This is a genomic window from Aeromonas sp. S11(2024) (assembly GCF_041402345.1).
GTDB lineage: Bacteria > Pseudomonadota > Gammaproteobacteria > Enterobacterales > Aeromonadaceae > Aeromonas > Aeromonas veronii.
In genome coordinates, this window is the sequence record NZ_JBGLRC010000020.1 from 1 (window position 1) to 57,671 (window position 57,671).

The following is a 57,671-nucleotide window of genomic DNA, read 5'->3' on the forward strand; positions in this document are numbered from 1 at the left end:
GGCGCGAAGGGAGCGGAGTTCCCCCCGTTGTGTGAAGGCAAGACCACAAAAGTATGCGGTGCAAAAAGCCAATAAAAACAATGCCAGTCAGGCTTAACTGACTGGCATTAGCGGTGTTCCGCAGCCTTTTTCCTTTTTTTTCTGAAGCCCTCATTGCTATAGGTACAAGCGAGTCTTTATAATTCACCATGATTTGTCTCTGACCCTCAAAACTTGGGAACAAAAATGTATCTTGCTTTAGCTATTGCCATATTGTTATTTATTTTTTTCCTGAAGAAGTCACGAGCCAGATATAGAATCAGAGATTACAAACGCCCATCAATCATTCATGGTATAATAATAATACTCGTTAATATTGCATTTGAAATAATATATAGAGCTGAGTTTGTCCCCATTCAGGCCAGTTACAGCAGCTTACTAACCTATATACTGCCTCAAGTTATATACTACCTATTGTTGATCACCATTTTTTTAGTTATGGCATATAAATATGGTTTTTTCATATGGCCAGATGATAGAAATGCAATAAATAGACAGCATACAATCAATATCCCTATGTGCTTCTTGTTGACTATTTTTATAGTATGCCCATCTGCCATGCGAAATGGAATTATTGAAGCATCACCCTATCTGCATGTTTGTAGTCTTATTGGTAGCGGACTTACCTCTATCTATCTTGTAAGAATTTTCACTATTAAGTTCAATAAGACAATTAATGATATATAACTTTTTATTGCCATCACAGTCATGAAAAATAAGCGCGTTTATTTCTATCTCTTGTTCTTGAGCCACAATTATTTGATAAGCGACCGCAAGATATTCTGACATTTTAAATCATAAATACCCCCTGAAAATAAAAAATCCCCACCCGAGGGTGAGGATTGATTTATAGGTGCAACCGTCTGGTGGCTTATTGTGCCAGCAGGTGACCGACCAGCTCATGACGCCACCCTTGCAGCAGCATCGGTTTGTCGCTGCGGGCCCGCTCTTCGTCGTTCATCCGCCAGCTCCAGGTGAAGTACTGGTGAATGATCTTCTTGCTGGCAATCAGCTCGGGCGGAATATTGCTCGCCTTGGCCTTCTCCTCCACCAGCGCCTTGATCCGCTTGAGCTCGCCCTTGTACTGGGGATAGTCCACCAGCCGGCGAATGGGCTCGGGCCAGCTGTCGGGATCGCTCTGCTGCGCCTTGGCAACGATATCGAGCATCCGCTTGCCGTGGATCTTGATTTCGATGGGCGAGAGGCCGAGCTCGTTGAGATCGCGCAGGGAAGCGGCACGGCGCTCCGCTACCTTGAACAGGTGCAGCTCTTTGACCACAAAGTTCAGAGCCAGATCGCGGCGCACCGCCTCCTGCTGGCGCCAGGCGGCCAGTTCACGCAGGATGGCCAGCTCACGACGCCCCAGTTGCCAGGCGTTGACGATATCGAGATAGGTCTGACGGGGATCGCTGCCCTGAGTCTTGCGGGCGGAGTGGCTGTGGCACTCCTGCTCGAACCAGGCAAACTTGCCGCTTTCACGCAACTTGGCCATCACCTTCTCGTAGAGCGGCATCAGGTAGAAGACGTCAGCAGCGGCATATTCAAGCTGGCGCGGGGTCAGCGGACGGGCCAGCCAGTCGGTACGTGCCTGATCCTTCTCCAGCTCCACGCCGAGGAACTCCTTGACCAGCGCGCCGAAACCGACCGATACGCCGTGGCCGAGGAACGCGGCGGCCAGCTGGGTATCGTGCATCTGGTTGGGCAGATGGCCGGCCTGATGCTGGATCAGCTCCAGATCTTCACCGGAGGCGTGCAAAATGGCGATCTGCCCTGCCCGGCCAAGCCGCTGCCAGAGCGGTGCCAGATCGAGAGTAAGCGGGTCGAGCAGCGCCAGTTGCTGGCCGTCGTAGATCTGAAACAGGCCAAGCTGGGGATAATAGGTGCGGGTGCGAACGAATTCAGTATCGATAGCCAGGGGAACGTCGGCCAGAGAAGCGAGATACTGCTCAAGTTCGGCTTGCTGAGTGATAAGTTGATATTGCATCTGTGCCTGCGCGGTTGATCAGGGCCAAAAAGAAAAAACCGTGGGATGACCCACGGTTTTGCATCACTGCGACACACCAGAAAGCCGGTGCAGCGCCTTACTGCTTGGCAATCTCCTCGTCACGCAGTACGCGGCGCAGGATCTTGCCCACATTGGTCTTGGGAAGTTCGTCACGAAATTCTACCAGTTTCGGCACCTTATAGGCAGTCAGATGTTTGCGGCAGTGGGCAATAATCTCGTCCTCCTGCAGCTTTGGATCTTTCTTGACCACAAAGATCTTCACCAGCTCGCCGGAGACCTTGTGCGGCACGCCGACGGCGGCCACTTCCAGCACTTTCGGATGGAGCGCCACCACATCTTCGATCTCGTTGGGATAGACGTTGAAACCGGAGACCAGGATCATGTCCTTCTTGCGATCGACGATCTTGAAGAAGCCCTGCTCGTCGCACACGGCGATATCACCGGTACAGAGCCAGCCATCCTGCATCACTTCGGCAGTGGCCTCTGGGCGCTGCCAGTAGCCGACCATCACCTGCGGGCCACGTACCTGCATTTCACCCGGGGTACCGAATTCGTGGATCACCTGACCGTTGTCATCCACCAGACGGATATCGGTGGAGCAGACCGGCAGACCGATGGATCCGTTGTAATCGCTCAGATCGTAAGGGCAGACGCTCACCAGTGGCGAACACTCGGTCAGGCCATAGCCTTCCAGCAGCGGGGTATCGGTCAGCGTCTTCCACTTCTCCGCGACCGCGCGCTGCACCGCCATGCCGCCACCGATGGTCAGCTTGAGCTTGTCAAAGGCGATCCCCTGAAACTCTTCGTTGTTGACCAGCGCATTGAACAGGGTGTTAACCCCGGTAATGCAGGTGAAGGGGTACTTCTTGATCTCTTTGACAAACCCCGGAATGTCGCGCGGGTTGCTGATCAGCAGGTTGTAACCGCCGATGCGCATAAAGAGCAGGCAGTTCACGGTCAGGGCGAAGACGTGATAGAGCGGCAATGCAGTGACCACGAACTCCTTGCCACGCTCCAGCATGGGGCCATAGACGCCGAGGCACTGCTCGACGTTGGCAATCATGTTGCGATGAGTCAGCATGGCCCCTTTGGAGAGGCCGGTGGTGCCACCGGTGTACTGCAGGAAGGCGAGATCGTCGTTGGTGATCTCCGGCTTGATGTACTGCAGGAAACGCCCCTTGGAGAGGGCCTGACGCATGGTGGTGGCGTGGGGCAGATTGTATTTCGGCACCAGCTTCTTGACGTACTTGACCACGAAGTTGACCAGGGTGCCCTTGGCCAGCCCCAGATTGTCCCCCATCCGGGTCAGGATAACGTGCTTGATCGGGGTGTCGTAGACCACCTTTTCCAGGGTATGGGCGAAGTTGGAGACGATGACGATGGCCTTGGCACCGGAGTCTTTGAGCTGATGCTCCAGCTCGCGCGGGGTATAGAGCGGGTTGACGTTGACCACGATCATGCCGGCGCGCAGGATGCCGAACACGGCGATGGGGTATTGCAGCAGGTTCGGCATCATCACCGCAACCCGATCCCCTTTCTCCAGCTTCAGCTCGTTTTGCAGGTAGGCAGCAAAGGCGCGGGACTGCTCTTCCAGCCGGCGGTAGGTGATGGTTTGGCCCATGTTGACGAAGGCGGGCTGATCGGCAAACTGGGTCACCGAGGATTCGAACATCTCGACCAGGGAGCTGTATTGGTCTGGATTGATCTCGGCGGGGACCCCTTCCGGATAACGTTTCAGCCAGACTTTTTCCACAAACTTCTCCTGCATAACTAGCACCTGTGCGCTCACTGTGTTGCCTCCGTCCCGGTTCACATCCATTTTAATCGGTTGTTTTAAGCTGATGCTCTAATGCCGCACATATTTACACAGCGCAACATCAATTAACAGCAAATTAACAACAGAAAAATGTGAGGGAGAAAACAAACCTGGAATTATTGAAAGCTGGCGATTCTACCGAACTTGACAAAACTTTACGATACAAACGGCCGTATCAACCGAATTTTCCATATGAAAATGATGGTTTCCACCCAATATGACCCGCTCGATCTGCTGGAAGGCATCCTGACGGGCCTGCCATTGGGCTTCAAGCGCAGCAAAACCCTGCTCCCCCTGAATCAACAGCACAGGACAACGGATAGCCGCCATCAGTGCCCGGGCTTGCCCTTCACTCATTCGAAGGGGCGACAGATCCCGCAAACGGGGATCGCTGCGCCAGTACCAGCGCCCTGCCCGCTCTTCAAGCTGCCGTTCACAGATAAGGCGCGCCGACTGCGGCGTGATATCCGCCACTTTGCAACGGGCGGCGACAGCCTCATCGATGGAGGCAAAGCCGTTGGCACTGCGCTCCCGGGTGCGACTGCGGTTTAAAATCGCACGTCGCAGCTGGGCAGGTACCTCCTCATCGGGCTGGCTCAGCGGCCCCAGCCCCTCCAGCATGATCAACCGCTCCACCTGTTCGGGGAACACCCCGGCATAGGCAGAGGCGATCAACGCCCCGAGGGAGTGACCGAGCAGAGTGAAGCGCGACCAGCCAGCCGCCTGCACGATCTGGTAGAGATCGTCGAGCCAGTCGACAAAGACATAAGGGGTGGTTTTGTGATCGGAGTGACCATGTCCCAGCAGATCGACACAAATGAGGTGAAAATCCCCCAGATGCGGCGCCAGCGGCAAGAAGCTGGCACTGTTGTCGAGCCAGCCATGCAGGGCGATCAGCAGAGGTTTGCCCTGCTGATCATGCTCCGCAGACTGGTTATCCAGCAGGGCTACCCGCCGCCCATCTGCCAGGGTCAGCAGACGTTCGTACAGAGTACTCATCATGGGGTTGATCATGGCCAGCCTTAACGACGCAGCGGCCGTCTCGGCCAGAAGGGATCATAGAAGGGGTCATAGAAGTAGGGGTCCATATAGCGCACCTCCACCTCCTTGACTGGCGGCCACAGCTTGCTGCCCGTCACATTGAGCACAGAGAAGCGGTACTTGTGCTCGCCAATCTGGCTATCCACCGGTTTGCCTATGGTGCCAAGCACCGTCAGGCTGCGCCCCTTGGCGTAGAGGGTCGGGTCGACAAAACCCTTCATGATGGCCAGAAAGCGACCCGGGCTCTGCTCGGTCTGCTCCGGCACACCGTTGGACTTGAGCGGCAGATAGACCACTTCAATGACGCTCTGATCCGCCTTGTTGTGCACCGCCGAGATAACGCCGCTCCAGCGGGCCGGTTTGCCCTCCATTCCGCCAAGGGCAGGCTGATAGGCCACCAGCTGGTTTTCTGGCTCATAGGCCAGCTCTTTGGGGACCGAGCTGCAGGCCCCGAGCAGCAGAGCCAGTGCCCCGACCACCATCCCGCGTTTCATCATGTCGCTTCTGCTATTACGCATCATGTCACTCTCCTGTTGCCAGCGTGGCCCGTCGGGCCATCCGCTTGTGTTGCAGCTGATGAGCGGCAAGAGCGACATGCTGTCACTGCTCCTGCCCTTATTCGCGACCCGGCAGTTTTTTCCAGGTCACCTTGTCACGCAAATAGACCGGCTGTGCCTGCTCCACAGGCACAGCCTCCCCCGCCAGCCAGGCGGCGCGGGCCAGCGGCAGCATGTCCTCTGCCGCCGGGAAGCGCACCTGACTCTCCGCCAGCTCATCGGCCAGACCATTCAGGGTCTCGCCATAGGTCTCAAAACCGGTGCCGACGCAGGTCACAGGGCCCGCCAACTTGCCACGAACGTCAACCAGTGCCGCGGGCTCGCTCACCACCTCGTCCCCCACCAGCTGCATGCGGCCATCGATCAGCTCATAGCGGCCGAAATAGACCTCGTTCATCCGCGCATCGATGGCGGTCAGCACCTGCTGGGCACCATCCAGTCGATAGGCGCCTTGCGCCATGGCGGCCAGGGTCGAGATGCCAATCAGCGGCACACCCGCACCAAACGCCAGCCCCTGTGCCACACTGATGCCGATCCGCACGCCGGTAAAGGAGCCCGGGCCGCGACCGAACGCGATGGCATCGAGGTCACTCAAACTTATCCCGGCATCCTCTAACACAGCCTGAACCATGGGCAGGATTTTTCGGGTGTGATCCCGTGGCGCCTCCTCCCAGCGGGAGAACAGCTTGTCACCCACCAGCAAGGCGGCGGAGCAGGCTTCGGTGGCGGTATCAACGGCCAGGATCTTCAACTCGTTCATGCTTTCCAATCTCTATAAAATCAGTCAATTACATAACCGGCAAGCGAGATATGCTCACCCGTTGTTCAAATCTGTTAGCTGGCGGCACACTTATTCACCGCGTTCAGTGCGATCGAAAAAGCTCCCCAACGTTCCCAACTCCCGGGTGCGAGGGATGGCGGGCAGACTCTTGATAAAGGTGGCGCCATAAGGCTTGTTGACCATGCGTGGATCACAGATCACCAGTACCCCGTGATCACTGCGATCACGAATAAGCCGCCCCACCCCCTGCTTGAGGGCAATCACCGCCTTGGGCAACTGCAGCTCAGCGAAGGGATCACCCCCCTTGAGCTTGCAATCATCCACCCGCGACTTGAGCAGCGGATCATCGGGGCTGGCAAACGGCAGCTTGTCGATGATAACACACGACAACGCCGCCCCTCGCACGTCGATCCCCTCCCAGAAGCTGCTGGTCGCCACCAGCACGGCGCGGCCATTCTCGACAAACTCCTTGAGCAACCGCTGCTTGTTGTCCTCCCCCTGCAACAAGACGGTGCGGCCAATCTCCCGGCGCAGCACCTCGACTACCTGACGCATCACCTGATGGCTGGTGCAGAGGAAGAAACAGCCCCCTGGCGTCTTGTTGATGAGGGGGATCATCAGATTGGCCAGCTGCTCTCCACGGCCAAAGGCGTTGGGCTCGGGCAGGAAGCGCGGCACGCAGAGCCGTGCCTGCTCGCCATAGTCAAACGGGCTGTCGAGGATTAGCTCGGCGCTGCCAGCCAGTCCCAGCTCGGCCTTGAAGTGATCGAAACGTTGATCGACAGTCAGCGTGGCAGAGGTAAAGACCCAGGCCACCTCGGGGCGCAGCACCTCTGAGCCAAAGCGCTCGGCTACCGAGAGTGGCGTCAGGTTGAGGGTAAAGTGCAGCCGTGAGCAGTCATACCAGTAGGAGAATCCGGTCTGATTGACCGCCAGCACCTCGCCAAGGCGGGTGCGCAGTTCACTGATCCGCTCGAAAGCGTGATCCAGCTGTTCACCCCGCCCCAGCGCCAGCTTCAGCACTTCATAGCAGAGCCCGATGGCGTCATTAAGACGAGCCAGTGCCTGGCCCCAGAGCGGTTGGCGCAGCATGTCGCGGGTATTGCCGCGACCACCATCCACCCCGAAGGCGAGCCGCAGATCCTGACTGGCAATGGCAAGCCGGTCGGCCGCCTTGCCGAGCTGGGCCATGTCGTGGGCTTCGGCCCGATAGGCCAGCTGGATATCCTGCGCCAAATCCTGAATCGTTCGGCTGCCCACCGACTTGCCGAAGTAGTTGGTGGCGATCTCCGGCAGCTGGTGCGCCTCGTCAAACACGTAGACTTGCGCCTGTGGCACCAACTCGCCAAATCCGGTGTCTTTCACCGCCATATCGGCGAAGAAGAGGTGATGGTTGATCACCACCACCTGGGCATCCATGGCGCGGCGTCGAGCCACCACCAGATGGCAGTCGTCGTAATAGGGGCAGTCGCGGCCGAGGCAATTGTCGTTGGTGCTGGTGACGTGGGCGAGGATCTCGGCGTTCTCCTGCAATCCTGGAATATCCCCCACATCGCCGTTATCGGTAGCAGTGGACCAGGATTTGACCTTCACCAGATCGTTGAGAATTTCAGGCTTTTGCAGATGGGATTCGCTCAAGAGCCGGTTCATCCGCTCGATGCACAGATAGTTGCTGCGCCCTTTGAGCAAGGCCACCGGCGGGGTGTAGGAGAGCGCCCCTGTGATGGTCGGGAGATCCCGATAGAAGAGCTGCTCCTGCAGGTTCTTGGAGCCGGTGCTGATCACCACCCGCTTGCCGGATTCCAGCGCAGGGACCAGATAGGCGTAGGTCTTGCCGGTACCGGTTCCTGCCTCCACCAGCAGACGGCCACCACTCTTGATGGCGCGCGCGACCGCTTCGGCCATCTCCAGTTGGGGAGCGCGGGCTTTGAAACCGTCGATATGGCTGGCCAGAGGGCCATCTGGCTTGAACAGGGTCTGGATGGTCAAAAGGGCGTCCCGCAGCAAAAGCGGCCATTATGCCAAAAGCGCGGCAAAAGCGGGACAGATAATCTGCCTAGACGAACAGATCGATCTGATGCTCGGGGTCCGGCTTGTGATCGTCCTCCTCCGCCTTGGGCTGATCACGCTTGGCGGGCGTGCTATACGCCTGCTGGCGCTGCTGGGAGTCACTGTTGTCAGTGCTGGTCTTGCGCAGCTGGTGCTTTTTGCTGATCTGGTTCACTTCCCGCTTGATCTCTTCGCTGCCGGGCGCGGCAGGCGCCCGGGGCAAAATGGGGAACAACAGGTCCTGGCTGGGCATGATGGCGACTCCTGCAGGGGTTATTGTCTAGTTATCGACCAGAAAACCGTTTTCGCCACTTTAATCGATCAAATCACAATTTCGGGTTGCATTTTCTGTCAAGGCAGGTAGTTTAAATCAGGCGTCAATTACGACATCTTATTTTGTAAAGGATTGATTACATGAAGTTCGCCACCCTGAAGACTCATCACCACCATCATCCCGACTAGTCTTTCAGGAGGTTGACTGCTGGAAGACACTTAACTGGTGACTTCCAAAAGGACCGCAAGATTCATAAACCCTCGGAAGCACCCACTTCCGAGGGTTTTTTCGTTTTTGACTAGAAGGAAATCGAGCAATGGAAACACAACGTCTACGTATCGCCATGCAAAAGTCCGGTCGTCTGAGCCAGGACTCCCAAGCCCTGTTCAAGAGCTGTGGCCTCAAGATCAACCTGCGCGAGCAGCGCCTTATCGCCCATGTCGAGAACATGCCCATCGATATCCTGCGGGTCCGTGATGACGACATCCCGGGTCTGGTGATGGAAGGGGTGGTCGACCTTGGCATCATCGGCGAGAACGTGCTGGAAGAGGTGCAGCTTATTCGCGCTTCACAAGGATTGCCTGCGGAGGTCAAAACCCTCAAGCAGCTGGACTTTGGTGGCTGCCGCCTCTCACTGGCGGTACCGGAAGATGTGACCTACACAGGGCCACAGAGTCTGGCGGGCAAGCGCATTGCCACCTCCTACCCGGGGCTGCTCAAGCGCTTCTTTGACGAAAAGGGCCTTGGCTTCAAGAGCGTGATGCTGGGCGGCTCGGTGGAAGTGGCGCCACGCGCGGGCCTGGCCGATGCCATCTGCGATCTGGTCTCCACCGGCGCGACCCTGGAAGCCAATGGCCTCAAAGAGGTGGAGGTGATCTACCGCTCCAAGGCGGTACTGGTCCAGGCCCCCAACCCCTTGTCTGATGCCAAACAGAAGCTCATCGACAAACTGCTGCCCCGCATTCAGGGGATGCAGCAGGCCCGCGAGAGCAAATACATCATGCTGCACGCCCCCAAAGACAAGCTCGATGCCATCACCGATCTGCTGCCGGGTGCCGAGCGCCCCACCATCATGCAACTGGCCGGTGACACCAATCAGGTGGCCCTGCACGTCGTCTCCAGCGAGACCCTGTTCTGGGAGACCATGGAGCAGCTCAAGGCTCTGGGTGCCAGCTCCATTCTGGTGCTGCCCATCGAAAAAATGATGGAATAAGGAAGGGACATCATGCAGACCCTGATCTGGAAGACCCTCTCCCCCACCCAGCAGGCCGACGTGCTGACCCGCCCGGCCTTGAGTGACGAGGCCGATATCGGCGCCGTGGTGCGGGATATCATCGCTGCGGTACGCAGCCGGGGCGACGAGGCCCTGCGCGAGCTGAGCCAGCGCTTCGAGCGCGCCCCCCGTGAGCAGTTGCGTGTTAGCGAAGATGAGATTGAAGCCGCCTGCGCGCGGCTGGATGACGACATCAAAAATGCTATCGAAGCGGCCATTGCCAACATTCGCACCTTCCACGCTGCGCAAGTGCAGCCGGTGGTACGGGTAGAAACCCAGCCCGGGGTGGTGTGCGAGCTGCGCACCCAACCCATCAGTCGAGTCGGCCTCTATGTGCCGGGGGGCAGCGCGCCGCTCCCCTCCACCGTGATGATGCTGGCCATTCCGGCACGCTTAGCCGGTTGCCGTGAAGTGGTGCTCTGCACCCCGTCCCCCGCCAGCGACGAGATCCTGTTTGCCGCCCGCGCCTGCGGCGTCGAGAAGGTGTTCGCCATCGGCGGTGCCCAGGCCATCGCCGCCATGGCTTACGGCACCGAGAGCATCCCCAAGGTGGACAAGATCTTCGGCCCGGGCAACGCCTATGTGACCGAAGCCAAGGGGCAGGTATCCCGCGACTGGCGCGGCGCCGCCATCGATATGCCCGCCGGCCCCTCCGAGGTGCTGGTGATCGCCGACGAGAGCGCCAACCCCGCCTTCGTGGCGGCGGATCTGCTCTCCCAGGCCGAGCATGGCCCAGACAGTCAGGTAGTGCTGGTGACCACCTCGCCACTGCTGGCCGATGCCATCGCAGGGGAAATCAAGAGCCAGCTGGCCAAGTTGAGCCGCCGCGATATCGCCGCCCAGGCGCTCGGCAGCAGTCTGGTGATCCTCTGTGACGATCTGGCCGAAGCGTGCGCCATCTCCAACGCCTATGCGCCGGAGCACCTGATCGTGCAGACCCGTGCCCCCCGCGAGCTGCTGGAGAAACTCGAGAATGCCGGTTCCATCTTTCTGGGAGCATGGACCCCCGAGTCAGTCGGCGATTACGCCAGCGGCACCAACCACACTCTGCCTACCTATGGCTATGCCCGCACCTGCTCCAGCCTTGGCCTTGCCGATTATCAGCGCCGCTACACGGTGCAGGAGCTGAGCGAGCGTGGCATTCAGGGCCTTGGCCCCATTGTCGAGCGCATCGCCCAGGCCGAAGGGCTCGATGGCCACAAAAATGCCGTCACCCTCAGGTTGAACGCTCTGGCCGCCGCGCCCCAACCAACAGCACAGCAGAAGGATTTGTCATGAGCATTGCCAATCTGGCGCGCCGCGTGGTGCGGGCCCTCACCCCTTATCAATCCGCTCGCCGCATCGGCGGCAAGGGCCACGTCTGGCTCAACGCCAACGAGGCACCGCAGGCCTATCCCTTCACCATCGAGGGGAGTCGCCTCAACCGCTACCCCGAGTGCCAACCGACCGAGGTGGTGAACGGCTATGCCGCCTATGCCGGGGTTAATCCCGATCAGGTGCTGGTGAGCCGCGGCGCCGACGAGGCCATCGAGCTGCTTATTCGCACCTTCTGCGAAGTGGGTGAAGATCAGATCCTCATCTGCCCGCCGACTTACGGCATGTACGCCATCAGCGCCGAGACCTGCGGCGTCGGTATCGTCGAGCAGCCGCTGACCGCCAGCCACCAGCCGGACTGGCCCGCCATCGCCGATCGCCTCAGTGACGTGAAACTGGTGTTTCTCTGCTCCCCCAACAACCCCACCGGGGATCTGGTGGGGCGTGACGGCCTTATCGCCCTGCTGGAAAAAGCCCGGGATCGCGCCATCGTGGTGGTGGACGAGGCCTATATCGAGTTCTGCCCGGAAGCATCCGTAGTGGACCTGCTGGCCCGCTTCCCCAATCTGGTGGTGACCCGCACCCTCTCCAAGGCTTTTGCCCTGGCGGGGATCCGCTGCGGCTTTACGCTGGCAAGCCCCGAGGTGATCGCCATGCTGGCCAAAGTGATTGCCCCCTACCCCATCCCCGAGCCCATCGCCCAGATCGCGGCGCAGGCCCTCTCCCCCATGGGGCTGGAGCTGATGCGCGAGCGAGTAATGGAGCTCAACAAGCAAAAAGCCGCTTTCAAGGCAGAGCTGACAACGCTTGCCTGCGTAAGGGAAGTATTCGAGGACAAGGGCAACTTCGTGCTGGTGCGCTTTGTGGATGGCGCAGCCGTCTTTGCCGCCATGAAGGCCGCCGGCATCATTCTGCGGGATTTCTCCAGCAAGCCGGGTCTGGACAACAGCATTCGCATCACCATCGGCTATCAGGGCGAGATGGATGCCGTGCTGGCCGTACTGCGTGATCTGCCCTCTCCCACTTTGTAAGACAAGGATGTAGCGATGAAGACCCCGTTTTTGTTTATCGACCGCGACGGCACCCTGATTGAAGAGCCAGTGACCGACAAGCAGGTGGATAGCCTCGCCAAGCTGCGCTTCGAGCCCATGGTCATTCCGGTGCTGCGCGAGTTGCAGGCCGCCGGCTACGTGCTGGTGATGGTGACCAATCAGGATGGGCTGGGCACCGCCAGCCTGCCGCAGGAGAACTTCCAGCCGCCCCACGACCTGATGATGCACCTGTTTGAATCGCAAGGGGTGAAGTGGGAGCAGGTGCTGATCTGCCCGCACTTCCCCACCGACGGTTGCAGCTGCCGCAAACCCCACCTTGGACTGGTGAAGGCGTATCTCGCCTCGGGTCGCATCGACTTTGCCAACTCCTTCGTGATTGGCGATCGCCAGACCGATCTGCAGCTGGCCGAGAATATGGGCATTGGCGGTATTCGCTACCACCCGCAGGATCACAACTGGCTCGCCATCCGTGATCAGTTGCTCTCAAAAGGACGAGTTGCCGAGGTAGAGCGCTATACCAAGGAGACCCGCATCCAGGTGGCAGTGGATTTAGACAAGAGCGGCGGCAACCAGATCGCCACCGGCATCGGTTTCTTTGATCACATGCTGGATCAAATTGCCACCCACGCCGGTTTCCAGCTCAAGCTGAACGTCAGCGGCGATCTGCATATCGACGATCACCACACGGTGGAAGATGTGGGGCTGGCCCTCGGTCAGGCGCTGCGTCAGGCCCTTGGCAACAAGCGCGGCATCGGCCGTTTCGGCTTCGTGCTGGCGATGGACGAGGTGCAGGCGGTGATCGATGCGCGCCCGCTGACCGAGCAGGAGGTGAGCACAGCGCTGGATCTCAGCGGTCGCCCCTACTTCGTGTTCGACTGCCCGAGCGGCTTTGGCCGCGACAAGGTGGGCGAGATGGCCACCGAGATGGTGCCCCACTTCTTCCGCTCGCTGTCGGACGCCATGGCCATCACATTGCAGATGAAGGTGGGCAGCGGCAACACCCACCATCAGGTGGAGGCGCTGTTCAAAGGCTTTGGCCGCGCCCTGCGTCAGGCTATTCGGGTGGAAGGGAGCGAGCTTCCCTCCAGCAAGGGAGTGCTGTGATGGATGTGAGCAAGCAGAAGCTGGTCATTATCGATACCGGCTGCGCGAATCTGGCCTCGGTCAGAATGGCGTTCGAACGCCTCGGTGTGCAGCCGCTGGTCTCAAGCCAGGCAGCCGATATCGAGCAGGCGGACAAGCTGATCCTGCCCGGCGTCGGCACCGCGGTAGCCGCCATGAAAAACCTCAACGAGCGCGGGCTGGTGCCGCTCATTCGCGCCGCCAAGCAGCCGCTGCTGGGCTTTTGCCTCGGCATGCAGATGTTGGCGGAGGCTTCCGAAGAGAGCATGAGTGCCGATGGCAGTGAAGGCGATCTCATCGACTGCCTTGGCATAGTACCGGGCAAGATCCGGCTGATGGAAGTGGGCGATCTGCGCCTGCCCCATATGGGCTGGAACCAGATTGAGCATGACGAGAGCCATCCCCTGCTCAAGGGGATCCCGAGCGGCAGCTACTTCTATTTCGTCCACTCCTATGCGCTGGAGGTGACAGAAGCAACGCTGGCGACTTGTGACTACGGCAACCCTTTTACCGCGATTGTGGCCCGTGAAAACTTCTTTGGCGCCCAATTCCACCCGGAGCGCTCAGGCGCAGCCGGTGCCCGTTTGCTGCAAAATTTTCTGGAGCTGTGACTAGCATGATCATTCCCGCAATTGACCTTATCAACGGTCAGGTGGTTCGCCTCTATCAGGGGGACTACGAGCAGAAGACCGAATACAGCAGCAGCCCGCAGGCCCGCTTCGACGAATATGTCTCCCAGGGGGCGGTGCAGCTCCATCTGGTGGATCTGGACGGTGCCAAGGATGCCAAGGCGCGCCAGTTGCCCCTGCTGACCCAACTGCTGTCAGCCACCGAAGCGCCGGTTCAGGTCGGCGGCGGCGTGCGTACCGAACAGGATGTGGCGGATCTGCTGGCCGCCGGTGCCAGCCGGGTGGTGATTGGCTCCACCGCCGTCAAATCCCCGGATCTGGTGGCGAGCTGGATGGAGAAATATGGCCCCGAGCAGATCGTGCTGGCGCTGGACGTCAATATCGATGCACAGGGCAATCGCCATATCGCGGTGGCAGGCTGGCAGGAGAACAGCGGCGTAACCATCGAGGCACTGATCGAGCGCTTCCTCCCCGCCGGGCTCAAACATGTGCTCTGCACCGACATCAGCCGTGACGGCACCCTGGCTGGCACCAACGTCGAGCTCTATCGGGATCTCTGCGCCCGCTACCCGAGCGTCGCCTTTCAGGCCTCCGGCGGCATTGGCGGCATCGCGGATATCGAGGCGCTCAAGGGCTCCGGCGTCAAGGGGATCATCCTTGGCCGCGCCCTGCTGGAGGGCAAGTTCTCGGTAGGTGACGCCATCGCCTGCTGGCAAGCCCCCGCAGCCGATACCACAGGAGGCAACTGATGCTGGCAAGACGCATTATCCCCTGCCTCGACGTGAAAGATGGCGTGGTGGTCAAAGGGGTGCAATTTCGCAACCACGAGGTGATGGGCGGCATTGTCGAGCTGGCGCGCCGCTACGCCGAAGAGGGCGCTGACGAGCTGGTGTTCTATGACATCACCGCCTCCAGTGATGCCCGGGTGGTGGACAAGAGCTGGGTGAGCCGGGTAGCTGAGGTGATCGATATCCCCTTCTGCGTCGCCGGTGGCATCAAAAGCGTGGAAGATGCCCGCCAGATCCTCGAATTTGGCGCAGACAAGGTCTCCATCAACTCTCCGGCGCTGGCCGACCCGACGCTTATCAGCCGACTGGCTGAGCGCTTTGGCGTGCAGTGCGTGGTGGTGGGCATTGACTCCTACTTCGATGCCGACACGGGCCACTATCAGGTCAAACAGTTTACCGGTGACGAGAGCCGCACCCGCACCACCGCCTGGCACACCCTCGATTGGGTGCAAGAGGTGCAAAAGCGCGGCGCGGGCGAAATCGTACTGAACGTGATGAATCAGGACGGCATGCGTCAGGGTTATGACCTCGACCAGCTCAAGCTGGTACGCAGCGTCTGCAAGGTGCCGCTGATCGCCTCCGGCGGCGCCGGTGCCATGGCGCACTTTCGCGATGCCTTTACCCTCGCCGATGTGGACGGGGCGCTGGCCGCCTCTGTGTTCCACAAAGGCCTTATCCCCATTCCCGAACTGAAACGCTGGCTGAAAACCGAAGGAGTCGCCATCCGTGAATAACTTCTCAGATAACACACAAACCACCGCCAGCGCGCGCCCCCTTGCCGAGCAGCTCGACTGGGAAAAATGTAAATGCGCCATGATCCCCCGCCCTGAGTGCCGATCTGATAATAGAGGAGCCGATACCCGTGCATAATTCCAACTTATTAATTGAACAGCTCGACTGGGAAAAATGCGATGGCATGATCCCCGCCATCGTCCAGCACACCGCCAGCGGCGAGGTGCTGATGCAGGGCTTTATGACCCGCGAGGCGCTGGAAAAAACCCAGACCACAGGTCAGGTCACCTTCTTTAGCCGCAGCAAGCAGCGGCTCTGGACCAAGGGTGAAAGCTCGGGCAATGTGCTCCAACTCGTCGCCATCAGCACCGACTGCGATCAGGACTCTCTGCTGATTGCCGCCAACCCCGTCGGCCCCACCTGCCACAAAGGGACAACCTCCTGCTTCCATGGTCACCCGCTGCCACCGCTCGGTTTTCTGGCAGAGCTGGAACAGATCCTGGCCGCCCGCAAAGGTGCCGATCCGGCCACCAGCTACACCGCCAGCCTCTACGGCAAAGGCACCAAGCGCATCGCCCAGAAGGTCGGTGAGGAAGGTGTCGAAGTGGCGCTGGCCGCCATGGCCAAGGATCGGGAGGAGCTTATCAACGAATCCGCCGATCTGCTCTACCACCTGACCGTGCTGTTGCAAAACGAAGGGCTGGGATTACAGGATGTGGTACAGCGGCTTTATGAGCGGCATAATAAATAACTGCATATTGATAGATGGGCGTTTAGCCCATCTATCATAATAACAAAGTTGTAGTGGTCAACTAAATCCGGACACTTGGTTAGGCCGTTCTTCGGCTTTTGCTGGCGGTATCCCGTCATTGTGGTGATGTGGACGCAGCCAGTTGTAGTAATCCATCAGGTAATAACTGATATCCCGCTTTACTTCCCGCAGGCTCATGTATCCCCTTGCCGGGAGCCACTTTGACTTCAGGCTTCTGAACAATCGCTCCATCGGGGCGTTATCCCAGCAGTTGCCACGCCGACTCATGCTCTGAGTCATGCGATAGCGCCACAGTCGTTGCCGAAATGCCCGGCTACCATATTGGCTGCCCTGGTCAGAGTGAAATAGCACACCGGATGGGCAACCCCGCTGCTGATAGGCCATCTCCAGTGCTTTGATTGCCAATTCTGCATCAGGTTTATCAGACATCGCCCAGCCCACGACCCGCCGGGTGTGCAGGTCAAGCACCGCTGCCAGGTAATGCCAGCGACCACCGGCCCAGACGTAGGTGATATCGCCACACCACACCTGATTGGGTTGCGGAACATCAAATTCGCGGGCCAGCAGATTGGGAATGTCCGGTCGTTCAGACCGTGCCACCTTATAGCGGTGTCCGCCGGGCTGTTTGGATACCAACTCGGCTTCCTTCATCAGGTTACGTACTTTGAATCGGCCAATCTGATACCCCAACTCCCGCATCATCGACATCAAGGCGCGGCTGCCAGCCGAATCCCTGCTCGCTTTGAACAACCGGCGCAACTCAGAGCGCTGTTGCATGCGCTCACGGTTAATCGCCCGCCTACGGGCCAGATAATCGTAAAAACAGGAGGTGGGAACATCGAAAGCGCAGCAGACCAAGGTGATGGGGCTTGCTCCCTTAATCGGTCTATCAGCGCGTACGTGTGAAGTCGTCCGACATCAAGAGAGCAGTAGCCTTTTTTAGAATGTCCTTTTCACGTTCGAGTCGATTGATACGGGCTTCCAGCTCCTGGATTTTCTGCTGCTCAGGAGTTAGCGCTTTGCTGATTGGGGTTGTGCCACTGCGTTCGGATTGAAGCTGCTGAACCCAGCGACGAAGTACGTTTTCACCAACGTCCAGTGAACGGCTGGCTTCGGGGACTGAATATCCCTGGTCGAGCACCAGGGATGCGGCGTCGAGTTTGAATTCGGCTGTAAATGAGCGACGTAATCTTGTCATTGAACACCTCAGGTCATGGTGGCGACTGTACCACCTAAAATGGTGTCCGGGATGATTAGACCGGCATTGTTTCCCAAATCAGCCAGCAAGTCATGACTTCGCCAGCCCCAGGTGACCGCTACACTCGGGGCTTTCTGACAGGTAGGCCAAGGGTATTCAGTTTATTTATGGCGCTGACATACGCCATGACTTCCCCTACCTGACCGTTGTAGGTCCGCAGACTGATTTTGCCCGTCATCAACTGCTTGAACCGATACATCGCCGTCTCTGCCAGCAAGCGCCGGTGATAACCCGATATCTTCTTCCAGTGCACCAGCCCTTCCTTGCGCATCACCAACACCGCCTCATTTCTTGGATGCCCCTTTTTCCATAACCCCGCGCTTTTGCGGGGCGGGATACAGGCTGTCGCCCCTTTGCGCGAGATAAGCTGATGGCTGGCTTTGCTGTCGTAGGCGCCATCCGCATAAACATGTCCCAGCTTACGCCGCAGAGGGTTGAGCAAGGTGGGCAATACCTCGGAATCATGGACATTTTCCAACGACACTTCCGCCGCCACGATATCGTGGGCCACCGGGTCTACCGCCAGATGCAACTTGCGCCACACTCGCCGCTTCTCGGCGCCGTGTTTTCTGACCTTCCACTCGCCTTCGCCAAACACCTTCAGCCCGGTTGAATCGATAACCAGGTCGGTAATGCCTCCCTTTGGGGGCTGTGGATAAGCCACTGTCACCGTGCGTGCTCGCTTGCTGACACAGCTATAGTCCGGCGCACACAGCGGTACGTTCATCAACTCGAACAGGGAGTCGAGTAGTCCCTGTGTTGCTCGCAGAGTGAGGTTGAAAATCCCCTTGAGCATCAGGAAGGTTGCGATGGTCTGGTCAGTGTAAAGCTGGCTGCAGTCCCGCCGCCCATGATGGTCGTGGTGAAACCAGTTGCTCATGGACTCGGCATCAACCCAGAAAGTGAGTGAACCACGGTTAATCAAAGACTTGTTGTATTGAGGCCAGTTGGTGATGGGGTGAAGCGACGTGCCCATGATGCAGACTTGAAGGGGATGGTGGTGTTCAGATCACCGAACCCTCAGTTAGTTCTATTCAAGCTGCATCGATTTGGGAAACAACGCCGATTAGACCACTACATAGGCCATCACGTACACGAAGGGATGCACGCGGAGTCGGTTGCGATGGCGTTCAAGAAAGCGCTGAAGCAACGGCGTGGCGACGGTGAGCTTATCCATCACTCGAACCGCGGCGTGCAGTATTGCTCGGTGCTGTATCAATCATTACATGAACGGTACGGAGTGAAATGCTCGATGACGGATGGGTATGACTGTTACCAGAATGCGTTGGCGGAGCGGGGGAACGGGATTTTGAAAGGAGAGTTGTTGTTGCAAAACCCGCAGGATTTGACGCAAGCGAGGGAAATGGTGCGTGAAGCAGTGGATATTTACAACGTGGAGCGGCCGCATTATGCATTGAAATACAGAACCCCCGATGCGGTACATAGGGGGTTCTGAGTAGAGAAATGCTAGTTGAAAATGTGTAAACCTATTTCAGGACTAGACAACAGCATAAGCTTGGGAGTCAAGCTCCCGAGCCGCTTACTGGTTGTGGGTAGAGCGACGTGGACGACGGGCCTGAGCCGGTTTGCCAGCGCCATCAGCCGGACGCTGACCACCTTGCGGCTTGGGCTTGCCACCGTTACCGGTACGGGCACCACCCACATTGCCATTGGAGGCCGAACGACCGGCACCCTGACGCTGGCCTTGCCCTTGCGGACGCGGCGCACGGCGCTGCTCGCTCGGATCGCGGGGCTCTTTGCGCAGCGGCGCGCCGATACCACGGGCGATGTTGTCGAGGGTCTCGCGGGAGGCTTCAAAACCGGCCACCTGCTCGCAGGGGATGTTCTGCTTGGTCAGACGCTCGATAGCCTTGATAAGCTTGCCTTCATCGGCCGCAACCAGCGAGATGGCGTGACCGGCAGCACCGGCACGACCGGTACGACCGATACGGTGCACGTAATCTTCCGCCACGTTGGGCAGCTCGAAGTTCACTACCTGCGGCAGCTTGTCGATATCGAGGCCACGGGCGGCGATGTCGGTCGCCACCATCACGCGCACGCTGCCATCCTTGAAACCGGCCAGCGCGCGGGTACGGGCACCCTGGCTCTTGTTACCGTGGATGGCGGCGGCACTGATGCCGTCTTTTTCAAGCTTCTCGGCAACGCGGTTGGCGATGTGCTTGGTACGGGTAAAGACCAGCACCTGCTGCCAGTTGTTGCTGGAGATCAGGTGGCTCAGCAGGGCAATCTTGTTGGCCTTGTCGCACGGGTGCACCAGCTGTTCGATACGCTCGGCGGTGCTGTTGCGCGGGGCGACGTCAATGACTGCCGGGTTGTCCAGCAGACCAGTGGCCAGCTCGCGAATTTCATCGGCGAAGGTGGCGGAGAAGAGCAGGTTCTGACGCTTCTTCGGCAGCAGGGTCAGGATGCGGCGGATGTCGCGGATAAAGCCCATGTCGAGCATACGATCTGCTTCATCCAGTACCAGGATCTCCACCTCGTCAAATTTGACGGCATTCTGGTTGTAGAGATCGATCAGACGGCCCGGACAGGCCACCAGCACGTCCAGACCACGGCGGGTCGCCATCATCTGCGGGTTGATGCTTACGCCACCAAATACCACGTGGCTGCGCAGGGGCAGATGCTTGCCGTAGTTACGCACGCTCTCGCCCACCTGGGCGGCCAGCTCGCGCGTCGGGGTCAGTACCAGCGCACGGACGCGGTTCGGAGAGACCTTGCGCTTGCTTTCCATCAGACGTTGCAGCATCGGCAGGGTAAAGCCTGCGGTCTTGCCGGTCCCTGTTTGGGCCGCCGCCATCAGATCGCGGCCAGCCAGAACGGCGGGGATCGCTTGCTGCTGAATGGGAGACGGGGTGTCGTAGCCTTGTTCGGCAACGGCACGCAACAAGGGTTCGGCCAGACCGAGGGAAGTAAAACTCATAATTACCTGCTAGAGATAGGGGCGCCGGGGATTTGTGGTGGGGCTCCTCTGCTGAGCCGATGCCATCTCACAAGATCTGGGCCTATTGAGAAAACAACGATTTCCCCGGGGAGCAGAGCAAAGGGGAAAGAATAGAGGCGCAGTCTAACGGAGTTGCCCGGGATAAACGAGAAAAATGTGATGCTCCTCCCAGCACGAAGAGAAAATCCCCCTCCTGCCCCCCGAATAATCCCGTTGATTGATGTCGCACGCACCACACTATTAACTGGCAACACAATATCCGCCCTCGCAGGCATGACTCGCGGGGCAAAAGCACGGGATAGAAGAACACAATAACGAGGTTTAGCTATGACCACGCCATATCGTCCCCGCGGCAGCTGGCAGGCAAGGATTGGCCTGCTGCTTCTGCTGCTAAGCCCTGCGCTGCAGGCCAGTCAGACTCTGACCGTGGCCTGGAGTCACTGGCCCCCCTTCAGCCAAATCAACAACCGGGGTGAGCTGGATGGGCTGGATGTCAGTCTGACCCGCCAGATCCTCACCCAGGCGGGCTTTGCCCCCAAGTTTCGCGAACTTCCCTGGGCGCGGGCACTGCATCTGGTAGAGCACGACCAGCTGGATGTGGCGATGGCCGCCCTCCCCCTGCCGGAGCGCCAGAGCTATGCCCGCTTCTCGACCCCCTACCGCCAGAGTGCCTATGTGCTGCTGAGCAATGACCCGATTCCCGGCCATCAGGATCGCTGGGCGCAGCTCGATAATCTGCCCGCGCTGTGCAACGAGAAAGGACTCAAGATAGGCAAGTTACGCGGCACCCGCCCCATGCATCAGATGGATAGCTGCCCGGCGCTTAAAATGGCGACCGAATACAACGCCGATGAGCGGATGATCGATCTGCTGCTGGCTCGCCGCCTCGATGGCATCATCATGGAGTGGCAATATGCTCGCTACCGGCTGGCCCAGCTGGGGGCCGAAGAGTTTATCAGCTGCCAACTGTTGCTACACCACCAGCCGGTCAGCTTGATGTTTGCCAAAAACAGCGTGAGCGAAGAACAGATCCTCAAAGTCAACGAGGCCATTCATGCCTTGCCCAAACCCCACAACAAGTTCTCGCCGCCAAGGTGTCGCCTCAATGCCGATCCGGGCGCCGCGGATCTGTTGACCCGCACCCTCCGCAAGCATTGACGGGATAAGCCGCCACCTGAAATAGCAAAGGCGACCCGAAGGTCGCCTGTTTGGTATTGTCGAACTTGATCTCCTGACTGATGATGATCAGTCGATAAGCAGCAACAGCGATCAGCGCAGCTGCGGAGTATGGGTCAACACCCCCTGATTCTGGGCGCGATGGCGCAGCAGGTGATCCATCAACACCAGCGCCAGCATGGCTTCGGCGATGGGTACGGCGCGAATGCCGACACAAGGATCGTGACGACCCTTGGTGATCATCTCGATTGCCTCGCCTTCGGTATTGATGGTCTTGCCTGGCACCGTGATGCTGGAGGTGGGCTTGAGCGCCATGCTCACCACGATATCCTGACCTGACGAAATACCGCCCAGAATGCCGCCCGCATGGTTGCTGGCAAAGCCCGCCGGGGTCATCTCGTCGCGATGCTCGGAGCCTTTTTGCTCCACTACCGCAAAGCCGTCACCGATCTCCACCCCTTTCACCGCATTGATGCCCATCATGGCATGGGCAATGTCGGCGTCGAGACGATCAAACACCGGCTCACCAAGGCCCACCGGCACATTGCTAGCAATGACCTGCACCTTGGCACCGATACTGTTGCCCTCTTTTTTCAGGTCACGCATGTATTGATCGAGCGCTTCCAGCTTGCCCGCATCGGGGAAGAAGAAGGGATTCTGCTCAATCTGCGCCGCGTCAAACGCCTCGGCCTTGATGGGGCCGAGCTGGGAGAGAAAACCGGTGATCTCGATGCCATGCACCTGTTTGAGGTACTTCTTGGCAATGGCCCCCGCTGCTACCCGCATCGCGGTTTCGCGGGCGGAGGAGCGACCACCGCCGCGATAGTCGCGCTGACCATACTTCTGGTGGTAGGTGTAGTCAGCGTGACCCGGCCGGAACAGATCCTTGATATCGGAGTAATCCTTGGAGCGCTGATCGGTATTCTCGATGAGCAGCCCGATGGAGGTGCCGGTGGTCTTGCCCTCGAACACCCCGGAGAGGATCTTCACCTCGTCCGGCTCGCGGCGCGGCGTGGTGTAGCGGGAAGTGCCCGGCTTGCGCCGATCCAAGTCTCCCTGCAGATCCGCTTCGCTGATCTCCAGCCCCGGCGGGCAGCCATCAACCACGGCGCCCAGCGCCAGGCCGTGGCTCTCGCCAAAGGTGGTGACCCGAAAGAGTTGACCAAAACTGTTCCCTGCCATGCGCGCTCCTGCTTAGTTCTTGTAGATGGCGAAATGATCCTGATACTGCACCAGCTCGTCACGGGTCATCACAAAGACGCCGTGACCGCCGTTTTCGAATTCAACCCAGGTAAAGGGGATCTCGGGGAACTGGGCTTCCAGATGGATCATGCTGTTGCCCACTTCGACCACCAACACACCGTTATCCTTGAGGAAATCTGCCGCATGGGCCAGCAGACGCTTGGTCAGTTTGAGACCATCGGAGCCGGACGCCAGCGCCAGCTCGGGCTCGTGACGGAACTCGTCCGGCAGATCCGACATATCTTCGGAGTCCACATAGGGCGGGTTGGAGACGATGAGATCGTACTTGTCGCCCGCCGGCAGATCGCGGAACAGATCGGAGCGGATCGGAATGACCTGCTGCTCCAGCCCATGATCGTTGATATTGCGCTCAGCCACGTTCAGCGCATCGATGCTGATGTCGATGGCATCGACTTCCGCTTCCGGGAACTCGTGGGCCATGATGATGGCGATACAGCCGGAGCCGGTGCACAAGTCCATGATCCGGGTCGGTTCATGTTTGAGGAAGGGCGCGAAACGGTTGGCCACCATCTCGGCAATGGGGGAACGGGGAATGAGCACCCGCTCGTCCACGTAGAACTCCCAACCGGCATACCAGGCCTTGTTGGTCAGGTAGGCGGCCGGTACCCGCTCCTGTACACGGCGGATAATCAGTTCGGCGATACGGTGACGCTCGCTGCTGGTGAGACGGGAGTGGCGCATGGCCGGGTCTACATCCGGTGGCAGATGTAACGCGGGCAGTACCAGCTGCACAGCTTCATCCCAGGCGTTGTCGGTTCCATGACCGTAAAAAATCCCGGCGTCGTTGAAACGACTCATGGCCCAACGCAACATGTCCTGGATGGTGTGCATCTCGGCAACCACCTCATCGATAAATATCTTGTCCAAATCCACCTCCAAGTCGAGTAATATCCGGCCCGAGCCCCGTTTACGTTGCGGGCAAGACGCATACCTAATACATGAGCATCTGATGAAAAAAACGCCCTCACCGACAGACGAGGAAACCCTGCTGTTCCGCGATGCGATAAAAGGTACCCGGAAAATCAAGCAAGATACCATAAGGGCCGAGTTACGCCCGGTCAAGCAGAAACGCGAATTGCGCGAAACCCGCGAAAAGCTTGGGGTTGACCACTATTTCAGCGATGAGTATCAGCCCCATCTCGACGATGATGGGCCGACCCGTTACGTGCGGGAAGATGTGTCAAAATTTGAGCTGAAAAAGCTCAAACGGGGCATTTATCCGCCGGAGATCTATCTCGATCTGCACGGCATGAACCAGCAGCAGGCAAAACAGGAGCTGGCCGCCCTGCTCACCCTCTGCCAGAAAGAGAACATTCACGTCGCCTCGGTGATGCACGGCATCGGCAAACATATTCTCAAGCAGCGCATTCCCAGCTGGCTGGCCCAGCACCCCAATGTGCGCGCCTTCCATCAGGCCCCCCGCGAATGGGGCGGCGACAGCGCCATTCTGGTGTTGCTGGATATCGAAGAGTAGTTAGCCAAACGACCACACTATACTGAATATCAATACGTTATTCGCCGTGGAGGTCGCATGTTTACACAGGGTTCCCATGCCGACATAAAGTCATCTCTCGACGCCATCGGCGCCGCCGTGGCGGTGTTCAGCCTCGACAAGGATGATCACTTTGTGCTGGTCTCTGCCAACGATACCTTTGCCAAGGCGTTCGAGCTGGATGTCCTTGGCAGCATTGGCAAACAGCTGAGCGAGATGTTCCCCCGCTACATCACCAATACCATCGAGCCGCCAATGCACGAATGTGTGCGCATGCAGACCGGGCTCGAGAGCGAGCTGCCCATCGACAGCCTCTCGCGTACCAGTTGGTGGCGCTTTATTCTCTCCCCAATCATCCCCGAGCAGGCACGGATCAACCGGATCATCGTGACCGCCATCGACATCACCGCCAGGATGCAGCTGGAAGAGGCGCTCACCACCAGTCGCCGCCGCTTCGAGGCAGTGGTCAACTCCGCCTATGACGGCATCATCAGTGTCAGCAGCGAGTCACGCATCGAGCTTATCAACCCCGCCGCGTGTGAGATGTTCGGCATCGACGAAAGCTATCTCGGCAAGCGACTGGAAACCCTGCTGCCACAGCGTTTTCGCGCCAATCACGAAACCTATTTCAAAGCTTTCAGCAGCTCCCCCATCAATTCGCGCCCGATGCATGCCCGCGCCTCGGTGATGGGTCTGCGCCGCGACGGTAGCGAATTTCCGCTGGAGGTGACCATCGCCAAGATCAATCTGGGCCCGACCACCGAGATGACCGCCATCTTGCGGGATATCTCGGAGCGAGCCCGACTGGTGGAGGAGTTGAAGGTCGCCGCCACCACGGATCCCCTGACCGGCATTGCCAACCGGCGCCGGTTCAACGAACTGGTCAATGCCGAGATGCAGCGCTGCCAGCGTTTTGGCCATACCATGAGCCTGCTGCTGATCGATATCGACCACTTCAAGGAAGTCAACGATACCTTTGGCCATCAACAGGGGGATCTGGCGATCCTGAGTCTGGTGAAACGGATCAGCAAACAGCTGCGGGAGGTGGACATGCTGGGTCGTTGGGGTGGCGAAGAGTTTATCGTGCTGCTACCGGAAACCTCCCTCGAGCTCGCCTAGGCCAGCGCCGAGCGGATCAGGCTCGCCATCGAATCCCAGCACCATGCACTGGACGGGGCTCTTGAGATCTCCCTCACCATCAGTATCGGGATCAGTGCTAGCAAGGGCAGCCATGACACTGTAGAGAAGATGGTTAGACGAGCCGACACCGCCCTCTATCTGGCCAAGAAACAGGGGCGCAACTGCTGCCGCAAAGAGGAGCCGGAGCCGACTTAAGGACGCACGCCCCTGCTCTCTGGTGACACTGCTAACCTGTGCCTGCAGAGATAACCAACCGCAACGAATACAAAAGACAGCGCTACTCTCTTCGGTAGCGCTGCTTTTTTCATTCTGCTTTTGGTGCACTCCTCAATCACAACCATCAAGGGGACGGCTAAAGCGCAGTGGGCCGCCATCAGCCAGAGAGAGCCTCACCGACAGCATGCCGCCGTTGGGCAATTGCCAGTCGAAGAAGTCATCAAAACCGGCAATCGTTACGGCGCGGATCACCTTGGCGACCACACCGTGCGCCACCAGCAGTATCCGCTCCCCTTGCATGGTCGAAGCAAGTTCCGTGAGTCCCTGCGAGACGCGGGCAATCACCTCATCCAGCGTCTCACCGCCAGGCGGAGCCTCCGCCCAACGCCGGGTAATATTGCGCGCCCACAGTTCGGGATAGCGTGTTCTTGCCTCTACCTTCGTCAGCCCTTCAAACAGGCCGACATCCCGCTCACGAAAGGCAGGCACAAGCTCCACAGGCAATCCCAACTGACGAGACAAGATGGCAGCACTCTCCCTTGTTCGCAGCAGGGGGGACGCCAGCAACCGATCGAACGGCGGCTCTGTCACAGCCACCTTCTCAGCCAGACAAGAGATCTGGCGCACGCCATCGTCATTGAGCTCGATATCCAGCGCGCCCTGATAACGCTCTTCCGCATTGGCCTGCGTCTCTGCATGGCGGATCACCACCAGTTCCATGCCAACCTCCTTTGTTGGGGCTACCCTGGTTTTACTTCCCTTTGCGATAACGGGGATGCTCGTCCTGGATCGGCAACCAGGGCAGTTGGCTGTCGGTATGGATGTGATAGGTTGGCGCAACAGCATCCGGATTATCGAGGGAGGCGATAGCCAACGTGAGGTACTCAGGGTACTGGGTGCTGCGATACGTGAGGGTGGAGCCACACTCGGCGCAAAACCCCCGTCGGATAAAATCTGAAGACGCATACTCGGTCGGTTTGCCGCATAACCACTGCACCTGTTCGGCGTGAAAGTCCATCCAGGCCCCGACCGGTGCACCCGTGGTGCGCTGGCAATCCCGACAGTGACAAAAATCGGTCGCAAAAGGTGCAGTCAGTACTTCATAACGGATTGCCCCGCAATGACAACCCCCCTTCATCTTGCCCCCTCGTTGCAATTTTGCACAAGCCAAAGAGATTACCAATATAAACCGGCCGTTTACATCTATTTTCTCAAGGGAATAAGCGACAATGTACCGAGATAAAGCTGAGTGATATAGCCAGACCTCACCATTTCAGGTGATAAATGACAGTTTACCAATAGAGAAGATACTCCTCATATTCGCAATGAGAGGTTTCATTTTATGGTGAAAAATGAATTCATAAGTAGCGCACTAAGCTCATCAGAAGACGCTAGTTTATGGAGGCTAACGAACCTGAATATAAATTTCACTCTCAACTTTGATTAAACACTATTTTATTTCAATTTTCAGATAAAAACTTACCTTATCAGTTAGAACATAAGCACCATTGAAAATACAAGATAATATTCAGTGATGCACTGCTGATAATTAACGAGGAGAAGGCGTTATCCGCCCTCTCCTCTTTGGGAGTTAAATTACGCCATCTTATTTGGCAGGAACTACAACCCAGGGGCCACCTTTGGCGGGATCATCCCCTTGCGTCCACCATTTTGCCTGATAGACGGCGCCCTTGTAGCTCACCTTGCTGCCAGCGGTATAGACCTTGCTGGCATCCCAGGCAGGCTGACCATCAACCGGCGGATCAACCGGATCGACCGGGGCGGGATCGAGCTGGGCGACGATCCGCACTTTCGGCCAGTTGGCGTGGGAGCCGTAGAAGTTGGTCACGCACTTCTCGTAATCACCCGGTACCAGCGCAGAATAAGCGGTCTGAAAGCCCACCAGCTCGCACTCGAAGGAGTAACCACCCGGGCGATCCGGATAGTATTTCCAGTTGCCATCCCAGTTGGTGTAGAGCACGTCGGTAGCGCCATTGAGATTGAGGCTGCCATAAGGAGTCTGCTGCCAGCAGGTGTTCTTCTCATCCGCCTTGATCGGGATCTGGTAGTGGTTGGCCAGCCCTTCCCAGTAGCGGATACGATTGACCGGCTGCCCCTTGTCCTTGTTCTGTTCACCACACTCGATGCCACCGTTGATGACGTTGATGGTGGTACCGAAGCCATAGCCGATACCGGCGTCAGCCTCCCGTTTGGAAGGTACCCAGGTGCGATCAATCACGTGCAACATGGCCGGTTTCGGGGCCTGCGGGGTGAGGAAGAACCAGATGGCAGAAGCGAGGTTGAGCCAGGAGTCCGCCACCAGCCCCGGGTTGTTGAGCAGCACGGAGGCATCGCCATCGAACATCGCCTCGGAGAAGGCACCGTAGTTGAAGTGGTAGGAGAGCTGCTTGGCGCCGCGGCCGAAGTACCCCTGACCCGTGCTGCAAGGCCACTTCTTGTTCTGCCAGTCGTTCTGGCCACAGCCGGTGGTGTAGCCGGTCTGTCCCTCTGACCAGCCCATCTCCCGCACATGCACCAGCGCCTGTTGCCACTCCTCCAGCCCCAGCGGGTTATCGGAGACGTTCTCCTTGGCAATATGGCCCCCCGTCTCCTGAGAGAAGTGCGCAAAGGCCGTCACAATGGATTTTTTACAGATCGCATCAGAGTCGCGACCGTCGGTATATTCGCCACAGAACGCAGGGAATTTACCGATGGCTCGCAAGAAGCGGACATAAGTATATTCCGGCGCTGCCATCTGGGTTAAATATTCCCATTCAGATTGGGGAAATACCCGTTCAACCCGTTTTACGTTGTCAGGATTGCTTGCCAGACCCGGTTCAATGGCATCAACGATTTTATTGGACCGGGTGGCCAATGCCTTGGCCCATATTGCATACATGGGATTAGCCGTCTTGGCTTTTTCCACGGCGGCCAGATCCGGGGCCGCAATCACATATCCTCCCGCATTTTGCGGATCGGGTTGAATATTCATGGCTGCACTCATTGCGGCATAGCTTGGCAATGCGCAGGCGGCAGCGATTAGCCAGGCACAACGCTTGGGTTTGAACATGTTTATCGTCCTTGTTTGAATTAATGCGTTCCAAGAGTAGGTGTTTCAACAACTAAATTCACGATGAGAATTAAGAAATAAGCAGAATTTGTGAGCCATTTCACCTTGTGATATTCAGTGCAGCTGAAACAAAGAAAAGGAACCCAAACGAAAACACCAGAGCGTGATCTGTCGCCCATTTTTAGAACAGTTGAGACGGCCGGGTGGCCTGCCATACGGTCATTTTTCGTGATGAAAAAAATGGCTGACAGGCTCAACCTGTCAGCCATCATCAATGTTCAAGAAAAATGCTCAAAATAGCCGGATGTCAGGCACGCACGGCACGGATCAGGATATTGCGCGGGGTCATGGGTTTGGCACAGAACTCCCCCACTTCGACCCGATAGCCCTGCTCTTGCAAAAAGAGCGCGCGATCCAGCGCCAGCCAGATCTCGAGGGGACGGCGAAACAAATGACGCACCAGCTCCATGCGGGCGACATCACCAAAGCGGCGCTCCCCGTGTTCCAACCAGGCGGAATAGTTGAGCCCGGCGGGCAGCACAATCCCTTTGCGCTCGGCGGCCCAGTTGCAAAATGCCGTGAAACTGCCGGTCAGCAGGCTCTTTTGCATATTGGGCACCGGCAGATACTCATCCACCCCGCGCACCTGACGCTGCAGGCAGTCAAACCCGAGCCGCCACACCACTTCCTGCTCGCGCAGGCGGGCGATCCGCGCACCGCCGGTCACCGTCTCCTGTAGCGGCAACTTGAGATCCGCTTTGCTCAACACCAGCTCGCTGGCATTGGCCGCGGCTGACAGCGGGCGATAGTGGCTGGTACGGATCAGGTGGTAACAACAGGGAGAGATGGTCACTCCGCGGGCACTGCGCTCGGCCACCCGCTCCAGCAGATGGGTGTGCAGCTCGCCGCAGGCATGGAGTGCCATAGCGTGATGTTCGGGGGCGATCAGCGCCGCCGACTCGGGGGCAAAAGCATCGGCGCAGGTAAAGGTCATATTGGCGCCATCCCGCTCGGCCAGCAGCCGACCTTCGTCACAAAGCTGCCCTTGCAACTCCAGACTGAGGATCGGAGCCTGCCGATGAATTGATACCAGCCGCCCAAGGTGGCCCTTGCCGGCACACCACTCCAGATAGGGGCCCTGATGGGCAGGCAGACAGGCGGTGAACGACTCGATCTGGGCCTGCTTGCGCCCCGGCATATGCCGCGCCATCTCCTTGCTGCAGGTGATGGGCTCTGGGGCAAACGGGACAAGCTGACTGAGTTGCTGCAGCTCGGCTCCCTCGGCAATCCAGGGGACAAGCAGACTGCTGAGGGCATCCATATCCGCATCGAGCTCCGCCAACTGGCCGAGCGTCAGCCCATTGAGCAACGCCGCCAGTTCGGGCGCCTCATCGGCAAAGGCCATGGTCAGATGATGATATGGCTGATATTGCCACCAGCGCCGGTAGCGGGTGAGCAGTCGATCCAGTTGTTGAAAACGTTGAGCCAGCACGAATGCCCCTGCCTTGCAGTCAAAAAGGAGGCTCATTCTAGCGATCCCGCTTCAAATTGCACTCTCAATACCTGACGATCAGCTCCGCGCAACAGCACAGCCAACCCTGTGAGCCAGAGCAGACCTGACAAAGTGCGGGGTTTTATGCTATATTCCGCCCCCTCTTTCACGCGCCCCGCCCAACGCGGGTCGCTTTACCACTAGCTATGGGACCAACAACATGACCATCAACGCCATTCTGCAAGCGCGCGCGGGCGCCAAGTGTGAACTGTGCAGCGCCGAGCAGGCGCTGACCGCCTTCGTGGTGCCTCACTCCCCCGCCAGCGACGATGATCACAGCGTTGCTATCTGTGACACCTGCCGTGGTCAGCTGGAACAACCGGATACCCTGGTGGTCAACCACTGGCGTTGCCTGAGTGACAGCATGTGGAGCCTGGTGCCTGCGGTGCAGGTGATGGCATGGCGCCAGCTGAAAACACTCTCCGGCAAGGGTGAGGTGTGGGCTCAGGATCTGCTGGACATGATGTACATGGAAGACGAAGCCAAGGCCTGGGCTGAAGCGGGTATTGCTGACGAAGATGACGACAGCGTACCGACCGTTGACTCCAACGGCGCCGTGCTGCAAGAGGGCGACTCCGTCACCCTGATCAAGGATCTGGACGTGAAAGGCGCCGGTTTCACCGCCAAGCGCGGCACCTTGGTCAAGGGCATCCGTCTGACCAACAACCCGCTCCATATCGAAGGCAAGGTTAACGGCGTGCAGATCGTGCTGGTGGCAGCCTACCTGAAAAAGGCCTAAGCCCAGCATTTGCTTGCTCTGCAGACAGGGCTCAAGCACAACCATAAAAGGATGGCGTCGCACCTAATGCCTGTCAGTATTAACTGACTGGCATTGTGACTAAACGTTGTTTTAGGGGTTGTTCATGCGAGAAACCATGATCGACTCCTGAGCATCTTTAATGTCATCCGGTTTAGTGAGCAGATCTAAGTCGCTTTGCCCTAAGAGGACACCAAGACGAGGAGTGTGCCGCACATAGTAGGTCTTTCCACTTTCAATGTTCAGCACAACTTCTTCATTACCAAACTCACTTTCGCTAGCCAACTTGTAGCTCGTTCCCGCCTCCAACTTCAACAAAAAGAAACTCTTGTTATAAATATCTACGGGTGTTTCATCTCCCAAATAAACGACATAAGAATGTTGCCTGGCAAGCCAGTAGTCACGGAAGAGATAGACATAGCCCTTGCCTTTAGGGGCTGGGGTAAAAGCTTTGGCTTGAACGATGGCCGGATCGTTCGGGTTCTGTGCGGGTAGAGATGAACAACCGCCGAGAATAAGGAAGGCCATAATCATCAAAGCGGCATACAGATTGCGCATTGGTAAACCTCATATTATGGAAGATTGTGATTTCTTGTTTTTTTATCGACTGTCCCCCAACTCGTTATTCCGCATTTTCACCAGCCTGCTCTCCTTCTTGTGCTCCAGTAATGATCGCATGGTAAAAAAGAGCATTAGCCTATCTTGCTGGCATTACACCCCGGTATAGCAATCAAGCAACCCTGATCAGAAAAAAGGCACATCCAGATGGATGCGCCTTGTTTACATGGCCGATGTCTTTAACCGACAGCGGAAATGGTCACTCAGGAGGAGAGTTTGCCGTCCAACTCTGCAATCTTGGCATACCAGTAGGCCGGGCCGGTTTCGTGGATATTGTTGCCTTCGGAGTCGACCGCTACGGTCACCGGCATATCTTCCACTTCAAACTCGTAGATCGCTTCCATGCCGAGATCGGCAAAGGCTACCACGCGCGCCTTCTTGATCGCCTTGGCCACCAGATAGGCGGCGCCCCCAACGGCCATCAGATAGACAGCCTTGTGCTGCTTGATACTCTCGACGGTTTTCGGGCCTCGCTCGGATTTGCCGATCATGCCGATCAGGCCGGTTTCACCCAGCATCATGTCGGTGAACTTGTCCATCCGGGTGGAGGTGGTGGGGCCTGCCGGGCCAACTACTTCGTCACGCACCGCATCGACCGGGCCAACGTAATAGATAAAGCGGTTGGTGAAATCGACCCCTTCAGGCAACCCTTCGCCATTTTTCAGCATGTCGGCGATACGCTTGTGGGCGGCGTCACGACCGGTGAGGATCTTGCCGGAGAGCAGCACGGTATCACCGCTCTTCCAGCTGGCCAGCTCGGCCTTGGTGATGCCATCGACGTTGACGCGGCGCACGTTGCCACCCGCTTCACGGGTGATCTCCGGCCAGTCACTCAGTTTCGGCGGCGTCAGTTCGGCAGGGCCTGAACCATCCAGCTCGAAGTGAACGTGGCGGGTGGCGGCACAGTTGGGGATCATCACCACCGGTTTGGAGGCGGCGTGAGTGGGGGCAGATTTCACCTTCACATCCAGCACGGTAGTCAGGCCGCCCAGACCCTGGGCACCGATCCCCAGCTTGTTGACCTTGTCGTAGAGCTCGACCCGCAGCTTCTCTTCAGTGGTTTGCGGGCCACGGGCGATCAGCTCCTGAATGTCGATGTGCTCCATCAGGGCCTCTTTGGCCAGCACCGCCGCTTTCTCGGCGGTACCGCCGATGCCGATGCCCAGCATGCCGGGCGGGCACCAGCCTGCGCCCATGGTCGGCACGGTTTTCAGCACCCACTCGACGATATCGTCAGAGGGGTTGAGCATCACCATCTTGGATTTGTTCTCGGAGCCGCCGCCTTTGGCCGCGATGCTCACTTCCACCTTGTTGCCGGGGATCATGTCGATATGGACCACGGCAGGGGCGTTGTCTTTGGTATTCTTGCGACTGCCGGCCGGATCGGCCAGCACGGAGGCGCGCAGCGGGTTGTCAGGATTGGTGTAGGCACGACGGGTCCCTTCGTCCACCATCTCCTGCACTGTCATGTCGCTGTCCCACTGGACCTGCATGCCAATTTTGACGAAACAGGTCACGATGCCGGTGTCCTGGCAGAGCGGACGATGACCTTCGGCGGACATGCGGGAGTTGATCAGGATCTGGGCCAGCGCATCTTTGGCGGCCGGGTTGGCCTCACGGTCATACGCCGCTTTGGCAGCCTGAACAAAATCCAACGGGTGGTAATAGGAGATGTACTGGAGGGCATCTGCGATAGAATCGATGAAATCCTGTTTTTTTATAATGCTCATATCATCCTCACTGGTCCTTGTCTCTGCCACAGAGCAGGGCAAGGGCTTCCATATGATGGGCCGTGCTGACGTGCTGGCTAAAAACTATCAACCAGCAAAAAACGAACGACACGGCAGTTTTTTCTTAAGTCACCGACACCTATGATACGCTTGCCCACCAGCACCGACTAGGGTTCGGGAACCAAACTGTTGCCTGTGTAACATAAAATGACGCCAACACTTCATATCCATCATCTAGACCATAGTGCTGAACTCCATCAGCTTTTTGCCCGCCTGCAACATCAGCCGTGGGCCATGTTGCTGGAGTCGGCGGGGCCACTCGGTGCCGATAACGGCTTTGATATCATCACTGCCGATCCGCTGGCGACCCTCGAAACCCGTGGCGAGGTGACCACTCTGCGTGTCGGAGCGAATATCAGCAAACACCACGAAGATCCCCTCGCCCTGCTGGCCCATACCCAGCAACAGCTGCTGGGGGAGCTGGATCTGTGTGCCACTCACCTACCCTTTATTGGCGGCGCCCTCGGTCTGTTTGGCTATGATCTCGGCCGCCGCTTCGAGCGACTGCCAGTGCAGGCCGCCGCCGATATCGCAGTGCCGGACATGGCGGTGGGCATCTACGACTGGGCGCTGCTGCGCAATGTGGCGACCGGCGACTGGCAGCTGGTGCACTGGGGGGATGAAGCGGGTCTTGCCAACCGGCTGGCTTGGCTTGAACAGCAGCAGGCCAAACCGGCCCCCACTTTTGCCTTGCAGGGGTCGTGGCAGAGCAATATGAGCCGCGCCGAGTATGGCGAGAAGTTTGCCCGTATTCAGGAATATCTCGCCGCAGGGGATTGCTACCAGATCAACCTGACCCAGCGTTTCAGCGCCCCCTATCAGGGGGATGAGTGGCAGGCCTATTGTCTTCTGGCAACCGCCAACAAGGCCCCCTTCTCTGCCTTTATCCGTCTGCCGGAGAGCGCGCTGCTGAGCCTCTCCCCCGAGCGCTTCCTGCTGCTTGATGGCCGTCATATCGAAACCAAACCCATCAAAGGCACTCGCCCTCGCCACCCCGATCCGGCCATCGATCGGCAAGTCGCGCGGGAGCTGGCGCAGGCGGACAAGGACAGATCAGAGAATCTGATGATCGTTGATCTGCTGCGCAACGACATCGGTCGGGTCAGCAGGCCAGGCTCGGTCAGCGTGCCTCATCTCTTTGCGGTGGAGTCGTTTCCGGCGGTACATCATCTGGTCTCCACCATCCATGGTGAGCTGGATGCACGCTGGCAAGGAGTCGATCTGCTGCGCGCCTGTTTCCCGGGTGGCTCCATCACCGGCGCCCCCAAGATCCGCGCCATGGAGATCATCGAAGAGCTGGAGCCCCAGCGCCGCAACGCCTATTGCGGCAGCATCGGCTATCTCAGCCAGCACGGCCGGATGGATACCAGCATCTGCATTCGCACTTTGATCGCCGAAGCGGGTCGTCTGCACTGCTGGGCCGGTGGCGGCATCATCGCCGACTCCGACGCCGACAGCGAATATCAGGAGACCTATGACAAGGTCGCCCGCATCCTGCCGCCGCTGTCGGCGCTGTAACCCTCCCCACTGTCTGGCCAACGCACAGGAGAGCTCCCCGCCATGGATCGCCACGAACTGCTGACCCGCTTCCAGTTGCAGCAACCCGCCCCGGCCCATCGCCTCGCCATCGGCGGGCTCAGTCCGGCGGCGGTGTTGATCCCGGTGGTGATGCGCGATGAGGGGCTCAGCGTGTTATTGACCCGGCGCAGCCCCCGGCTGCGCCATCATGGGGGACAGATCAGCTTCCCCGGCGGGCGACAGGATCCCGGCGACGAAAACCTGATTGCCACGGCACTGCGGGAGACCGAAGAAGAGCTCGGCATTCCGGCACGGCTGATTGAAGTGATCGGCACCCTCAACCCGCTCAATACGGTGTCACGATTCGAGGTACTGCCGGTGCTGGGGCTGCTCGATGGCAACTATCCCCTCATCCTGAGTCCGGATGAGGTGGATCACGCCTTCGAAGTGCCGCTGACCCATCTGCTGGATCGACGCAACCACATCCCCCTGACCCTTTCCAGAGGGGGGAAAGCGCACACCATCTACTGGATCCCTTGGCAACAGCACTTTATCTGGGGGGCTACCGCCAGCATGATCAACCAGCTAGCCCAGCATCTCGCAAAATAACAATTTACCTACATTTGGCTGAGCGAGATTTAATCATTAACACTAAAATAACGTGCCAATTGATAAACAATAATTGAATTTTTCTTGTTTTGATCACATTTCCATAAGAAAGTGCGGTTTTTCGTGCCGTAAAGATGAATTTGATCAACATTTTTGATTAGAAAAACCGTATCCTTGCGCCGACTTAATAAGAACCACACATTCGGGGTGAGATAGATGTCAAACACAGTCACTGGCACGCAGGGAGTTGCGGCGTCAACAGAGCAAGGGATCCGCTCTACTCAAACCACTCGTTGGGAAAAACGCGACTCTACCTGGGTCATCAGTCTGTTCGGGACCGCAGTTGGCGCGGGGATCCTGTTCCTGCCGATCAACGCGGGTATGGGCGGTTTCTGGCCGCTGGTCGTCATGGCGCTGCTGGTAGGTCCCATGACCTATCTGGCACACCGTGGTCTGGCCCGCTTCGTCCTTTCCTCCAAAAAGCCAAATGCAGACATCACCGAAGTGGTGGAAGAGCACTTTGGCGTGGGTGCCGGTAAATTAATCACCCTGCTCTACTTCTTCGCCATCTACCCCATCGTGCTGATCTACGGCGTGGGTATCACCAACACCGTCGAAAGCTTTATGGTCAACCAGCTGCAGATGAGTGCCCCGCCGCGCTGGATCCTCTCCATCGTGCTGATCATGGGCATGATGTCGGTGATGCTGGCCGGTGAAAAGCTGATGCTGAAAGTGACCGAGCTGCTGGTTTATCCGCTGATCGCCATTCTGGCCGGTATCTCCCTCTACCTGATCCCGGACTGGACCGGCGCGGCGCTGGAGCAAGTGCCCTCTGCCAAGGATTTCGCCACTACCCTGTGGCTGACCATCCCGGTACTGGTCTTCTCCTTCAACCACAGCCCGGCCATCTCCAGCTTCTCCCTGGCCCAACGCCGCGACCACGGTGATCAGGCTGTCGAGAAAGCCGATGCCATCCTCAAGCGTACCGCCATGGTGCTGCTGGGCTTCGTGATGTTCTTCGTCTTCTCCTGCGTCATGAGCCTGACTCCGGCTCAGCTGGCAGAAGCCAAGGCTCAGAACATCGCCGTGCTCTCCTATCTGGCCAACCAGCATGCCAGCCCCATCATCTCCTACTTCGGTCCGCTGGTTGCGTTCGTGGCCATCGTCTCCTCCTTCTTCGGCCACTATCTGGGTGCCCGTGAAGGTCTGAAGGGGATGATCGTGCAGAACATGCGCAAGTCAGGCAAAGAGCCGAACGCCAAGAAAGTCGAGATGTTCATCATCGCCTTCTTCATCCTGACCCTGTGGGGCACTGCCATTGCCAACCCCTCCATCCTGGGCATGATTGAATCCTTGGGCGGCCCGATCATCGCTACCATCCTGTTCATCATGCCGATGTACGCCATCAAGCGCGTACCGGCCATGGCGAAGTATCAGGGTCATATCAGCAACGTATTTGTCGCTGTGATGGGGATGATCGCCATCTCCGCTATCCTCTATCAGCTGGTCGGTTAATCCCCTACCTGCCGCTGATAGCAAAAAGCCAGCCGAACAGTCGGCTGGCTTTTTTATCTCTGCAATGCAATCTGTGCCTCCGCGATTCCCCTGCTCTCTCCTTATTACTCCTCTCACTCTGTTGGCTGTCTGCATGATCACCAGCACCATGACTGAACACGTCGGGTATCAACATGACCCCCCTCCCTGCCCGCAGCTCAATATCGCCAACACGTTTACTCCCCCTCACCAAACCATGATGGCGTGTCTGATAGGACGGGTTGGGTTCATCTGCCGCAGCCAGCCATCTTCGTTCTTCTGTGATGCTGTGATTCTGTGATTGTCCTGAAGATCTGGGGTAAGCCATAGCAATCGGCTCTTGGCAGAGCAGACAAAGGTGTGTGACGCACAACAGAGGGAGTAAGCACAACTCGAAGGGATACAGATAAGGCAGCACCCTGGACAAGGGCGACAGAATGTCCGGCACATCAGCCAATGAGATTGCTCAAAGAGGAAAAGAGAGCAAAGCCGACAATAAAAAGCGCCCTCCGAAGAGGGCGCAAGTGTGTTGCGAAACTGACCGTTGCGAGATCAGGCTTCGCGGCTCGGTACCGGAGCCACATCCTGCAGGGTTTCATCTTCGGCCATGCAAGCTGCGGCGGTGAACAGCACGTCGGTGGAGCTGTTCAGCGCTGTCTCGGCAGAATCCTGCAGCACACCGATGATAAAGCCGACGGCTACCACCTGCATGGCGATGTCATTGCTGATGCCAAACAGGCTGCACGCCAGCGGGATCAGCAGCAAGGAGCCGCCCGCCACACCGGACGCGCCACAGGCACTGATGGTGGCGACCACGGAGAGCAGAATGGCCGTTGCCATGTCCACTTCCATCCCCAGGGTATGTACCGCCGCCATGGCCAGCACAGTGATGGTGATGGCCGCACCCGCCATGTTGATGGTGGCACCCAGCGGGATGGAGACAGCGTAGGTATCTTTGGGCAGGCGCAGTTTTTCACACAGCGCCATGTTGACCGGAATGTTGGCGGCAGAGCTGCGGGTAAAGAAGGCGGTCACGCCGCTCTCTTTGAGGCAAGTCAGCACCAGCGGATAGGGGTTGCGCTTGATCTTCCAGAAGACGATCAACGGGTTGACCACAAAGGCGATAAACAGCATGCAGCCGATCAGCACCACCAGCAGTTGAGCATAGCCAAACAGGGCGTCAAAGCCGGTCTCTGCCAGCGTGGAGGCAACCAGACCCAGGATCCCGAGCGGGGCACAGCGGATCACCGCTTTCACGATGGCGGAGACACCGTGAGACAGGTCAGTGATCAGCGCCTTGGTGCTCTCGTTGGCATGGCGCATGGCGATACCCAGACCGATAGCCCACGCCAGGATCCCGATATAGTTGGCATCCATCAGCGCCTTGACCGGGTTGGTCACCACGTTGAACAACAGAGTCTGCAGCACCTCGGTGATCCCGCCCGGCGGGGTGATCTCGGCAGTATTGGCCACCAGATGGAGGTTGGAGGGGAACAGGAAGCTGGCAATCACCGCGACCACGGCCGCAGAGAAAGTACCAAACAGGTAGAGCGCCAGCAGCGGGCGAATATTGGTCTTCTGACCCTGCTTGTGACCAATGATGGCCGCCATCACCAGTACGAATACCAGCAGCGGGGCTACCGCTTTCAGTGCACCAACAAACAGATTGCCAAGCAGACCTGCCGTTTTCGCCCACTCGGGGGCAAACAGAGCCAGCAAGATACCGAATACCAGACCAACCAGGATCTGGCTGACCAGACTGGTGCTATTGACCAGCCGAAGGAGGGGGTGTTGTTGTGTCATCAAAAAAGTCCCTAAGCACCGTAGTGCATGAATCATGAGTCCTGTCTGCAACCACCCATCGGGAGACCCCTGTCGCCCGAATGTGGTGTCTGTGGCCAGCCTTCTGTCGGGCCGATCCGCCAGTCACCGGATTGCATGACGGAATATCCCATTCACCATCTTTTTTTTCCAGAGACTCACCAAAAAATATCCCGTTTCCATCACAAAAAACCGCAACAAAACCTTAACCACAGCGCAACCACCCATTTTTGTACGTTTTATCGACACTCTCTGCCCTCACCCTCACGACCATTCCTATGCCACCCGTGACCGTGTCGCTGTGCTATCATCCCCCATTTGCCGCGGAGCCTTGCCATGATCCCATCCCTGCTCAACCAATATTTTGGTTTCTCCGCACTCAGGCCAGGTCAGGAAGCGGTGATCAGCCGGGTGCTGGCAGGTCAGAGTGCCGCCGCCATCTTTCCCACCGGCTCCGGCAAGTCGCTCTGTTATCAACTGCCTGCCCTCGCCCTGCCTCACCTGACCCTGGTTATCTCGCCGCTGCTGGCGCTGATGCACGATCAACTCGCCTTCCTCAAAAGCAAGGGAATAAGCGCCGCTACCCTCGACTCAAGCCAGAGCCCGGAGGAGAGCCGACGAGTGATGCAGCAGGCGCTGGATGGCCAGCTCAAGATCCTGATGATTTCGGTAGAGCGACTCAAGAACGAGCGCTTTCGCCACTTTATCCAGCAAGTGCCGCTCTCGCTGCTGGTCGTCGATGAGGCGCACTGTATCTCGGAGTGGGGCCACAACTTTCGCCCCGACTACCTCAAGCTGCCGAGCTATCGCCATGATCTGAAGATCCCGCAGGTGCTGCTGCTCACCGCCACCGCCACACCAGCGGTTATTCAGGATATGCAGACCAAATTCGGCATAGCGCCGGAGGGGGTCGTGGTCACCGGTTTCTACCGCCCCAATCTTGATCTGGCGGTCATTCCCCTGTCGCCCGATGCGCGGGATAGCTGGCTCGCACAGGAGCTGGCCAACGCTCCGGCGGCCCCCACCATCGTCTACGTCACCTTGCAACACACCGCAGAAGCCTGTGCCGAGCAACTCATTAGAGAAGGGATCAACGCCCGCGCCTATCATGCCGGACTCGACTCGGCGCTGCGCAATCAGATCCAGCACGACTTCATGGCGGGCAAGGTGGATTGCATCGTCGCCACCATCGCCTTTGGCATGGGGATCGACAAAGCGGATATCCGGCGGGTCATTCACTACGATCTGCCCAAATCCATCGAGAACTACAGCCAGGAGATTGGCCGCGCCGGACGGGATGGCCAACCATCGCGCTGTATCGTGCTGGCCAACCAGAGCCAGCAGCCGGTGTTGGAGAACTTCGTCTACGGCGATACGCCGGATTTGAGTGCCATTCTCCAGCTTCTTGCCATCATCAAGCAGAGTGGGAGCGAGTGGGAATTCACCCTGCTGCGCCTCTCCAACGACACCAATATCCGCCAGTTGCCCCTTAAAACCCTGCTGGTCTATCTGGAGATGGCAGGCATCATCACCCCGGCCTACAGCTACTACGCCGACTACCGCTTCAAGTTTGTGCTGGATAAAGGCGAGATAGTGAGCCGCTTCAATCCGGATCGTCGCCAGTTTCTGGAGCAGCTGTTCGCCTGCGCCCCGCAAGCCCGCAGTTGGTGCACCATGGACTTTGACGCCCTCTGGCAGGGCTATCAAGGGGAGCGACAGCGGGCGGTTGCGGCGCTCGACTACCTGCAGCAGCAAGGCTGGATCGAGCTTGAAAGCAAACAGATGACCGAGGTCTACCGGATCACCCGTCAGGGGTGGGACTGCGAGCAGGAGGCTAAAGCGCTCCATGCGCTCTTCTTGCAAAAAGAGCAGAGCGAGCTGGCAAGACTGCAAGCCATGCTCGACTTTTTCACCTCAAGTGAGTGCCTGAGCCACCGCCTCGCCCGCTATTTTGCCGATGAGGTGGCGCCGGTTCATTGTGGCCACTGTTCTGTTTGTCGCGGCGAGGTGGCACATCTTCCTCCCCTGCCCCAACTGACCATGCCAAACGAGGCGGGGATCCGCGCCTGGTGCGATCCGCTGATTGCCAAGACAGGTTCGGTGGATGCGCGTGTTCTGGCCCGTTTCCTGTGCGGTATCGCCACTCCGCTGACCAGCCGGATCAAGGCCAAATCGCTGGCGGGCGCAGGCCAGTTGGCCTCTCACCCGTTTGCCCGCGTCCTGGCTGCCGTGCAACAAGCCTACCCTCGCTAGATGAGTGCTGACGGCTTCAATAGCCACCAGCAGAAACAAGCGTTTACAGACGCAAAAAAAAGAAGACCCTCGCGGTTGCGAGGGTCAAGCCAACGGAAACGTGCTTAAACAGAGCTTGGTGAGGCAACAGTCAACTCTCTTGCTAAAGCGTCTTGCTGCTCACACATCGCCAATCTAGGGCACTCAAAATGTAGCGTCAATGTAAAAATTAGAGCAAAAAATCCAAACAAAGTGATTTACGTTGACGTTCACGTAATGACATTTTCATCCATAACCCCGCTAACCCGCAGCCCCATTGCCTTTCGTCAAACCCCTTAATCTTTTCGCAATAAGTTCCCTGTTTCCCATAAACATTTATTTTTTATGTCTTTGACATTTACCTCACTATCGTGGCAAAAATAATTTAACAGTCAGTAACATAGCGGTGTTGTTGACTGACCCTCCCCGCAAAAGGATCGGGCAGGTTTCTTCAGAATTTAACCTATCAACCGTGATGGATTACTGGAGTCTGTTGACTAGGCTTTAAAAGCGCACAACACAAAAGCAGTCATCCACTTTTTTCAGGGTAAGCGACTATAACGAGGGCAAAGTTATGGGCATATTCGAGCATTACCAACAGCGATATGAAAAAGCGAGAGAAGAGGAATATACCATCCAGGAGTTCCTGGATATGTGTAAGCAGGACAAAGCCTGCTACGCCTCCGCAGCCGAACGTCTGCTGACCGCCATTGGTGAGCCGGAGATGGTAGACACCTCAGCCAACCCCAGACTGAGCCGACTCTTCTCCAACCGCGTCGTGGCACGCTATCCCGCCTTCAAGGATTTCTACGGGATGGAAGAGGCCATCGAACAGATCGTCTCCTACCTCAAACACTCAGCCCAGGGGCTGGAGGAGAAGAAACAGATCCTCTATCTGCTGGGCCCCGTTGGCGGCGGTAAATCCTCGCTGGCAGAGAAACTCAAATCCCTGATGCAGAAGGTGCCCATCTATCGCATCAAGGGCTCACCGGTCAACGATCACCCCTTCTGCCTGTTCGATATCGAAGAGGATGGGGAGATCTTGGAAAAAGAGTACGGCATCCCGCGCCGTTACCTGCGTCCCATCATGTCCCCCTGGGTGGCCAAACGCCTGCACGAGTTTGGCGGCGACATCACCAAGTTCAAGGTGGAGAAGGTCAACCCCTCCATCCTCGATCAAATCGCCATTGCCAAGACTGAACCCGGTGATGACAACAACCAGGACATCTCCTCACTGGTCGGCAAGGTCGACATCCGCATGCTGGAGCACTTCGCCCAGGATGACGCCGATGCCTACTCCTACTCAGGCGCGCTGTGTAAAGCGAACCAGGGGGTGATGGAGTTTGTCGAGATGTTCAAAGCCCCCATCAAGGTGCTGCACCCGCTGCTGACTGCGACCCAGGAGGGAAACTACAACGGTACCGAAGGGCTCTCCGCCCTCCCCTTTGACGGCATTCTGCTGGCCCACTCCAACGAATCCGAGTGGCAGCAGTTCCGCAACAACAAGAACAACGAAGCTTTCCTCGACCGGGTATACATCGTCAAGGTGCCTTACTGCCTGCGCGTCTCGGAAGAGGTGAAGATCTACGAGAAGCTGCTGATCAACAGCGAGCTGACCGAGGCCAAGTGCGCCCCGGGTACCCTCGAACTGCTGGGCCAATTCTCGGTATTGTCACGGCTGAAAGAGCCGGAAAACTCCAGCATCTACTCCAAGATGCGGGTCTATGATGGCGAGAGCCTGAAAGACACCGATCCCAAGGCGAAGAGCTATCAGGAGTATCGCGACTACGCCGGTGTGGACGAGGGGATGAATGGTCTCTCTACTCGCTTTGCGTTCAAGATCCTCTCCCGCGTCTTCAACTTCGACCACGCGGAAGTGGCCGCCAACCCGGTGCATCTCTTCTATGTGCTGGAGCAACAGATCGAGCGCGAGCAGTTCCCGCAAGAGCTGCACGATCGCTACCTTGAGTTCATCAAGGGCTATCTGACCCCGCGCTATGTGGAGTTCATCGGCAAGGAGATCCAGACCGCCTATCTCGAGTCCTACTCCGAGTACGGTCAGAATATCTTCGATCGTTACGTCACCTACGCCGACTTCTGGATCCAGGATCAGGAGTACCGTGATCCCGAAACCGGCCAGCTGTTTGACAGAGCGTCTCTCAACAGCGAGCTGGAGAAAATTGAAAAACCCGCCGGGATCAGCAACCCGAAGGATTTCCGTAACGAAATCGTCAACTTCGTGCTGCGTGCCCGGGCCAACAATGCAGGCCGTAACCCCAACTGGACCAGTTACGAGAAGCTGCGCACCGTTATCGAGAAGAAGATGTTCTCCAACACGGAAGAGCTGCTGCCGGTTATCTCCTTCAACAGCAAAACCTCGGCAGAGGAGCAGAAGAAGCACGATAACTTTGTCGAACGGATGATGGAGAAAGGCTACACCCGCAAACAGGTGCGACTGCTCTCCGAATGGTATCTCAGGGTACGCAAGTCATCCTGACCCTGACTGTTCAAGGGGGAGTTATGGCGCATTTTATCGACCGCAGGCTCAACGGCAAAAACAAAAGCGCTGTAAATCGGCAGCGCTTCATCCGCCGCTACAAGAAGCAGATAAAACAAGCGGTCTCGGATGCTGTCTCCAAGCGCAGCATTCAGGACGTAGACAAGGGTGAGAGCATCAGCATCCCGACCAAGGATATCGGCGAGCCCCATTTTCATCAGGGGCACGGCGGTAAACGGGAGATGGTGCATCCCGGCAATGACCAGTTCGTCTCCGGCGACAAGATTGACCGTCCCAAAGGAGGGGGCGGTGGACAGGGTTCCGGCGAGGGACAAGCATCCAATCAGGGGGAAGGGGCCGATGATTTCGTGTTCCAGATCTCCAAGGATGAGTATCTCGATCTGCTGTTTGAAGATCTGGAGCTGCCCAGGCTGCAGAAAACCCAGCTCAACCAGCTGATGGAGGTGAAAACCTACCGGGCGGGCTACACCTCAAACGGGGTGCCCGCCAACATCAACGTGGTGCGTTCCCTGCAAAATTCGCTGGCACGTCGCATGGCGCTGCAAGCAGGCAAGAAACGCCAATTGCATGAACTGGAAGATCGGCTGGCCCTGCTGGCCACCGATCCCAACGAGCACTTTGCCGAAATCGCCCTGCTCGAGAAGGAGATCAGGGAGCTGAAACGACGGATCGATGCGGTGCCGTTTATTGACACCTTCGATCTCAAGTTCAACAACTTCGTCAAACGGCCCGTCCCCTCCAGCCAGGCGGTGATGTTCTGTCTGATGGACGTATCGGGCTCCATGGATCAGGCCACCAAGGAGATGGCCAAGCGTTTCTATATCCTGCTCTATCTGTTCCTGAGCCGGACCTACAAGAACGTCGAGGTGGTCTATATCCGCCACCACACCCAGGCCAAAGAGGTGGACGAGCACGAGTTCTTCTACTCCCAGGAGACAGGCGGCACCATCGTCTCCAGCGCCCTCAAGATGATGAATGACATCATCAACGAGCGTTACCCCGCCAACCAGTGGAACATTTATGCGGCGCAGGCGTCGGATGGTGACAACTGGGCCGATGACTCGCCGCAATGCCGGGAGATCCTGGCGCGGGACATCATGCCAAGGGTGCGGTACTACTCCTACATCGAGATCACCACCCGTGCCCACCAGACCCTGTGGCACGAATATGAGTCGGTAGCCAGCCAGTTCCCTCACTTTGCGATGGAGCACATTCGCAAGGTCGAGGATATCTATCCGGTGTTCCGCGAGCTGTTCAAGAAACAAGCGGCGTGAGGAGGTCACATGATCGAAACAGAAAAACGTGTAGCGCCACTGGATGACGGACCAGACTGGAACTTCGATCTGCTGGAGACCTATCACCAGGAGATCGCCCGGGTCGCCCGCTTCTACAAGCTGGACACCTACCCCAACCAGATCGAGGTGATCACCGCCGAGCAGATGATGGATGCCTACTCCAGCGTCGGCATGCCCATCGGCTATCAACACTGGTCGTTCGGCAAGCGCTTTATCCATACCGAGCGCAACTACAAGCGCGGCCAGATGGGGCTGGCCTACGAGATCGTCATCAACTCGGATCCCTGCATCGCCTACCTGATGGAGGAGAACACCATGCCGATGCAGGCACTGGTGATGGCCCACGCCTGCTACGGTCACAACTCCTTCTTCAAGAACAACTACCTGTTCAAGGCCTGGACCGATGCCTCCTCCATCATTGACTACCTGCTGTTCGCCAAGAACTACATCACCCAGTGTGAAGAGAAGCACGGTATCGAGGCGGTGGAGCAGTTGCTCGACTCCTGCCATGCCCTGATGAACTTCGGGGTGGATCGCTACAAGCGCCCCCAGAAGATCTCGATGGCAGAGGAGAAGCGGCGCCAGAAGGCGCGGGAAGATTATCTGCAGACTCAGGTCAATGAGCTGTGGCGTACCCTGCCCAAGCAGCATAAAGCGGCTGGCGTGGAGGACAGGCGCTACCCCGCAGAGCCCCAGGAGAACATTCTCTACTTTATCGAGAAGAATGCCCCCTTGCTGGAGCCCTGGCAGCGGGAAGTGGTGCGCATCGTGCGCAAGATAAGCCAGTATTTCTATCCGCAAAAGCAGACTCAGGTGATGAACGAGGGGTGGGCCACCTTCTGGCACTACACCATCCTCAATCACCTCTATGACGAGGGCAAGCTGAGCGATCGCTTCATGATGGAGGTGCTGCACAGCCACACCAACGTGGTTTATCAACCAGCTTACAACAGCCGCTACTACTCGGGGATCAACCCCTATGCGCTGGGGTTTGCCATGTTTACCGACCTGCGCCGCATCTGCGAGAACCCGACCGAGGAAGATAGATACTGGTTCCCCGACTATGCTGGCAGCAACTGGGTCGAAACCCTGCACTTTGCCATGCAGAATTTCAAGGACGAGAGCTTTATCAGCCAGTTCTTAAGCCCGAAAGTAATGCGGGATATGAAGCTGTTCGCCATTGATGATGACGATCTGAAGAACTATCTGAAGGTCTCCGCCATCCACAATGACGAGGGGTACCGTCAGGTGCGCAATACCCTGTCGGCCCAATACAACCTCAGCAATCTGGAGCCCAATATTCAGGTGTACAACGTCGCCGTAAAGGGGGATCGCTCCCTCACCCTGCGCTATGTGCCCCACAACCGCATCCCCCTTGGCGACTCACGCCATGAGGTGCTCAAACACCTGCATCAACTGTGGGGATTCGACGTGGTGCTGGAGCAGGACAACGGCGAGCTGCCGCCCGATATCATCGGCCGCTGCCCGGAGCGCAAACCGGGGATCTGACCCGTAACGTGATATCTCGACGGCCCACTTCGGTGGGTCGTTTTTTCATCGGCCGCGTCTGCCAGCATGAGGGCTGACCAAGCCGTACAACCCGAACAAACCACAACATAGAAAGAGGCCCGCATGGGGGGCGGGCCTCTTTGTCTTGCGGTCAATCTGCAGCGGTAATCAGTAGAAGGTCTGCTGCTCTGCGGCCATCGCCTTGAGACGGGCACAGGGGGCGAACCGGTCGCCGTGGCGCTTCTGGTAATACTCCAGACGGCCAACCAGATGATCGATCCCGAGCGTGTCCATATAACGGAACGGGCCGCCGAGGAAGGGCGGGAAACCGATCCCGAAGATGGCGCCGATATCGCCATCACGGGCCGAGGCCACCACTCCGCTATCCAGCGCCATCGCCGCTTCGTTGAGCATCAGCAACACGCAGCGCTCGGCGATTTCCTGACGAGCCAGCTTGGCAGACGGCTTGATGCCGAGCACGCCATAGACGCTCTCGTCCACCGTCTTCTTGCCCTCTTTGCCGGTCAGCTTGTTACGCGGTGCCGCCTTGCCATAGAGGTAGAAGCCCTTGCCGTTCTTGCGTCCCTTGCGATCATTTTGCAGCAGCTTGTCGAACGCCTTGGGCGCCTGGAACTGCTCGCCGCCCAGCTCTTTCTCGAGAATGGGGGAGATCTTGGCGCCCACGTCGATACCGACCTCATCGAGCAAAGTGATGGGGCCAACCGGGAAGCCAAAGTCCAGCAGTGCGCTATCCAGCACCTCCACCGGCTCCCCTTCCAGCACCAGTCGCGCCGCTTCGTTCATGTAGGGCGCCAGGATGCGGTTGACGTAGAAACCGGCTTCGTCCTTCACCACGATAGGCGTTTTACCCTGAGCACGGGCAAAGGCCAGAGTGGTCGCGACCGTCTCGGCACTGGTACCTGCGTGGGGGATGATCTCCGCCAGCGGCATCTTGTCCACCGGGCTGAAGTAGTGCAGCCCCACGACTCGCTCCGGGTGCGCCGCCTCTGCCGCAATCTGGTTAATGGGCAAGGAAGAGGTGTTGGAGGCAAACACTGTGTGTTCACCGCACTCACGCTCTACATCTTTCACCATCTGGTGTTTGAGATTGAGATCTTCAAACACCGCCTCCACCACTATGTCCACCCGGTGAAAACCGGAGTAGTCGAGGGTGCCGGTCAGCAAGCTCATCTGCTTTTCCAGCTCGCTGCGCAGGATGTGACGGCGCTTGAGCTTCTTGGCCAGAATGTCATAGCTGTAGCGCATGGCATTGCCGATCCCGGCGCTTGCCACATCCTTGATCCGCACCGGCACTCTCGCCTTGGTGGCAGTGACGAACGCAATGCCGCCCCCCATCAGACCACCGCCCAGCACGGCGGCATGGGCCACCTTGCGCGGCTCGGCCCCCTGATAAGTGACCTCTTTCTTCATCTCGGTGGTGGCAAAGAAGATGGAGCGCAGGGCGGCAGACTCGGCAGTCATCACCAGCTCGCCAAAGTGGCGGGATTCGGCGGCCAGACCGGCCTTCATCCCCTCCTCCACGCCGATGCGTACAACGTCCAAGATCCGCTCCGGCGCCGGATAGTTGCCGCGGGTCTTGGCTTTCACCCCCTTGCTGGCCTGATCAAACAGCACCTTGCGACCCAGTTTGTTGGTCTCCAGCACCTTGCCCTGCAGATCCCGTTTCAACTGATGGCGCGGTTTGCCCTTCTTGGCCAGCTTGATGGCAGCATCCAGCAAGATTGACGGCGGCACCACATCGTCCACCAGCCCCAATTTCTTGGCTTGTTTGGCCCGCACCTGCTTGCCGGTCAGCATCAGATCCAGCGCCTTGGCCACCCCGATAAGGCGCGGCAGACGCTGGGTACCGCCAGAGCCCGGCAGCAGACCGAGCTGAACTTCCGGCAATCCCAGCACAGATTTGCCATGATCGGTCACCACCCGACCATGACAGGCCAGCGCCAGCTCCAGCCCGCCACCGAGGCAGGGACCGTGAATGGCGGCGATGACCGGAATGGTCAGCCCCTCGATCTCGGCAAAGATCTCCTGCCCTTCTCGTGACAGGGTCTCGGCATCCTTGGCACTGGTGCAGGCGGCCAGCATGGTGATGTCAGCACCGGCGATGAAGGAGTCCTTCTTGCCGGAGGTGATCACCAGACCGATCAAATCCTTGTTGCGTTTCACTTCGGCCAGCACGGTGCGGATCTCCTCCACAAAGGCAGCCTTGAGGGTATTCATGCTCTCGCCCGGCACATCCATTGTGAGGATGCCGATGCCATCTTTGCGAACATCCAGGGAAAAAGTCTTAGCGCTCATTATTCAACCTCCAACACCATAGCCACGCCCAATCCACCCGCCGCACAGGCGGTGTTGAGCCCCAATCCCCCGCCGCGACGACGCAGCTCGTGCAAGGTCTGGGTGATCATCCGCGCACCGGTCGCGGCAAAGGGGTGGCCATAGGCCAGCGAACCACCGAGGACATTGAACTTCTCCATGTCCACCTCGCCGATGGCCTGATCGCGGCCCAGCTTGTCACGGGCAAACTCGTGGCTGGCAAACATCTTGAGGTTGGCCAGCGTCTGGGCGGCAAAGGCTTCGTGCATGTCGATCAGAGTCAGATCGCTGAGCGTGATACCGGCTCTGTCCAGCGCCAGCGGCGTGGCATAGGAGGGGCCCATCAGCATGTCCTGCCACACATCGATGGCCGAGAAGGCGAAGCTGCGGATATAGCCAAGCGGCTCGAGGCCCAGCTCTTTCGCCCGCCCTTCGCGCATCAGCAACACGGCAGCGGCGCCATCGGTCAGCGGCGTGGCGTTGGCCGCCGTCACTGTGCCATGGACCCGGTCAAACACCGGCTTGAGCTTGGCGTAACTCGCCAAGTCCGAGCTTTCACGGATATTGTTGTCCCGCTCGAGCGGCGATTTGTAGGGCGGTACATGGGCGGTAAACACCTCACCGCTGAGCTTGCCATCAGCCCAAGCCTGCGCGGCCAGAGTGTGGGAGCGGTGAGCCAGCGCATCTTGCGCCTCGCGGCTGATCTGGTGACTCTTGGCCATCTGCTCGGCGGTCTGTCCCATGGAGAGGCCAGTAGAGTATTCCGCCACCGCAGGCGGCACCGGCAGCAGATCCTTGACCCGCAGCTGACGCAAAATATTGAAGCGCTGCTGCAGATTGCGCGCCTTGTTGAGATCCACCAGGGCGCGAGCCAGCTTCTTGCTCACCCCGATGGGCAGCACGGAGGAGGAGTCAGCGCCGCCGGCGATGGCGATGTCTACGGTACCGGCTATGATGGATTCGGTGACGTTGGCCACCGCCTGGAAACTGGTGGCGCAGGCGCGGGAGACGCTATAGGCATCGGTATTGACGCTCATGCCGGTACCGAGCACGATCTCGCGAGCAATGTTGGGGGCTTCCGGCATCTGTACCACCTGACCAAACACCAGCTGGTCGATAAGCTTGGGATCGAGATCGGTACGGGCGAGCATCTCGCTCACCACCAGTTTGCCGAGATCGACTGCAGGCACGCCATGAAAGGCGGTGGCCTGCTTGGCAAAGGGGGTACGCAGCCCCGCCACGACGGCAATCCGTTCGCCCTGGCGAGTCGTCAGTTTCAATGGCTGTTTCATCCTGGCTCCTTGGTTTAAAAGGCAGAGGTCTGACCTCATTGCGCCACATCTTAACAATCCAATCACAAGTTTCATACAGCTGATTGAAACTAAATTAAGCACGGCAAGGCCCCTTTGCTCGCCCTTGGGGAGCAACTGGAGTATAAAAAGATCAACTTCCATAAAAACAACGGGTTTATCGCATGGCAGCGGCGGAGTTCAGAGCGCTTAGGGACTATCTTGGCAGTCAGATCTTGGGGCAGGAAGAGCTAATAGAAGGGCTCCTGATTGCCCTGTTATGTGAAGGACATGTGTTAATCGAAGGGGCTCCCGGGCTGGCCAAAACCCGTGCCGTCAAGGCGCTCGCTGGCGCCGTCGAAGGGCGCTTTGCCCGTATCCAGTTTACCCCCGACCTGCTTCCTGCCGATCTCACCGGCAGCGAGGTGTTTCACCCGCAGGATGCCAGTTTTGTTTTCCAGCCAGGCCCCCTCTTCAACCATCTGGTGCTGGCAGACGAGATCAACCGGGCGCCGGCCAAGGTGCAATCTGCACTGCTGGAAGCCATGGCCGAACACCAGATCACCGTGGGCAAAAAGAGCTGGCGGCTGCCACCTCTCTTTATGGTCGCCGCCACCCAGAACCCCATCGAGCAGGAGGGTACCTATCCCCTGCCGGAAGCCCAGCTAGACCGCTTTTTGCTCAAGCTGATGGTGGATTACCCGAGTCCCACCATGGAGCTCGCCATCTTGCAGCTCAACGCCAGCGGCGAACAGCTTGACGCGGCACCAGTGACTCTGAGCCAGACCACCTTGCAAGGTGCTCGCAGCGAAGTGCTGGCGGTTACCATGCAAAGCAGACTGGAGCACTATCTGGTGGAGCTGGTCTGCGCCACTCGCCCGGGCAGTGGTCTTTGCCCTGCCCTTGAGCCATTGATTGCCGTGGGGGCCAGCCCTCGGGCTACGCTGGGGCTGGCTCGCTCCGCCCGCGCCCGAGCCTGGCTTGCCGGACGAGATTATGTGCTGCCGGAAGATATCCAGCTGCAAGCCTATCCGGTGTTGCGCCACCGCCTTATTCCCAGCTATCAGGCACTGGCCGACAATCTGGATAACGATATCCTGATCGCCCAACTGCTGGATCAGGTGCCATGCCCCTAGATCCCTGCCTGCATCCCGACATCGCCCTGTCGCTGCCACGGCTGCTCAATATCCGGCTATGGGCCAAGGCCAGGCAGCCACCTCACGCAGGCAGAAGCAGCAGCGAACGCGGCAAACCGGGCCGATCTCCCGGACTCACGTTTCGAGAGCTGCGCGCCTATCAGGCTGGTGACGAGGTACGCCATATCGACTGGCGAGTGACCGCACGCCTCGGTCGTCCCTTTACCCGCCTCTATAGCGAGGAGCTGGATCAGGCGCACTGGCTGCTGCTCGATCTCTCTCCTGCCATGTATTTCGGCTCCACGCTGCAGCTCAAGGCGCGTCTGGGATGCGAGTTGGCGGCAGCCCTGATCTGGCAAGGGGAGAAGCAGCACAACACCCTGATCTGCCACGGGCTTATCCCCCATCACCAGAGCCAGCGCGGCAGCGTGCTGCCCCTGCTCGAATCCCTCTGCCATCACTATCAGCAAGGGCTGGCCCGCCGGGCGCTTTCTCACTCGCTGGCCGACACTTTGTCCGGCCTGAAGCTGCCTCACGGTGCCAAGCTGACGATCATCACCGATCACAGACCCTGCGAGTCGGCGCTCTGTCAGCAATTGCAGCTGCTCTCGCGGCGCCACGATATCCACTATTGGCAGATCCGCGACCCCCTCGAGGCAGCCCTTCCTCCTGACGGCCAGCTGCCAGTGGCCATCGATCGGCCAGGGCAACACTATCAGGGCTGGCTGGATGGGGGCCATGCCGGTTTCTCCCAGCGCTACCGGTATGCCGCCGAGCAGCAGCTGGCCCACGGCAAACAGTTGCTGTTGCCATTGGTGCAGCGCCTCTATCTGCTCGATAACAGCCAGACTCTGCAACAGCAGTGGCAGGAGGGGTTATGTCATCAGGGATGATCTCGCCCGCCGAACTCGACAGCGCCAGTCCAGCCTCCGACGCCATCACTCCGCCGCTGGTCGCCCTGATGCGAGACATCCACCCGGGGCCGGATCTGATTGAACAGAGTCTTGATCCCAGAGTGCAGGCGCTATTGTGGCTCCTGATCGCCGGTTTTCTTCTACTGATGATCGTCCTGATTGCCAAGAGGGTGATACGTTACCGCAGCTGGTGTCGCCAGCTGGAGGGAGATCCGGCGCTGCTGGTGGCACGCATACAGGAGGCCCTGCGTCATGAAGCACTGCAACGCTGGCCCGAGGCGCGCCAGCTTCAGGGAGAGGCGTGGCTCGCCTTCGTCGATCGTCACGGCGGCAGCGATTTCAGCCAGTTCGCCCCTCACTGGAGCAGTTGGCTCTATGGCAGCCAGAACCCGACTCGCGAGCAGAGCGAACAGCTTCGGCATCATTATCGCCGCTGGGGTCAGACCCTCTTCTTGCAACGCTCTCCCCGCTCGGGGCGTAAAGCCGCACGGAGGCATTCATGACCCTGGCGTGGCCCTGGTTTGCGCTGGCGCTGGTGCTGCCCTTGCTGGTGCGTTTCGGCTTGCCGCCCCTGCGCCGCGGTTATCTGGCTCATCCCGGGTTTGCGCTGCTGCGCCCTCAGGCCGGATTGCCGCTCTGGCGCGCCATGCTGCTCTGGTGCGCCCTTATCCTCGCCCTCTGCCGCCCCCAGTGGTGGGGGGAACCGGTGATCAAATATGAGGGGAGTCGGGATCTGCTGCTGGCGGTGGATCTGTCAGACAGCATGCGTACCCCGGATATGCTCGACAGCGGCGAGCAGCGAGCACGGCTGACGGCAGTGCGCCAGCAGATCAAGGCGCTGATCGCCAAACGGGCCGGAGACAGGGTGGGCCTCATCGTATTTGCCGATCACGCCTACCTGCTCTCTCCCCTCACTCAGGAGATCCGGGCGCTGTTGACCTTGAGCGACGAGCTCGATTTTGATCTGGTCGGCCGAACCACCGCCCTTGGCGAAGCCATCCAGCTGGCACGTCAGCATGGGGATCCGGGTCGCCCCACCGCCCTGCTGCTGGTCACTGATGGCCGCAATACCGCAGGCAATGCCGACCCGCTGCAGGAGGCCAAACTCGCCGCGGCACAGGGAATAAGGATCTACACGCTGGGGGTCGGGGCCGATCCCGATACCTTTATTCAACCCTATGATGAGGCGGGCAGCGGTCAGGCCGATCCCAGCAGCGAACTGGACGAACCGCTCCTGAAAGAGCTGGCAAAAACAGGACAGGGGCGCTATTTCAGGGCGCGAACCCAGAGCGATCTCGATGCCATCAATGCGACTCTCAATGCCCTTGAACCTGCCCCCATGCCGATTGCCCAGTACCAGCCGGTGATCGAGCTCTACCCCTGGCCATTGGCACTGCTTTGTGGCTTGCTGCTTCTGCCATCAGGGCACGGCAGACTGGAGTTTCGCATGGTGCGTAACTGGCTGGCACGAGGCACGCGCAGATGGAGCTGATCTTGCTCCGCCCCCTGTGGCTGATCGCACTCATCCCCTGGCTCTGGCAAGGGTGGCACCGTCGTCGCCAGCCCCCGCTGCTCGCACCTGCGATGCAGGCTTATCTGCTGCCAGCATCCCGTCCTCAACGTCCCTGGCTCTGGCTGGCAACCCTGCCCGTCATTTTGGCCCTGAGTGGACCGGCACTGCGCGGTGAGCTGCAACAGCAGCCTGCAGCACCGCTAGATATCTGGCTACTGGACTTGTCACTCTCGATGACCGCCACCGATCTCAAACCGGATCGGGCAACCCGGGTCAGATGGCAGTTGCAGCAGCTGCTGAGCCGCGCCAAGGGCGAGCGCATTGCGCTGATCCTCTACGCAGGTGACGCCTACCTCGCCATGCCGCCAACCCGGGATCATCAAGCCCTTTCGCTGCTACTGCCCGACTTGCGCCCCGATATCATGCCGTTGCAGGGTAGCAACCCGGCACGGGCGGTGGAACTTGCCATGAAGCAGCTGGCCCCTGGAGAACAAGCGCGTCTGCTGCTGATCACCGACGACCTCACCCAGAATCAGATGACCCAAATCGCCGCCCTGTGGCCCTGCCAGCAACGCCTTCTTTGCCGCGACACCCAGTCGGCACGCCTCGATATTCTGCTTGCCAGCAGCGGTCAACCGGCCCCCATGCCCGCCATTCCGGCCAATGAGTTGGGGTTTGCCGCCCGCATGCCCGCGCAGTTGCCCGCCCCCGATAGTCAGGCCATTGCCGCACTGGCCAATCGCCTCGGCGGTGAGCTGCAGTGGCTTGGCAGCGACGTCCCCCGCTTTGCTCCCCTGCCCACCACGACCTCGGCCCTCACCCCGGCACCACTGGATCTTGGCCCATGGTTGCTGATCCCCTTGTTACCACTGGCCTTGCTGGCCAGAGTCGGCGCCCGGTTGATGATGGCGCTGATGGTGGGAGCTCAGCTGCTTGCGCCGCAAGATCTGCAAGCAGCAGAGAGAGGGGATCTGCAAGCGATGCTGGCTTATCAAGAGGGGGATTTTCAGCGGGCTGCCCGCACCTTCAACGATCCAGTCTGGCGCGGCAACGCCTGGTATCGGGCCGGAGCCTATCGGCAAGCTATCTCAGCCTATCAGGAAGCAGCGAGTGCCACTGCCCACTACAACCGCGGCAATGCCCTGCTGCAACTGGGGGAGTTTGCCGCAGCCAAGGAGGCCTATCTGGCCGCTCTGGCGCTGGAACCCGGCCATGAAGATGCGCTCTATAACCTCTCTCTGTTACAGGGCGCAGCGGCGGCGGCTCCCGATACCAGCACCAGCAAGCAACCCAAGCCATCGGCTGAACAGCAGGCAGCAGCAATGCCCCTGCCCCCCTCTCCCCCGGTGTTGCTGCTGGAGCAGCGACTGCGCAAAGAGGCACTACGCCGGAATCTGATCAAGGTGGAGGAGCCCTGGTGACACGGGCAGGATGGGGGCTGTTGCTCGCACTCGCGAGTCCACTTTGCTGGGCTTTGCCCCCTCGGGCAGAGCTGCTGCCGGGGGCCGACCCCAGCGATTGGCTGCTGATCATCGAAGCGGATGGCGAGCGCCAGAGCAGCGAACTGGAGATCACCCCCCTACTGAGCCAGTTTGCGGTGGGCAGAGTGACCATGAGCCGGGTCACCACCCCGGTACAACAACTGACTCGCTGGCAGATCCCGCTGCACCAGAGCGACTCACCCGCGAATACAAAGGTGATGATTGCCCCGCTCAAGCTGGGAAATGAGTTCACTCCCTCGCTCACCCTGCCATTGAGAGAGGTGAAAACAGCGGCGCTGCCGCAACCCGCAGCCCCCTCGCCCCTCGAGATGCAGGCCAGCCTTGATCATCAGGGCCTGCTCTATCCCGGCCAGCCGGTGATCTACCGCCTGACTCTTTGGCTGCCTACCAGCATGCAAAACCCGGCGTTGAGCGAGCTCAGCTCTGCTCACTTCACTATCCGTCGCCTCGGTAGTGACGAGTGGATCGCCCCCGCTCAGGCTGGTCTACCCGGCCGGCTCACCCGCAGCTGGCTCGTTCAGGCAAAAGCGCCGGGACTCTGGTACCTCGACTCACCCCGCTTGCAGGGGCAGCTCACGCAGCAAGGGAACAAGCCGCAAAAACTCTCGGCCCGTGCGGCACCGCTCGAGGTGAGGGTCGACAAAGCCCCCGCCACGCCGGTGGCCACCCGGCTGACCCTGAGCCAGCGGCTTGAACCGGCCACCATGGGGGAAGTGGGTGAACCGCTGATCCGGATCCTCACCCTGACCATGGAGAATGGTGACAGCGGCCAGATACAGCTTGCCCCCCTGATGGCCCATCAACTGCCAAGCGGCATACAGGCACATCCCGATGGCGAGCAACAGCAGGAGCGTTACCGAGATGACAAGCTGCTGTTTGAGCGACAGTGGCGCCAGACTCTGGTTGCGGAGCAGAGCGGTGACTACCAGCTGCCCCCCCTTGATCTGCCCTGGTTTAATACCCAAAGCGGCCGGATTGAACAGGCCAGCCTGCCCGCCATTACGCTGACGTTTCAAGCAACGACAAATCGGCAACCTGATCAGCAGACATCGCAGATGGCACTGCTAGAGAGCCTTTGGTGGGTCGTGCTGGCCATAACGCTGCGTGCGCTATGGCGCCACTGGCCCCGCTGGCGCGCCTTCTATCAACTGCAACGTGCCCTTGCCCAACACCAGCCAGATGCCAGTCGCAAGGCACTGCTCCGATGGGCGACCTTGCGCTGGCAGGTCTCCTATTATCAATTAGGCCAGTTGCCTGACGCTGGGCATAATCGGGTCGGCAACGCGCTCGCCGCACTCGAGCGAGCCTGTTTTGCACGGCCCTCTTCTGGTCCGTCCATCGAGTGGCGCGCTCTGGCGCGTACCCTCAGGGCTGATGAAATGGCCGGTATTGCGTACCTGATTTACCTGCTGGCCCACGGGAGTTCCCGCTCCCGCCGCCACGCCCCCTGACAAGGATTGCCCTATGGCACTGCTGTTTTTTAAAAAAAAACGTGCTCAGCAGCATATTGGTGGAAATGATCCGGACACTTCGCCGGTCTCTGATCCCATGGCTGACAAACAAACCAAATTTGAAGCACTGGTTCATGCGCTGCATGGCGATCTCTACCGGTATGCCTACTGGCTGACCCGGGATCCCAACGTGGCGGAAGATCTGGTGCAAGAGACCTTCCTGCGTGCCTGGAAGGCGATCGACACCCTGCAGGATGACAAGGCGGTCAAAGGGTGGCTGATCACCATCCTCAGACGGGAGAACGCCCGCCGCTTTGAACGCAAACAGCTTGAGCTGGTGGATCTCGACGATCACCCTCATCCCCAGCACGATGCGCTGCACAGTGAACAGGAGATGGAGAACGAGTGGTTGCACCGTCACATCGCCCGGTTGCCCGAGGAGTACCAGGAGCCACTGCTGCTGCAAGTCGTGGGAGGATTCAGTGGTGAGGAGATTGCCGAGATGCTCGGCCTCAACAAGAACACCGTCATGACCCGACTGTTTCGCGCCCGCAACCAGATCAAGGAGGCGATGGAGCAGAAGAACCAAGCAAGAGGACACGGACATGGATGAACTCGAATTTCGCCGCAACGCCATGATCCAGCCCCACGATCAACTGCCGGATTTTCTCAAAGCTGCTGAAGCCAGCCAGGCCAATCGGAACTATCTCGACGAGATGAAGCAGTTCGACAGAAGCCTCAATCGCGTCATGCAGGTAGAGGTTCCCGCCGGACTGGCCGAACGGATCCTGCTCAGGCAAGCCATGCTGCAAGACAGTGACGCGCAAAATGAGATGCCGCCATCCCGACCCCTTGGCACGGTGCCAGTCAAGCTCCGAACATCAACATCCTGGCGCCAGATCGCCCTGGCTGCATCGGTC

At 58.7% G+C, this 57,671-nt stretch carries 46 protein-coding genes, 3 pseudogenes and 1 other annotated feature (1 of these 50 running past the window's edge); of the genes and pseudogenes, 28 read left to right on the forward strand and 21 right to left on the reverse strand.

The annotated features are described in order from the left end of the window. Positions 1-910 precede the first annotated feature (910 nt). The 7 genes from rnd to ACB040_RS15160 form a co-directional block, all read right to left on the reverse strand. The gene (gene rnd / locus ACB040_RS15130) at positions 911-2,023 is read right to left on the reverse strand and encodes a ribonuclease D (RefSeq protein ID WP_371155458.1); all 1,113 of its coding nucleotides are present in this window, start codon (positions 2,021-2,023) and stop codon (positions 911-913) included. A gap of 97 nt (positions 2,024-2,120) precedes the next feature. Next, on the reverse strand, positions 2,121-3,797 hold the full coding sequence (gene fadD / locus ACB040_RS15135) for a long-chain-fatty-acid--CoA ligase FadD (RefSeq protein WP_338774993.1): 1,677 nt from the start codon (positions 3,795-3,797) through the stop codon (positions 2,121-2,123). A gap of 198 nt (positions 3,798-3,995) precedes the next feature. After that, the gene (locus ACB040_RS15140) at positions 3,996-4,862 is read right to left on the reverse strand and encodes an alpha/beta hydrolase (protein WP_338774947.1); all 867 of its coding nucleotides are present in this window, start codon (positions 4,860-4,862) and stop codon (positions 3,996-3,998) included. A gap of 20 nt (positions 4,863-4,882) precedes the next feature. Further along, positions 4,883-5,398 (reverse strand): Slp family lipoprotein, encoded by a 516-nt coding sequence (locus tag ACB040_RS15145; protein ID WP_041202708.1) that lies wholly within the window; start codon positions 5,396-5,398, stop codon positions 4,883-4,885. Between the two features lie 118 nt (positions 5,399-5,516). Then, positions 5,517-6,218: a tRNA (adenosine(37)-N6)-threonylcarbamoyltransferase complex dimerization subunit type 1 TsaB gene (gene tsaB, locus ACB040_RS15150; RefSeq protein ID WP_162516075.1), complete on the reverse strand. Its 702-nt coding sequence runs from the start codon at positions 6,216-6,218 to the stop codon at positions 5,517-5,519. Between the two features lie 90 nt (positions 6,219-6,308). Further along, positions 6,309-8,228: an ATP-dependent DNA helicase gene (locus ACB040_RS15155; RefSeq protein ID WP_338774948.1), complete on the reverse strand. Its 1,920-nt coding sequence runs from the start codon at positions 8,226-8,228 to the stop codon at positions 6,309-6,311. A gap of 67 nt (positions 8,229-8,295) precedes the next feature. Beyond that, entirely contained in the window at positions 8,296-8,541 is a 246-nt protein-coding gene (locus ACB040_RS15160) for a hypothetical protein (RefSeq protein ID WP_005352171.1), read from the reverse strand. Positions 8,542-8,725: 184 nt separating this feature from the next. After that, positions 8,726-8,850: a sequence feature (His leader region), on the forward strand. Positions 8,851-8,878: 28 nt separating this feature from the next. Here ACB040_RS15160 and hisG point away from each other — a divergent pair. From hisG to hisIE, 8 genes are all read left to right on the forward strand, one after another. Continuing rightward, entirely contained in the window at positions 8,879-9,775 is an 897-nt protein-coding gene (gene hisG, locus ACB040_RS15165; RefSeq protein WP_042080809.1) for an ATP phosphoribosyltransferase, read from the forward strand. A gap of 12 nt (positions 9,776-9,787) precedes the next feature. Further along, positions 9,788-11,113, forward strand: a complete 1,326-nt coding sequence (hisD, locus tag ACB040_RS15170) for a histidinol dehydrogenase (RefSeq protein ID WP_338774949.1) — start codon at positions 9,788-9,790, stop codon at positions 11,111-11,113. Beyond that, positions 11,110-12,180, forward strand: a complete 1,071-nt coding sequence (gene hisC / locus ACB040_RS15175) for a histidinol-phosphate transaminase (RefSeq protein WP_371155454.1) — start codon at positions 11,110-11,112, stop codon at positions 12,178-12,180. Before hisD ends, hisC begins: the two co-directional genes overlap by 4 nt. A 15-nt stretch (positions 12,181-12,195) precedes the next feature. Next, on the forward strand, positions 12,196-13,305 hold the full coding sequence (gene hisB, locus ACB040_RS15180) for a bifunctional histidinol-phosphatase/imidazoleglycerol-phosphate dehydratase HisB (RefSeq protein ID WP_338770924.1): 1,110 nt from the start codon (positions 12,196-12,198) through the stop codon (positions 13,303-13,305). Next, positions 13,305-13,934 carry an imidazole glycerol phosphate synthase subunit HisH gene (gene hisH / locus ACB040_RS15185; protein WP_338770926.1) on the forward strand — a complete coding sequence of 210 codons (630 nt, stop codon included), beginning with the start codon at positions 13,305-13,307 and terminating at the stop codon, positions 13,932-13,934. The genes hisB and hisH overlap by 1 nt, the downstream gene beginning before the upstream one ends. Before the next feature lie 5 nt (positions 13,935-13,939). Beyond that, the gene (gene hisA, locus ACB040_RS15190) at positions 13,940-14,701 is read left to right on the forward strand and encodes a 1-(5-phosphoribosyl)-5-[(5-phosphoribosylamino)methylideneamino]imidazole-4-carboxamide isomerase (RefSeq protein ID WP_159163663.1); all 762 of its coding nucleotides are present in this window, start codon (positions 13,940-13,942) and stop codon (positions 14,699-14,701) included. Next, a complete protein-coding gene (gene hisF, locus ACB040_RS15195) occupies positions 14,701-15,474 on the forward strand; it encodes an imidazole glycerol phosphate synthase subunit HisF (protein WP_005345639.1) in 774 nt (257 codons plus the stop codon). Before hisA ends, hisF begins: the two co-directional genes overlap by 1 nt. 128 nt (positions 15,475-15,602) lie before the next feature. Next, positions 15,603-16,223 (forward strand): bifunctional phosphoribosyl-AMP cyclohydrolase/phosphoribosyl-ATP diphosphatase HisIE, encoded by a 621-nt coding sequence (gene hisIE, locus ACB040_RS15200; RefSeq protein ID WP_338770929.1) that lies wholly within the window; start codon positions 15,603-15,605, stop codon positions 16,221-16,223. Between the two features lie 57 nt (positions 16,224-16,280). On the opposite strand, the pseudogene ACB040_RS15205 reads toward hisIE, so the two are convergent. Both ACB040_RS15205 and ACB040_RS15210 read right to left on the reverse strand, forming a co-directional pair. Then, positions 16,281-17,442 (reverse strand): annotated as a pseudogene (locus ACB040_RS15205) (IS3 family transposase). Between the two features lie 118 nt (positions 17,443-17,560). After that, positions 17,561-18,478, reverse strand: a complete 918-nt coding sequence (locus tag ACB040_RS15210) for an IS5 family transposase (protein WP_371155451.1) — start codon at positions 18,476-18,478, stop codon at positions 17,561-17,563. A 102-nt stretch (positions 18,479-18,580) separates the two neighbouring features. Between ACB040_RS15210 and ACB040_RS15215 the strand changes: the two are divergent. Beyond that, a pseudogene (locus ACB040_RS15215) lies at positions 18,581-18,958 on the forward strand (transposase); the annotation flags it as partial. Positions 18,959-19,042: 84 nt separating this feature from the next. Here the strand turns inward: ACB040_RS15215 and ACB040_RS15220 are convergent. Continuing rightward, a complete protein-coding gene (locus ACB040_RS15220) occupies positions 19,043-20,443 on the reverse strand; it encodes a DEAD/DEAH box helicase (RefSeq protein WP_338770933.1) in 1,401 nt (466 codons plus the stop codon). A gap of 348 nt (positions 20,444-20,791) precedes the next feature. On the opposite strand from ACB040_RS15220, the gene ACB040_RS15225 reads away from it, so the two are divergent. Continuing rightward, positions 20,792-21,622, forward strand: coding sequence for an ABC transporter substrate-binding protein (locus ACB040_RS15225; protein WP_042053721.1), 831 nt, complete (start codon positions 20,792-20,794; stop codon positions 21,620-21,622). A gap of 111 nt (positions 21,623-21,733) precedes the next feature. On the opposite strand, the gene aroC is transcribed toward ACB040_RS15225, so the two are convergent. Both aroC and prmB read right to left on the reverse strand, forming a co-directional pair. Continuing rightward, positions 21,734-22,822: a chorismate synthase gene (gene aroC / locus ACB040_RS15230; protein WP_010634057.1), complete on the reverse strand. Its 1,089-nt coding sequence runs from the start codon at positions 22,820-22,822 to the stop codon at positions 21,734-21,736. A gap of 12 nt (positions 22,823-22,834) precedes the next feature. Continuing rightward, the gene (prmB, locus tag ACB040_RS15235) at positions 22,835-23,770 is read right to left on the reverse strand and encodes a 50S ribosomal protein L3 N(5)-glutamine methyltransferase (RefSeq protein ID WP_005360393.1); all 936 of its coding nucleotides are present in this window, start codon (positions 23,768-23,770) and stop codon (positions 22,835-22,837) included. An 82-nt stretch (positions 23,771-23,852) separates the two neighbouring features. Here prmB and smrB point away from each other — a divergent pair, with 82 nt between their 5' ends. Both smrB and ACB040_RS15245 read left to right on the forward strand, forming a co-directional pair. Next, positions 23,853-24,377, forward strand: coding sequence for an endonuclease SmrB (gene smrB / locus ACB040_RS15240; RefSeq protein WP_005333198.1), 525 nt, complete (start codon positions 23,853-23,855; stop codon positions 24,375-24,377). Positions 24,378-24,434: 57 nt separating this feature from the next. Continuing rightward, a pseudogene (locus tag ACB040_RS15245) lies at positions 24,435-25,730 on the forward strand (diguanylate cyclase). A gap of 132 nt (positions 25,731-25,862) precedes the next feature. On the opposite strand, the gene ACB040_RS15250 reads toward ACB040_RS15245, so the two are convergent. The 4 genes from ACB040_RS15250 to ACB040_RS15265 form a co-directional block, all read right to left on the reverse strand. Next, complete coding sequence (locus tag ACB040_RS15250) at positions 25,863-26,471, reverse strand: histidine phosphatase family protein (protein ID WP_338770939.1); 609 nt, start codon at positions 26,469-26,471, stop codon at positions 25,863-25,865. A gap of 31 nt (positions 26,472-26,502) precedes the next feature. Beyond that, positions 26,503-26,889: a GFA family protein gene (locus ACB040_RS15255; protein WP_179903930.1), complete on the reverse strand. Its 387-nt coding sequence runs from the start codon at positions 26,887-26,889 to the stop codon at positions 26,503-26,505. A 468-nt stretch (positions 26,890-27,357) separates the two neighbouring features. Continuing rightward, positions 27,358-28,821: a chitinase gene (locus ACB040_RS15260; protein ID WP_338770945.1), complete on the reverse strand. Its 1,464-nt coding sequence runs from the start codon at positions 28,819-28,821 to the stop codon at positions 27,358-27,360. Positions 28,822-29,128: 307 nt separating this feature from the next. Then, positions 29,129-30,349, reverse strand: coding sequence for a methyltransferase (locus ACB040_RS15265; protein ID WP_338770947.1), 1,221 nt, complete (start codon positions 30,347-30,349; stop codon positions 29,129-29,131). Positions 30,350-30,533: 184 nt separating this feature from the next. On the opposite strand from ACB040_RS15265, the gene ACB040_RS15270 reads away from it, so the two are divergent. After that, positions 30,534-31,112 (forward strand): PhnA domain-containing protein, encoded by a 579-nt coding sequence (locus ACB040_RS15270; protein ID WP_338770949.1) that lies wholly within the window; start codon positions 30,534-30,536, stop codon positions 31,110-31,112. A gap of 111 nt (positions 31,113-31,223) precedes the next feature. Here ACB040_RS15270 and ACB040_RS15275 read toward each other — a convergent pair whose 3' ends face one another. Both ACB040_RS15275 and ACB040_RS15280 read right to left on the reverse strand, forming a co-directional pair. Continuing rightward, positions 31,224-31,688, reverse strand: coding sequence for a DUF2846 domain-containing protein (locus ACB040_RS15275; RefSeq protein WP_338770951.1), 465 nt, complete (start codon positions 31,686-31,688; stop codon positions 31,224-31,226). Between the two features lie 263 nt (positions 31,689-31,951). After that, positions 31,952-33,478, reverse strand: coding sequence for a fumarate hydratase (locus ACB040_RS15280; protein ID WP_338770953.1), 1,527 nt, complete (start codon positions 33,476-33,478; stop codon positions 31,952-31,954). A 294-nt stretch (positions 33,479-33,772) separates the two neighbouring features. Here ACB040_RS15280 and pabB point away from each other — a divergent pair, with 294 nt between their 5' ends. The 3 genes from pabB to ACB040_RS15295 all read left to right on the forward strand — a co-directional run bounded on the left by pabB (position 33,773) and on the right by ACB040_RS15295 (position 37,180). Continuing rightward, positions 33,773-35,056: an aminodeoxychorismate synthase component I gene (pabB, locus tag ACB040_RS15285; RefSeq protein WP_338774994.1), complete on the forward strand. Its 1,284-nt coding sequence runs from the start codon at positions 33,773-33,775 to the stop codon at positions 35,054-35,056. A gap of 42 nt (positions 35,057-35,098) precedes the next feature. Further along, the gene (locus ACB040_RS15290) at positions 35,099-35,665 is read left to right on the forward strand and encodes a CoA pyrophosphatase (protein WP_139437513.1); all 567 of its coding nucleotides are present in this window, start codon (positions 35,099-35,101) and stop codon (positions 35,663-35,665) included. A gap of 216 nt (positions 35,666-35,881) precedes the next feature. Further along, on the forward strand, positions 35,882-37,180 hold the full coding sequence (locus ACB040_RS15295) for a serine/threonine transporter (RefSeq protein WP_005351750.1): 1,299 nt from the start codon (positions 35,882-35,884) through the stop codon (positions 37,178-37,180). Positions 37,181-37,750: 570 nt separating this feature from the next. Here ACB040_RS15295 and sstT read toward each other — a convergent pair. Then, a complete protein-coding gene (gene sstT / locus ACB040_RS15300) occupies positions 37,751-39,001 on the reverse strand; it encodes a serine/threonine transporter SstT (RefSeq protein WP_279504802.1) in 1,251 nt (416 codons plus the stop codon). 354 nt (positions 39,002-39,355) lie between these two features. Here sstT and ACB040_RS15305 point away from each other — a divergent pair, with 354 nt between their 5' ends. From ACB040_RS15305 to ACB040_RS15320, 4 genes are all read left to right on the forward strand, one after another. Then, positions 39,356-41,272, forward strand: a complete 1,917-nt coding sequence (locus tag ACB040_RS15305; RefSeq protein WP_338770965.1) for a RecQ family ATP-dependent DNA helicase — start codon at positions 39,356-39,358, stop codon at positions 41,270-41,272. A gap of 592 nt (positions 41,273-41,864) precedes the next feature. Continuing rightward, complete coding sequence (locus ACB040_RS15310; protein ID WP_005333223.1) at positions 41,865-43,787, forward strand: PrkA family serine protein kinase; 1,923 nt, start codon at positions 41,865-41,867, stop codon at positions 43,785-43,787. Between the two features lie 23 nt (positions 43,788-43,810). Then, positions 43,811-45,082, forward strand: a complete 1,272-nt coding sequence (locus ACB040_RS15315) for a YeaH/YhbH family protein (protein WP_005360363.1) — start codon at positions 43,811-43,813, stop codon at positions 45,080-45,082. 9 nt (positions 45,083-45,091) lie between these two features. After that, on the forward strand, positions 45,092-46,612 hold the full coding sequence (locus tag ACB040_RS15320) for a SpoVR family protein (RefSeq protein ID WP_019445117.1): 1,521 nt from the start codon (positions 45,092-45,094) through the stop codon (positions 46,610-46,612). Positions 46,613-46,780: 168 nt separating this feature from the next. On the opposite strand, the gene fadJ is transcribed toward ACB040_RS15320, so the two are convergent. Both fadJ and fadI read right to left on the reverse strand, forming a co-directional pair. Continuing rightward, a complete protein-coding gene (fadJ, locus tag ACB040_RS15325; RefSeq protein WP_338770969.1) occupies positions 46,781-48,928 on the reverse strand; it encodes a fatty acid oxidation complex subunit alpha FadJ in 2,148 nt (715 codons plus the stop codon). Beyond that, positions 48,928-50,238 carry an acetyl-CoA C-acyltransferase FadI gene (fadI, locus tag ACB040_RS15330; RefSeq protein ID WP_371155443.1) on the reverse strand — a complete coding sequence of 437 codons (1,311 nt, stop codon included), beginning with the start codon at positions 50,236-50,238 and terminating at the stop codon, positions 48,928-48,930. The genes fadJ and fadI overlap by 1 nt, the downstream gene beginning before the upstream one ends. 182 nt (positions 50,239-50,420) lie before the next feature. On the opposite strand from fadI, the gene ACB040_RS15335 reads away from it, so the two are divergent. The 8 genes in view from ACB040_RS15335 to ACB040_RS15370 are tightly spaced (at most 20 nt apart) and all read left to right on the forward strand, a layout consistent with a single transcriptional unit that may run on beyond the window. Beyond that, a complete protein-coding gene (locus ACB040_RS15335) occupies positions 50,421-51,371 on the forward strand; it encodes a MoxR family ATPase (RefSeq protein ID WP_047440257.1) in 951 nt (316 codons plus the stop codon). Next, positions 51,362-52,264: a DUF58 domain-containing protein gene (locus tag ACB040_RS15340; protein WP_371155440.1), complete on the forward strand. Its 903-nt coding sequence runs from the start codon at positions 51,362-51,364 to the stop codon at positions 52,262-52,264. The genes ACB040_RS15335 and ACB040_RS15340 overlap by 10 nt, the downstream gene beginning before the upstream one ends. Next, the gene (locus tag ACB040_RS15345; protein ID WP_371155438.1) at positions 52,249-52,788 is read left to right on the forward strand and encodes a DUF4381 domain-containing protein; all 540 of its coding nucleotides are present in this window, start codon (positions 52,249-52,251) and stop codon (positions 52,786-52,788) included. Before ACB040_RS15340 ends, ACB040_RS15345 begins: the two co-directional genes overlap by 16 nt. Continuing rightward, the gene (locus tag ACB040_RS15350) at positions 52,785-53,777 is read left to right on the forward strand and encodes a VWA domain-containing protein (protein ID WP_371155436.1); all 993 of its coding nucleotides are present in this window, start codon (positions 52,785-52,787) and stop codon (positions 53,775-53,777) included. The genes ACB040_RS15345 and ACB040_RS15350 overlap by 4 nt, the downstream gene beginning before the upstream one ends. Then, a complete protein-coding gene (locus ACB040_RS15355) occupies positions 53,768-55,219 on the forward strand; it encodes a VWA domain-containing protein (RefSeq protein WP_338770987.1) in 1,452 nt (483 codons plus the stop codon). The genes ACB040_RS15350 and ACB040_RS15355 overlap by 10 nt, the downstream gene beginning before the upstream one ends. Positions 55,220-55,239: 20 nt before the next feature. Continuing rightward, positions 55,240-56,751, forward strand: a complete 1,512-nt coding sequence (locus ACB040_RS15360) for a hypothetical protein (RefSeq protein ID WP_338774995.1) — start codon at positions 55,240-55,242, stop codon at positions 56,749-56,751. A gap of 13 nt (positions 56,752-56,764) precedes the next feature. Further along, on the forward strand, positions 56,765-57,364 hold the full coding sequence (locus ACB040_RS15365) for a sigma-70 family RNA polymerase sigma factor (RefSeq protein WP_371155434.1): 600 nt from the start codon (positions 56,765-56,767) through the stop codon (positions 57,362-57,364). Further along, positions 57,357-57,671, forward strand: the 5' portion of a protein-coding gene (locus ACB040_RS15370; protein ID WP_371155432.1) for a DUF3379 domain-containing protein. The gene runs 465 nt beyond the window's last position; the window shows 315 of its 780 coding nt (coding positions 1-315); the start codon lies at positions 57,357-57,359; its stop codon lies beyond the right edge, outside the window. The genes ACB040_RS15365 and ACB040_RS15370 overlap by 8 nt, the downstream gene beginning before the upstream one ends.

What these genes read in the sequence shown, in the direction of transcription:
- ACB040_RS15220 (WP_338770933.1), bottom strand. Translation starts at nt 20,443, where the DNA reads ATGAGTTTTACTTCCCTCGGTCTGGCCGAACCCTTGTTGCGTGCCGTT.
- tsaB (WP_162516075.1), bottom strand. Translation starts at nt 6,218, where the DNA reads ATGAACGAGTTGAAGATCCTGGCCGTTGATACCGCCACCGAAGCCTGC.
- ACB040_RS15365 (WP_371155434.1), top strand. Translation starts at nt 56,765, where the DNA reads ATGGCACTGCTGTTTTTTAAAAAAAAACGTGCTCAGCAGCATATTGGT.
- ACB040_RS15270 (WP_338770949.1), top strand. Translation starts at nt 30,534, where the DNA reads ATGACCATCAACGCCATTCTGCAAGCGCGCGCGGGCGCCAAGTGTGAA.
- ACB040_RS15210 (WP_371155451.1), bottom strand. Translation starts at nt 18,478, where the DNA reads ATGGGCACGTCGCTTCACCCCATCACCAACTGGCCTCAATACAACAAG.
- ACB040_RS15320 (WP_019445117.1), top strand. Translation starts at nt 45,092, where the DNA reads ATGATCGAAACAGAAAAACGTGTAGCGCCACTGGATGACGGACCAGAC.
- ACB040_RS15280 (WP_338770953.1), bottom strand. Translation starts at nt 33,478, where the DNA reads ATGAGCATTATAAAAAAACAGGATTTCATCGATTCTATCGCAGATGCC.
- ACB040_RS15315 (WP_005360363.1), top strand. Translation starts at nt 43,811, where the DNA reads ATGGCGCATTTTATCGACCGCAGGCTCAACGGCAAAAACAAAAGCGCT.
- ACB040_RS15340 (WP_371155440.1), top strand. Translation starts at nt 51,362, where the DNA reads ATGCCCCTAGATCCCTGCCTGCATCCCGACATCGCCCTGTCGCTGCCA.
- hisD (WP_338774949.1), top strand. Translation starts at nt 9,788, where the DNA reads ATGCAGACCCTGATCTGGAAGACCCTCTCCCCCACCCAGCAGGCCGAC.
- hisC (WP_371155454.1), top strand. Translation starts at nt 11,110, where the DNA reads ATGAGCATTGCCAATCTGGCGCGCCGCGTGGTGCGGGCCCTCACCCCT.
- ACB040_RS15290 (WP_139437513.1), top strand. Translation starts at nt 35,099, where the DNA reads ATGGATCGCCACGAACTGCTGACCCGCTTCCAGTTGCAGCAACCCGCC.
- hisA (WP_159163663.1), top strand. Translation starts at nt 13,940, where the DNA reads ATGATCATTCCCGCAATTGACCTTATCAACGGTCAGGTGGTTCGCCTC.
- smrB (WP_005333198.1), top strand. Translation starts at nt 23,853, where the DNA reads ATGAAAAAAACGCCCTCACCGACAGACGAGGAAACCCTGCTGTTCCGC.
- pabB (WP_338774994.1), top strand. Translation starts at nt 33,773, where the DNA reads ATGTTGCTGGAGTCGGCGGGGCCACTCGGTGCCGATAACGGCTTTGAT.
- ACB040_RS15310 (WP_005333223.1), top strand. Translation starts at nt 41,865, where the DNA reads ATGGGCATATTCGAGCATTACCAACAGCGATATGAAAAAGCGAGAGAA.
- ACB040_RS15295 (WP_005351750.1), top strand. Translation starts at nt 35,882, where the DNA reads ATGTCAAACACAGTCACTGGCACGCAGGGAGTTGCGGCGTCAACAGAG.
- fadI (WP_371155443.1), bottom strand. Translation starts at nt 50,238, where the DNA reads ATGAAACAGCCATTGAAACTGACGACTCGCCAGGGCGAACGGATTGCC.
- hisG (WP_042080809.1), top strand. Translation starts at nt 8,879, where the DNA reads ATGGAAACACAACGTCTACGTATCGCCATGCAAAAGTCCGGTCGTCTG.
- ACB040_RS15145 (WP_041202708.1), bottom strand. Translation starts at nt 5,398, where the DNA reads ATGATGAAACGCGGGATGGTGGTCGGGGCACTGGCTCTGCTGCTCGGG.
- ACB040_RS15305 (WP_338770965.1), top strand. Translation starts at nt 39,356, where the DNA reads ATGATCCCATCCCTGCTCAACCAATATTTTGGTTTCTCCGCACTCAGG.
- ACB040_RS15335 (WP_047440257.1), top strand. Translation starts at nt 50,421, where the DNA reads ATGGCAGCGGCGGAGTTCAGAGCGCTTAGGGACTATCTTGGCAGTCAG.
- fadJ (WP_338770969.1), bottom strand. Translation starts at nt 48,928, where the DNA reads ATGAGCGCTAAGACTTTTTCCCTGGATGTTCGCAAAGATGGCATCGGC.
- ACB040_RS15350 (WP_371155436.1), top strand. Translation starts at nt 52,785, where the DNA reads ATGACCCTGGCGTGGCCCTGGTTTGCGCTGGCGCTGGTGCTGCCCTTG.
- ACB040_RS15255 (WP_179903930.1), bottom strand. Translation starts at nt 26,889, where the DNA reads ATGAAGGGGGGTTGTCATTGCGGGGCAATCCGTTATGAAGTACTGACT.
- ACB040_RS15160 (WP_005352171.1), bottom strand. Translation starts at nt 8,541, where the DNA reads ATGCCCAGCCAGGACCTGTTGTTCCCCATTTTGCCCCGGGCGCCTGCC.
- ACB040_RS15345 (WP_371155438.1), top strand. Translation starts at nt 52,249, where the DNA reads ATGTCATCAGGGATGATCTCGCCCGCCGAACTCGACAGCGCCAGTCCA.
- sstT (WP_279504802.1), bottom strand. Translation starts at nt 39,001, where the DNA reads ATGACACAACAACACCCCCTCCTTCGGCTGGTCAATAGCACCAGTCTG.
- ACB040_RS15260 (WP_338770945.1), bottom strand. Translation starts at nt 28,821, where the DNA reads ATGTTCAAACCCAAGCGTTGTGCCTGGCTAATCGCTGCCGCCTGCGCA.
- ACB040_RS15275 (WP_338770951.1), bottom strand. Translation starts at nt 31,688, where the DNA reads ATGCGCAATCTGTATGCCGCTTTGATGATTATGGCCTTCCTTATTCTC.
- hisF (WP_005345639.1), top strand. Translation starts at nt 14,701, where the DNA reads ATGCTGGCAAGACGCATTATCCCCTGCCTCGACGTGAAAGATGGCGTG.
- ACB040_RS15355 (WP_338770987.1), top strand. Translation starts at nt 53,768, where the DNA reads ATGGAGCTGATCTTGCTCCGCCCCCTGTGGCTGATCGCACTCATCCCC.
- ACB040_RS15250 (WP_338770939.1), bottom strand. Translation starts at nt 26,471, where the DNA reads ATGGAACTGGTGGTGATCCGCCATGCAGAGACGCAGGCCAATGCGGAA.
- hisH (WP_338770926.1), top strand. Translation starts at nt 13,305, where the DNA reads ATGGATGTGAGCAAGCAGAAGCTGGTCATTATCGATACCGGCTGCGCG.
- hisB (WP_338770924.1), top strand. Translation starts at nt 12,196, where the DNA reads ATGAAGACCCCGTTTTTGTTTATCGACCGCGACGGCACCCTGATTGAA.
- ACB040_RS15265 (WP_338770947.1), bottom strand. Translation starts at nt 30,349, where the DNA reads ATGAGCCTCCTTTTTGACTGCAAGGCAGGGGCATTCGTGCTGGCTCAA.
- aroC (WP_010634057.1), bottom strand. Translation starts at nt 22,822, where the DNA reads ATGGCAGGGAACAGTTTTGGTCAACTCTTTCGGGTCACCACCTTTGGC.
- ACB040_RS15140 (WP_338774947.1), bottom strand. Translation starts at nt 4,862, where the DNA reads ATGATGAGTACTCTGTACGAACGTCTGCTGACCCTGGCAGATGGGCGG.
- rnd (WP_371155458.1), bottom strand. Translation starts at nt 2,023, where the DNA reads ATGCAATATCAACTTATCACTCAGCAAGCCGAACTTGAGCAGTATCTC.
- ACB040_RS15225 (WP_042053721.1), top strand. Translation starts at nt 20,792, where the DNA reads ATGACCACGCCATATCGTCCCCGCGGCAGCTGGCAGGCAAGGATTGGC.